Consider the following 55,559-nt stretch of genomic DNA (forward strand, 5'->3'; position numbering starts at 1 on the left):
ATTGATGAAGACGCGCTTGTCGGGATCGGGGAAAGAGCCGCGCTTGCGGCGGCGGCGCTTCTCGGCGGCGCAGGTCTGGATATAGACGATGGCCGAGACGCCCTTGGTTTGCTCAAGGCGCTTTTGCACCACCATCAGCCCCGCGCGTTCGACTTTCTCGGCCTCGGGCGGGAAGCTGGACAGATCCAGATCCTCTTTCGCGTCATAAACAACGACGACCGGCTTCACGCCCATGGCAAGGATCTCGCGCACGATCTGCTGCGCGGTCAGCCCGCCCTCGTTCGGCTGCCCGCCGGTCATGGCGACAGCATCATTGAAGAGTATCTTGTAGGTGATGTTCACATCCGCCGCCAAGGCCGCCCGGATCGCAAGGCTGCCCGAGTGGTTATACGTCCCGTCGCCGAGGTTCTGGAACACATGCGGGCGGGTCGAGAACGGCGCCTCGCCGACCCAGTTGGCGCCCTCGCCGCCCATCTGGGTGAAGCCGGTCGTCTCGCGCCCCATCCATTGCACCATGTAATGGCAGCCGATCCCGGCATAGGCCCGCGCGCCTTCAGGCAGGCGGGTCGAGCTGTTATGCGGACAGCCCGAGCAGAACCACGGCACGCGAGTCGCGATCTCGGGGGCGTTGTCGGCGCGCCGAGCCTGCTCGATCCGCGCCAATCCGGCTTTGACTCCCTCGGTCGCGCGGCCTTCCTCGGAGAGTATCCCGGCGATACGCTCGGCAATGGTCATCGGATCGAGGGCAAAGCGGGTCGGGAACAGCTCGGCCCCGGTGCGGTCATGGTGCCAGCCCAGAACGCGCCGCCCCTTGCGGTTGTCAAAGATCGCCTCCTTGACCTGCACTTCGATCAGCTTGCGCTTTTCCTCGACCACGACGATCAGTTCGAGCCCCTCGGCCCATTCGTTGAACGAGCGCATGTCCATCGGGAAGGTCTGCGCGACTTTCCAGGTGGTGATGCCGAGGCGCTCGCATTCGGCTTCGGTCAGGCCAAGCAGGCTGAAGGCATGCACGAGGTCGAGCCAGTTCTTGCCCGCCGCGACAAAGCCGATCTTGGCGCCAGCGCGGCCGTGCATCCGCTTGTCCATCCGGTTGGCGCGGGCGAAGGCCTCGGCGGCGAAACGCTTGTAGTCGATCATCCGCGCTTCCTGCGCGACGGGCGTGTCGCCCAGACGGATGTTCAATCCACCCGGCGGCATCCTGAAATCGGGGGTGACAAAGCTCAGCCGGAGCGGGTCGCCATCGACGACTGCCGTCGCCTCGACCGTATCCTTCATCGTCTTGAGCCCCACCCAGACCCCGGCGAAGCGGCTCAGTGCCCAACCATAAAGCCCGAAATCGAGGATTTCCTGCACGCCTGCGGGGCTGAGCACCGGCATATAGGCATCGACCAGCGCCCAGTCGGACTGGTGCAGCACGGTCGAGCTTTCGCCCGTGTGGTCATCGCCCATCGCCATCAGCACGCCGCCAAGCCGCGAGGTGCCCGCCATATTGGCGTGGCGCATCACGTCGCCCGAGCGATCCACGCCCGGCCCCTTGCCGTACCACAGGCCGAAAACGCCATCATAGGCGCCCTCGCCGCGCAACTCGGCCTGCTGCGTGCCCCAAAGGGCTGTCGCGGCCAGGTCTTCGTTCAGACCGGGCTGAAAGCGGACCTGCGCGGCCTCCAGCTCGCGCCGCGCACGGCTCATCTGGATATCCACCGCGCCAAGCGGCGAGCCGCGATAGCCCGTCACATAGCCCGCCGTATTGAAACCCGCCGCGCGGTCGCGCGCGGCCTGCATCAGGACCAGCCGCACCAACGCCTGCGTCCCGTTCAACAGAACTGGATTCTTGGATAGGTCGAAACGATCCCTAAGGGACACTTCCTGCCCGCCCATTGTGCACCTCCCCTTGCGCCAAAGGCCTAAGGGAATGATAGGTCGGAAAAGCTGACCTACCAAGTCAATTTTGGGGCAAAGTCGTTTGTTAAATTCGGCGAATGAATATAAGTGTAGAAGGCTTACAGTGATCAGAAAGTGACCCCGATGGACTGGGACAAGTTGCGAATCTTTCATGCGGTGGCCGATGCAGGCTCCCTCACCCATGCGGGGGACGCGCTGCATTTGTCCCAATCGGCGGTCAGCCGGCAGATCCGAGCCCTAGAAGAGTCGCTCGGAACGACGCTGTTCCACCGCCATGCACGGGGGCTGATTCTCACCGAGCAGGGAGAGCTTCTGTTCGACGCCACCTCGACCATGGCGAAGAAGCTCGACTCCGCCGCCGCGCGTATCCGCGACAGTGAAGAAGAGGTGTTCGGCGAGTTGCGCGTAACCACGACCGTGGGCTTCGGCACGCTTTGGCTCGCGCCGCGTCTGGTCAAACTTTACGAACGCTACCCCGAGCTGAAGATCGACCTGCTATTGGAAGAGCGCGTTCTGGACCTGCCGATGCGCGAGGCCGACGTCGCCATCCGCATGAAGGAACCCGCCCAGGCCGACCTGATCCGCAAGCGGCTGCTCAATATCCGGATGCGGCTCTATGCAACCTCGGAATACCTCGCACGCTGCGGCCGCCCCGAAAGCCTGGCCGATCTGCGCCAACATCGCCTGATCTGCCAAAACCCTGTGACGCCTCAGGTCTCGGCGGGCGCGCATCTCGTGCAGCAGATCCTGTCGCATGAGGTCCACTCGACGCTAACCGTGAACAACTATTTCGGCGTGCTTCAGGGCGTGCTGAATCACATCGGAATCGGGGTCTTGCCCGATTATCTGACGGTGGATTTCCCCGAACTCGAACGCGTCCTGCCCGATGTCGAGTCGGTCGAGGTGCCGGTCTTCCTGGCCTACCCCGAAGAGCTGCGCCAGTCGCGCCGCGTCACCGCGTTCAGGGACTTCGTTCAGGAAGAAATCCTAGCTTACCGCCGCCAGCAAATGGGCGACATGAGCGCCGAATAGCAAGCTATTACCTGAGCGCATAGCGGGAATGCTGCACTTGCAGCATGATTCTCCTTGATCGATTCTAACTCTGCACATAAATCGAGCTTCGAAGGCGATGATTTGAGGAAACTCTCATCACCTTTTACCTCCCTGTTGGACTACGGCCGAGCTTTTGCTCGGCCTTTTTTTTTCGCCCATCGCTTTCCTCGATCATTTGCGCGCGAAAACGGTGGGCCAGAGGGGCGGGCGGCGCAACGGATCGCACCGCACGGCGGTTTGATGCCATGCACCGCGCGCAAACCGTGTTTCCGCCCGCTTTTGCGCGCCATCGCCCCTTTTCCCGCAGGCCCACATGTCCTAAAGAACGCGCAAACCCGCGCCTTCGGAGGAGTTTCATGAACGAGCCGCAGATCACCCCCGACCTCGTCGCTGCCCACGGCCTGAAACCCGACGAATACCAGAGCCTGCTGGACATTATGGGCCGCGAGCCCACCTTCACCGAACTCGGCATCTTCTCGGCCATGTGGAACGAGCATTGCTCGTACAAATCCTCGAAGAAATGGCTGCGCACCCTGCACACCACCGGCGAGCAGGTCATCTGCGGTCCGGGCGAGAACGCGGGCGTCGTGGATATCGGCGACGGTCAGGCGGTCATCTTCAAGATGGAAAGCCACAACCACCCCTCCTACATCGAACCGCATCAGGGCGCTGCGACCGGCGTCGGCGGCATCCTGCGCGACGTCTTCACCATGGGTGCGCGCCCGATCGCGGCGATGGACAGCCTGTCCTTCGGCCTGCCCTCGCATCCCAAGACCCCTCACCTCGTGAAGGGCGTGGTCGAGGGCGTGGGTTCCTACGGCAACTGTTTCGGCGTGCCCAACGTGGGCGGCGAGGTGCGCTTCCACGCGGCCTATAACGGCAACTGCCTTGTGAACGCCTTTGCGGCGGGCCTCGCAGACACCGACAATATCTTCTACTGCGCCGCCTCGGGCGTGGGCATGCCGGTGGTTTACCTCGGCGCCAAGACCGGGCGCGACGGCGTCGGCGGGGCCACCATGGCCTCGGCCGAGTTCGACGACACCATCGAAGAGAAGCGCCCCACCGTTCAGGTCGGCGACCCCTTGGTCGAGAAATGCCTGATGGAAGCCTGCATGGAGCTGATGCGCACCGACGCCGTCATCTCGATCCAGGACATGGGCGCGGCAGGCCTGACCTGCTCGGCCGTCGAGATGGGCGACAAGGGCGGCTTGGGCATCAAGCTGCAGCTTGACGCCGTGCCGCAGCGCGAAGCCAACATGACCGCCTATGAGATGATGCTCTCGGAAAGCCAGGAGCGGATGCTCATGGTGCTCAAACCCGAGAAAGAGGCCGAGGCCCGCGCCATCTTCGAGAAATGGGATCTCGACTTCGCCATCGTCGGCGAGACCATCGCCGAGGACCGCTTCCTGATCATCCACGGCAATGAGGTCAAGGCCGACATCCCGCTGTCCAAGCTTAGCTCGGCCGCGCCGGAATACGACCGCCCCTGGGTGCCGACCCCGGCCGCCAAGCCGCTGACCGAATTGCCCGCCATTGGCCCGATCGAGGCACTCAAGGCGCTGATCGGCTCGCCGAACTATGCCGCCAAGAACTGGGTGTTCGAGCAGTATGACACGCAGGTCATGGCCGATACCGTGGTGCGTCCGGGTCTGGGCGCCGGCGTCGTGCGCGTGCATGGCACCGATAAGGCCGTGGCCTTCACCTCGGACGTGACGCCGCGCTATGTGCGTGCCAACCCCTATGAGGGCGGCAAGCAGGCCGTGGCCGAAGCCTATCGCAACCTCTCGGCCGTGGGCGCCCTGCCGCTGGCCACGACCGACAACCTGAACTTCGGCAACCCCGAGAAGCCCGAGATCATGGGTCAGTTCGTCGGCGCGATTAAAGGCATTGGCGAGGCCTGCCTTGCGCTGAACTTCCCGATCGTGTCGGGGAACGTCTCGCTTTACAACGAGACCGACGGCAAGGGCATCCTGCCCACCCCGACCATCGGCGCCGTGGGCCTTCTGAAATCGCTCGACGATCTGATCGGTGGCCAGCCTGCTGAGGGCGACATCGCGCTGGTGATCGGCGTGACCCATGGCCACCTCGGCCAGTCGGCGCTGGCCTACGAGGCCTTCGGCATTGAGGAAGGCGACGCTCCGTCAGTCGATCTCGATGACGAGCGCAAGCACGGCGAGTTCCTGCGCGCCAATGGCAAGCTGGTGAAAGCGGCCTCGGACCTGTCCGATGGCGGTCTGGCTCTGGCGGCCTTCGAGATGGCCGAGGGCGCCGGTCTGGGCGTTGCGCTCGATGCGCAGGCTATCGGCACGCTCTTTGGCGAAGACCAGGCGCGCTACCTTGTGGCTTGCGACGCCGAGGGCGCGAATGCGCTCGAAGCCGCTGCGAAAGCCGCCAATGTGCCGCTGGAGCGCGTCGGCGTCTTCGGGGGCAGCGATGTGGCCTTCGGCAGCGCCAAGGCGCCCATGGCCGATCTGTCGGCGCTTTACCGCTCGGCCTTCGCCGTAGCCGTGGAAGGCTGAGACAACCGCTTGAAAGCATATGCGCGCGGGGCCACCCGCGCGCCTTTCTTTTGGGGCCATCGCCCGCCGGGGCAATTGGCCCCACGGCGCGGATGCGACCGGCGCGCCCCTTGCCGCCCCGCCGCAGTCAGCCTAGATTGACCGCAAAGCACGAGGAGATACCGATGCCGATGGAAGCCCATGATATTGAAGCCCTGATCCGTGAGGGCTTTCCCGACGCGCAGATCACCATCACCGATCTTGCGGGCGACGGGAACCATTGGGCAGCCGAGGTGATCGACGCCTCGTTCAAGGGTCTCAACCGCGTCCAGCAGCAGCGCGCCGTCTTCGCCGCGCTGAAAGGCGCGATGGACGGGCCGAACGCGCCGCTGCATGCGCTGGCTCTTACGACCAAGGCCCCCGAGTGATATCCGGCGGGCACCTGACTTCGGTCAAGGCGCCCAAACCGACCGACTGACAGAGCGTGTATCGCTCATGCGCGAACAAAGGACCTCTCCATGACCGCTATCGACCAGATCAAGGCAGACATCGACGCCAACGACGTGGTGCTCTATATGAAAGGCACCAAGGAAATGCCGCAATGCGGGTTCTCCAGCCGCGTCGCGGGCGTGTTGAACTTCATGGGCGTCACCTACAAGGACGTCAACGTGCTGGCCGACGAAGGAATCCGCCAGGGCATCAAGGATTTCTCGGAATGGCCGACCATCCCGCAGCTTTACGTCAAGGGCGAGTTCGTGGGCGGCTGCGATATCGTCACCGAAATGACCCTGTCGGGTGAGCTCGACCAGCTCTTTGACGCAAAGGGCGTGAGCTACAACAAAGACGCCGCCGACCAGATCCGCGCCGCGAACGCCTGATCGGGCCACGCCAAGTATTTCGGACCCCGCGCCCTCCGCGCGGGGTTTTCTATTGGGCGCAGCAAGTTTTTGGACCAAATGGTCATATTTCTTGCGCCATCCATGCAGCGCCCGTTGATGCAACCCCGATCTGGCGCTAGCCTGCGCGTAACCGGACCAGCTCAGGATCCATCATGTCCACTGACCGCAATCCCGGCGTGCCGCTCGACCTGTCCTGGTTCGACCGGATCGCCGTCAATACCCCCGCGACCGAGGCGCGCGCGGCGCAGCTGACCACGCGCCGCAGCCTGAAAAAGAACTATCAGGCCGCCTGGCTCGTGAACGCGATCCACTGCATGGACCTGACGACGCTGGCGGGCGACGATACCGAGGACCGGGTCGCGCGGCTTTGCGCCAAGGCGCGCGACCCGCTGGCCGATCATATCCTTGCCGGGCTTGGCCTTGACGGCGTTACGACCGGCGCGGTCTGCGTCTATCCGACCATGGTCGCCGCCGCCGTACGCGCGCTGGAGGGCACTTCGATCCCCGTGGCCTCGGTCGCTACTGGCTTTCCGGCCGGGCTAATGCCGCTCGACCTGCGGCTGGCCGAAATCCGCTATGCCGTCGATCAGGGCGCGCAGGAGATCGACATCGTCATCACCCGCGCCCATGTGCTACGCGCCGACTGGCAGGCGCTCTATGACGAAATCGCCGCCATGCGCGAGGCCTGCGGGGCCGCGCATATGAAGGCGATCCTTGCAACGGGCGATCTGAAGACGCTGCGCAATGTCTACAAGGCCTCGATGGTGGCGATGCAGGCGGGGGCGGATTTCATCAAGACCTCGACCGGCAAGGAAGGCGTCAACGCCACCCTGCCCGTCAGCCTGACCATGGTGCGCGCGCTGCGCGACTATGGCGCGCGCACGGGCTACCGGATCGGCTTCAAGCCCGCAGGCGGCATGAAGACCGCTAAGGACGCGTTGGCCTGGCAGATCCTGATGAAAGAGGAGATGGGCACCGACTGGCTGCGCCCCGACCTCTTCCGCCTTGGTGCCTCGTCCATGCTGGCCGACATTGAACGCCAGCTCGAACACCATGTCACCGGGCGCTACGCGTCCTCGTCCCGCCACGCGATCGCCTGAGGGAAAGATGCCGACCGTGAAAGAGATCCTCGAGACCATGGACTACGGCCCCGCCCCAGAAGCCAGCGGCGAAGTGATCGCCTGGCTGGCCGCGCGCGGGCGCTTTGGCCATTTCATCAACGGTGCCTTCAACAAGCCGGGCGAGACCTTCGCCGCCGACAATCCGGCGACGGGCGAGCCTTTGGCCCAGATCACGCAGGGCACCGAGGATGACATCACCGCCGCCGTGAAAGCCGCGCGCAAGGCATTGCCGAAATGGGCGGGCCTGAGCGGGCATGAGCGCGCGCAGTGGCTTTACGCCATCGCCCGCCACCTGCAAAAGCGCGAGCGCTTCCTGTCGGTGCTCGAAACCCTCGACAACGGCAAGCCGATCCGCGAAAGCCGCGATGTGGATGTGCCGCTGGCGATCCGCCACTTCTACCATCACGCCGGTTGGGCCGAACTGATCGAGGACGAGTTCCCCGGCCACACCCCGCACGGGGTCTGCGGCCAAATCATCCCGTGGAACTTCCCGCTCCTGATGCTGGCCTGGAAGGTCGCGCCAGCGCTTGCCGCCGGGAATACGGTGGTGCTCAAACCCGCGGAGTATACCCCCCTGACCGCGCTGGCCTTCGCCGAAATCTGCGCCGAGGTCGGCCTGCCCAAGGGCGTGGTCAACATCGTCACCGGGGACGGGCGCACCGGTGCGGCCCTGGTCGCGGCCGAAGTCGACAAGATCGCCTTCACCGGCTCGACCGAGGTTGGCCGCCTCATCCGCCGCGCCACGGCGGGCAGCGGCAAGGCGCTGACACTGGAACTCGGCGGCAAGTCGCCCTTCATCGTCTTCGCCGACGCCGATCTGGATGCGGCGGTCGAGGGCGTGGTGGATGCGATCTGGTTCAACCAGGGCCAGGTCTGCTGCGCCGGGTCGCGCATTCTGGCCGCCGAATCTGTGGCTGAGGATTTCACCCGCCGCCTGACCGCGCGGCTGGCCAAGCTGCGCGTTGGCGACCCGCTCGATAAATGCACCGACATGGGCGCGATCGTGCATCCGGTGCAACTGGGCCGCATCCATGACCTCATCAGCGCGGGTGAGGCTGCAGGCGCGCGCCTGATCCAGGCCGAGTGTCAACTGCCCCCCAAGGGCAGCTTCTACGCGCCGGGCATCCTATTGGACGCTCACCCCGCTAACCCGGCAATGGTCGAGGAAATCTTCGGCCCGATCGCCACGCTTTCGACCTTCCGCACGCCGGATGAGGCGGTCGAACTGGCCAATAACACGCGCTACGGCCTATCGGCCTCGATCTGGTCCGAGAACCTGACGCTGGCGATGGACATCGCCGCCAAGGTCAAGGCAGGGGTGGTGTGGATCAACGCAACCAACGTCTTCGATGCCGCCGCAGGCTTTGGCGGGATGCGCGAAAGCGGCTTTGGCCGCGAAGGCGGGCGCGAGGGCATGGCCGCCTACCTGCGCCGCCCGGCCCCGAAGGCGCAGCCCGAGGCGGCTGCGGGGCGGCTCGATGCCGCGCCGCAGACGGGTTCCCCCGCCGCCAGCAGCATCGACCGCACGGCCAAGCTTTACATCGGCGGCAAGCAAAGCCGCCCCGACAGCGGCTATTCCTACACCGTCACCTACAAGGGCCGCGAGATCGGCCTGGCCCCCCTTGGCAACCGCAAGGACATCCGCAACGCGGTCGAGGCCGCCCATAAGGCCAGCGGCTGGGGCAAGGTGACCGGCCATAATCGGGCGCAGGTGCTGTATTACATCGCTGAAAACCTCGCCGCGCGTCAGGCCGAATTCGAGGCCCGTCTGCACGACGCCGGCCACAGCCCCAAGGAGGTCGCGGCCACGATCCGCCGCGCCTTCTATTACGCGGCCTGGGCGGACAAGTTCGACGGCGCGGTAAAATCCACCAAGACGCGCAATGTGACCGTCGCCATGAACGAACCCTGGGGCGTCATGGGCATCGCCTGCCCGGATGCGGCGCCCCTCTTGGGCTTTGCCTCGCTGGTGCTGCCCGCCATCGCGATGGGCAACCGGGTGGTGGCGATCCCCGCCGCCTCGATGCCCTTCGCCGCGACCGATCTTTACCAGGTCTTCGACACTTCGGACCTGCCGGGCGGGGTCGTAAACATCGTCACCGGCCCGCGCGACGAGTTGGCAAAGACACTGGCACAGCACGATGACGTCGCCGCGATGTGGTATTGTGGCGGCAGCGAGGGCGCCGCGATGGTCGAGGCGGAAAGCGCGGCCAATCTCAAGGCCACCTGGACGCTACCCAACCGCGACTGGAACGCCGCGCAGGGGCGAGAGTTCCTTGACCGCTCCAGTCAGATCAAGACGATCTGGGTGCCCTACGGCGAATGAAAACGGCGCGGGGCTTGCCCCGCGCCGCCCAACTCATTTCCGGGGTTTGCCCGACCAGGTTCCGAGCCAATCCATGAACCGGCCCCAGACGCCCCGCGCGCGATCGCCCGCGGCATCGGCGCGTTCCTCGACCTCGTCCCAGGCCTCGCCCACATCCTCGACCAGCGGGTCAATCGAACGTTCGCGGAACTGCCGCCAGATGGCGCGGACAGTCAGCACGATGATCAGCAGAACCACCAGCAGGAAGATATTGACCCAGGGGATGATCCGCACATCGGGCCCGGCGACCGGCTTGATCCCGACCGCATTCGGGAAGATCGAGAACAGCTGGTTACGCCAGCCGTAATGGGTGATCACAGCCCATTTCGGGCTCTCTGGCGAGGATTTCAGGTCGTCCGCCTCGGTCTGAAGGCTGGCGGTGTCGAACTTGAAATAGGGCGGCCAGTTCCAGCCGGTATCCTCGTTACGATACACCATCGGCTTACCATTGGCGCGAATGGTCGAGATGAACTGCACATCGCGATTGGTCAGCGTGCTGGACTGGTCGTCCGGATCGGACCAGAAGATCCGCGTCCAGTCGCCCAGGTCCTGCCGCTCCTGATAGGTATTCACCACGCGCACGATATCGTGCTGCGGCAAGGTGTAGTGCAGAAAGCCCCCGACGATCAGCGCCAGAAGCGCCCAGAATGTCCATTTGACGTATTTCATCACGGCCTCACGCGTAATTCACCAGATAGATCAGCACGCCCACGACCACCGCGGGCAGCACCAGCACCAGCCAGATCAGCTTGCGCCGCAGGCTGCGCTCATATTCGGCCATCCCCTCTTCGATAAAGAGATCGCGGCCTTCGGGCGTGGCACCCTCGGGCGGGTTCGCATCCCATTCCTTTTCCAGCGCCTCGCGGCGCAACGAGCGCGAATAGATCAGCAGCACCCAATAGGCCACCGCCGCACCCACCGCCCCGAGAATTGCAAGCCTCAGAAAACCGATCATCGCCGACCTCGCAACACAGCGCCCCAGGGTCCGACCAGATCGACCGCGTCACGCGGGCTTGGCGCCTTGGGCGGCACGGGCGCGGCATCCCAGGGGCCGGGAGCAGGGACATCCTCCATCCCCGGCTCCGCGCCGAAGAGCGCCCGGCGCGCGCCCGCCTTGTCGATCTGATACTCCCTTTCCAGAAAATCCGCCACATAGGCCTTCTTGGCCTCGGGCCATGTCGCATAGAGGTGGTAGAACAGCTCCTTGTGGCAGATGAACATCTGCCGCACGTCCAGCGGGCAAAGCTCGGCCAGCAACATGTTGACCAGATCACGCAGCGGTCCCTGCGCGGCGCGCAGAGTGTAGAAATAGGCCGGGTGGCGGCTGTCGATTCGGGGCCAGGGACCGCCCGCCTCAAGCCAGCGCAAGATGGCGGCCAGCGCCTGAAACTCCTCGGGCAGGGTCGAGCCCAGATTCTGCGCAATCGCGCGCAACTCGCGGCGCGAGCCGCTGCCGGCATCAAGACCAAGGCGGCTGGCCGCCTCGACCAGAATGAAGTCCATCTTCTGGCGCAGGATCGCCCCCGCATCCGCCCCGCGCGCCCGAACGATCGGCTCGACCAGCGCGTTCATTTCCAGGAACTTCGCGATCTCGTTGCGCTGCTCATGCGCGAAGACATAGTCGATGGGCAGCGCCCCAAGCGCGATCCGGTCGCCCATGGCAATCGCCGCCGGATGCGGAACCGAGCGAAAGATGTAGAGCCCGCCGAAATGCGCCGTCCAGAAATCGGGCGTCTCGAAACTTGTGGCGCGCAGCGCGACCGGGTTGCGGGTGACATCGCCGGTCCGCTCGGCCAGCCCGATCATCTGCCCGATCAGCGCATCGTCATACCAGCCCTCGGGATCCGTCCGAAACCGTGTGATCAGCCCCGAGAGTTTCTCGGATTCAGCCACATGATTGCCGGTGGTGTCGGCCACCACGGTAATGCGCTGAATGTCGAAGAGATGCACAGCCGAGCCAAGCTCATAGACCGTGTCCTCAAGCTCGCCCACCACCGCATCGCGGGCGGTCAGGCTGAACAGTTGCTCCTCGTTTTCTTCGATGAACCGGCGCAGGATGAAGCGCGACATCGAGAACTTGGCATTCAGCAACGGGGCCGACTTCTGCTCGGTCGAGAGCAGGATGAACTGCCGGTTGCAGCCGTTCGGGTTGAGATACAGGTGATCGCCAAGCTCTTCGCCGACCTCGGGCGAATAGCCCGACAGGTCGATGTGAAACTCGGTCAGGGCGGTTTCCTTGCGCGCAAGCTGGCGCAGGCCGCGGTTATACCGCTCGACCAGCGCCGGGCTGTCCACCCGCACCAGATTGCCGAACATCAGCCCCTTTTCGATCAGACGTTTCATCAACGCTCCCGATAGCTACTCGGCACCCGATCACGCGCCGCGACCGGCCCAGATACCCCGACCGATCTTCGAGAGGACCGCAAAGACCACGACCGGCACAAAGCTCAGCACATACATGCCCGCGAACACCTGCTGCGGCGTGTTGCCACTTTGGCACTGCCCCGCACCGAAGAATTCGGTCACGAACCCTAGGCCGCAATCCACCGCAGCACCGTAAAAGGCCGGAACCAGCATCCCCAGCGGCAGAATGGCCAGCATTTTGCCCCAGGGATTGTTCGACAGCCAAAAGCCCATTGCGAGGCAGATGATCAGCCCGAAGGCCAGAAACTGGGTCATTCGCGTTCCTCCAAATAGCGCCGCTTGGCTTCCTCGGCGCGCTTCATGTCGCGCACCATGGCCTCGATCGCGGCCTCGTCCGACTTGTCCGCATAGCGGAACTCGCTGTCGGCATAGCGGTTGATTTCCTGAATGACCATCTCGGCGGTAATCGGGCGGCGCAACGCTCCGATCATCGACACCTTCTCGTCATAGCTCTTGAAGAGGAAGAGATCGGGGCTCTCCATCCATTCATCGGGCAGCTCGAAATCCATCGCGCGCACTTTCACCGCATCGGTGATGTTCTTGATCGCACGCCCAGTAAAGCGCGGATCGGCCTCTTGGATCGCCTTGAGATAGGCCCCCAGTTTCTCGATCGTATCAAGCGCCCCCACCCGCGCGTTGACCTCGGCAAAGACCGCGCGCAGACCGGCCTCCTGCGGGGTGTTGTGATTGGCAAAGCTGTGGGCAACGGCCCGCTTGATCTCTTGCGCGGCGAAGAGGTCGTGATCGCCCAAGGGGATCTCGTGCCGCTTGCCCAGAAGCAGCGCGAGGATGTCGATGTAATCCGCGCGTGTCTGCGGCCCGTCCACCAGAAACCGCGCCCCGGCGCGCTGGCGCAGCGCATCGTCCACATTCTCGGGGTAGTTCGAGAACATACCGAAGGTGCAATTGCCGCGCACGACCGTGTTGGCGCCGGCAAAGGCCTCCATCAGAACGGCGGTGACCTCCTGTTGACCCGCGCTCGATTGCCGGTCGCCGCGCTTGCCCGCGATCTGGTCGATATCGTCCACCGTGCCGAAACCGATCACCGCCGGGTCCATGACATTCTGGATGAAGGCCTTGGCATTCTGCCCCGACTTGCCCTGATAGCTGTCGATATTGTCGATGCCGAAGTTCTGGTAGCGGAACGGGTAACCCGCTACCTTGCAGTAGTCGTTCAGCAACCCCGCCATCATCTGGATCAGCGTGGTCTTGCCCGTGCCCGGCTTGCCATCCCCCAAGAAGGTGAAGATGAACCCCCCAAGCTCGGCGAAGGGGTTGAGCTTGCGCTCGAAATCATAGGCCATCAGCATCTTGGCCAGCCGCATCGCCTGATACTTGGCGATGTGGTTGCCGACGACCTCCTCGGGCTTCTTGAACTGCATCACGAGGCTAGAGCCCCGCGCCTTGCGCGAAGGCGTAAAACCGGCAATCGGCAGATCGTCGGCCTCGACGCGCCAGGCCGCCCCGGTGAAGGCACCGATCCGGGGCGCATTCTCGGCACGCAGTCGAACCTTAGCGCTCAGCGCCTCGACAAAGGCAAGAACTGTGGCGATCAACGCGCCCTCGTCGGTTGCATGCAGGGCGATGTCCTGATCCAGTTCCCACAGCGCGCCATGCAGCGCTAGCGGGGCATTGTCGGTCAGCACCTCCTCAACCTCGCCAATCTCGACGGATTGCTCCCCGGCCTGCGGCCCCAACAGAAACCCGCTGGCATTGGCAAAGACCGACAGCACCGCAAGCGCCTCGGCCCCCAGCAACTCGGTAAATTCCGCGCGGCGTGCCTCGGGCAGTCGCCCCTCCAGATTGGCTTTCTTCAACTCGACAAGGCCACTCGCGTCCGAAACCGCCTCGCCCATGGCAAGCGCAATCGCCAGCCCTCGGCGCAACGCCTGCAAGACCGCCGCCTGCGCGGGCGTCGGCAGATCGTCGCCGCCCACCGCCTGCACCCGCTCGGTCAAGCGCACCCCTTCGGCCCGCACGGTCGCGCGCGTCACCAATCCCGGCGTGGTCGAACGAAACCGCCGCCCCGTCCCCGTCACGCCGGGTGAGCGCTCAACCCGCGCCACCTCCCGCGCCTGCGCCAGGCGCGGCGCATGGTCAAGGCCCACCAGAAGCGCCGAGGCCGCCCCGTAATGCGCCCGGATCGCCTCTTCCCGAAGCTCCATCTCATCGCGCATCCCGCTCATCCCACTCTATCCTTTCAACGTGGCCGAAATATCCCGGGGGTGAGGGCCAACAGGCCCGAGGGGGCAGCGCCCCCTTTCCCCGGCCTCAGCCGTAAACCATCACCCGGTCGCCCGCGCCGACCACGAACTTGCGCACATTCCGAAACCCCGGCGGATCTTTCTCGGCCAGCACCTGGAACGGCCGCTGCGGCAAGATCAGCGCACGGCGCAACCGCGTCGCCCCATGATCCTCTCCCGCCCCCGAGAACGGATCGAGCCGGAACACCTGCCGCTCGGTCTCACTGAACCAGCCCTTCTCGACCTCGACCCGCTCGGCCTCCAGCTCCTCGATGGCCCAGGCCAGCGCCCAATCCTCGCCGGCGGGCGCACGGGCATCTTCCAGCACCTCCCGGATCGGCCCGCTCTGCAAGGTATAGGCCGAGGAATACATCGGCCCCAGATGCATCCGGCGCAGCCCCTTGGGGTGCAGATCGCCGAAATCGGCATCAAAGCCCTTGGCAATGGTGATCAGCTTCAACCCGCCCACCGACTGCGCCATCAGATGCGCGCGCACCTGCTCCCACCGGCCAATGTCCTTGGGCAGGGCGGTGCGGCCGCTATCCTCGACATCAAGAATATAGACCACCGGCACATTAAGCTGGCTGTCATAAACCGCCCAATGCAGCTTGTAGGCGCGCCGCCCGCGCGGCAGATCGCCCCGCCACTCGGCCACCGGATGCATCTGCGCCCAGAACTGCCCCCCTGCTGCCAGCGCCTCGTAGTAAAGCCGCTGGCTCAGGGCGAATTGCAGATCGGTCGGCACCGCGCGCTCTCCCACGATGCGGCGCACCATGCGATCCTTCAGATCCTCGACCCCGGCCATTCCCGCCAGCGTCCCGGCAGCCTGCGCTGCGTCATTGGCCATCGAGACCAGTTCCTGAAAGATCGGAAAGCCGCTCTCATGCAGGTCAATCGTCAGGTGCCGCCGCGCGGGCCCGACAATCCGGCCCGCGATCAGGTATTTCAGCGAAAGCGCCCGGAACGTCGCCGCCACCGCCTCGGCATAGCCCGCAAGGATCGCCGTATCCGAGCCCGGCAACTCCCCCTCCATCTGCCGGGCCACACCCGACATGATCCGGGTGATACGCTCGAACTTGGCAAAGTAACGCCGGGCGGCGAATTCGTCCTTCAGGACGTGATGATCGTTGGTCAGATCGGTCTTGGGCACTTAGCCACCGTAGAGGTTCTTGTCGTGTTTTTCGACAATCTCGGCGAAACGACGGGCGAACCGCTCGTCTGCCTTCGCCTTCTGCTCCAGCACCTTGCGCGCAAAGACCATATGGCCCTCATGCGCCTCCAGCATCTCGGCCATCTTCGAATTGGTCGCGGCGCCAATCCCGGCCATGGCGGTCTGCGCCTCCTGATCGGTCTGCACACCGATCTCATTGATCCGGTGCGCGATGTCCTGCTGCTGCGCGGTCTTGAGCGACTTGGTCAGCGCATCGTACAGCACCACGCGCTGCTGCGTGTCGGTGGCCAACTTGTTGATCAGCACCATCTGCGTGGCGGCCTGGTTGGTCAGGCTGTCCACCCAGGTCTTGCCCTTCTCGATATAGCGCTCCAGCGTCTGCGACTTGGCCAGTTTGACCTGCTCGTCCTGCACCATGGCGTTGTAGCGCTGGTTCAAAGCAGCCAGCTCGGTCTCCAACCGGGTGCGCGCCGCCGCGTCCTGCTCGACCGAGATCTTGTTCTCCAACTCGATGATTTTCGGGTCAATCGCCAGAATCTCGGCGCGCACGGTCTCCAGATCGGCCACGGTGGTTTCGCGATCCGCCAGCGTTGCCGACAGATTGGTCTCGACCTTGCCCTTCTGATCGTTCAGCACCGCCAGCTGCCCTTCAAGCAACTTGACGATCGTGTCGGACTTGGCGATCAGATCCTGCAGTTTCGCGTCGATCGAGGCCGCCCGCAAACGCTCTGCCCGCATCGCCTCGGATTTCTGCCGGGCGAACATGCCGACAAAGCTCTCCCAGCCGGTCTTGGTGCGCAACTCCTCGAAATCGCGCGAGAAACCGGCTGTCACATCGTCGAGCCCCATGATCAGCTCGGCGATATTGGCGTTCATCGCATCGGCATGGGCCTGCACATCCGCCAGCGTCGCGTTCTCGATATCCAGCGCAAACTGCTCACCCGCGTCGGCCTTGGCTTTCGCCGCCTCGATCCGCGAGGTCATCTCGGTAATGCGCGCCTGCGCCTCCGCCACCTGCTTCTGGCTTTGCTCAATCTGCGCGTCGAAACCGGCCATCGCACCCTCCGATGTTAATCACTTTCACAAATCTGGGGAGGCCTCGCCGCAATTTCCAGACCCCGCCACCGAAAGGCTACCGAAAACCGCTCCGCCCCGCCACAGCTTTCGGTTGCACCTCCGCCCTCATCGCAGCTAGCCTTGCGCCATGGACCTGAACACCCTGATCAAACTGGAGATCGACTCGCGCCGCGACGAGCTTGTCGCGCTGACGCAAGACCTGATCCGCATTCCCACGCTCAACCCGCCGGGCCGGCATTACCGCGAGATCTGCGACTACCTCGCCGAGCGCCTCGCGCGGCAGGGCTTCCAGGTCGAGCTGATCCGCGCCCATGACGCGCCGGGCGACAGCGACACCTACCCGCGCTGGAACCTCGTCGCCCGCCGCGAAGGCGCGGCACCGGGCGATTGCGTGCATTTCAACTCGCATCACGACGTGGTCGAACTCGGACACGGCTGGACCCGCGATCCCTTTGGCGGCGAGATCGAGGGCGACCGAATCTACGGCCGCGGCGCTTGCGACATGAAGGGGGGCCTCGCCGCCTCGGTCATCGCCGCAGAGGCCTTCATCGCCGCCTGCCCCGACTATCACGGCGCCATCGAGATCTCGGCCACCGCCGACGAGGAATCGGGCGGCTACGGCGGCGTAGCTTACCTCGCAACCAAAGGCTACTTCGCCCCCGAGCGCGTCCAGCACGTCATCATCCCCGAACCGCTGCACAAGGATCAGATCTGCCTCGGGCATCGCGGGGTCTGGTGGGCCGAGATCGAAACGCACGGTCGTATCGCTCATGGCTCGATGCCCTTCCTCGGCGACAGCGCGATCCGGCATATGAGCGCGGTTCTGACGGAAATGGAGGAAACGCTCTACCCGCTCCTGGCCTCCAAACGCACCGAAATGCCGGTGATCCCGGAAGGCGCGCGCCAGTCCACGCTCAACGTCAACGCGATCCACGGCGGCGCGCCCGAGCAAGCGCCCGACTTCACCGGCCTTCCCGCCCCCTGCGTGGCCGACCGCTGCCGCATCGTCATCGACCGCCGCTTCCTGATCGAAGAACAGATCGACGAGGTGAAATCCGAGATCACGGCGATGATGGAGCGCATCCGCGCCCGCCGCCCGGGCTTCAGCTACGAGATTCGCGACCTGTTCGAAGTGCAACCCACCATGACTGACCGCGACGCCCCGGTCGTGCGCTCGACCGCCGCCGCGATCGAGGCCGTGCTGGGCCGTGAGGCTGCCTATGTCGTCAGCCCGGGCACCTATGACCAGAAACATATCGACCGCATCGGCCGGCTGAAAAACTGCATCGCCTATGGCCCAGGCTTGCTTGAACTCGCGCACCAGCCCGACGAATGGGTCGGCATTACCGATATGGCGGATTCGGCCAAGGTCATGGCGCTGGTGCTTGCCGAACTGCTCGCGCCCTGACCCTTTCTTCTTGGCCCAAATACCTCGGGGGTGAGGGGGCAGCGCCCCCTCTTCTCAGATCAACCCCTGATCGCGGAACAGTGCCTTGATGTCGCTCTCGGGCCGCGCGCCGAAATGGCTGATCACCTCGGCCGCCGCGATGCAGCCCATCCGCCCGGCGGTCTCAAGGCTCTGCCCTGTCGCGTAGCCATACAGGAACCCGGCCGCGAACTGATCGCCCGCCCCGGTCGTATCCACCGGGACCATGCGATGCACCGGCACCTCGACCCGCTCATCTCCGCGCAGGATCAGCACATCGGCGCCCGAGCGCGTGCAGACCACCAGCCCACATTCCGAGGCTGCCTGCGCCAGCGCACTCTCCAGATCGGTCTGGTAGAGCGAGGCCCATTCGTGCTCGTTCCCGATCACGTAATCCATCTGCTCGCGCACAAGGCGACGGAAATCGGCGCGGTGCCGATCCACACAGAACGGGTCCGACAGCGAAATCCCCGCCTTGCCGCCGCCGCGGTGACACCCCTGCGCGGCCTTCAGGAACGCTGCCTTGCCGTGATCCTTGTCGAACAGATAGCCCTCAAGGAACAGAAGCTCGGCGTTCTCGACCACGTTCAGCGACACATCCTCGGTCGAGACCTCGGCAGAGATCCCCAGATAGGTATTCATCGACCGCTCGCCATCCGGCGTCACGAAGATCATCGAGCGCGAGGTGGGCAGATCGGCCTTGGGCACCGGGCGGTTCGGGAAATCCGTCCCCTCGCCATTCAGCGCAACCTCGTAGAACCGACCCAGTGCATCGTCACGCACACGGCCGATATAGGCAGCGCTCAGGCCCAGATTCCCCAGCCCCGCGATCGTGTTCCCGACCGAGCCGCCGGGCGCCTGCGTGCGATCCTTCATCGCGGCATAAAGCGTTTCGGCGCGCTCGCGCTCGATCAACTGCATGATGCCCTTCTCGATCCCCATCATCTCGAGAAAGCTGTCGTCGCATTGCGCGATCACATCGACGATGGCGTTGCCGATCCCGACAACCTGATACTTCTTCACAGGGTCTTCTCCTCGAACTGGCACAGGTCACGGATGTGACAGGCACCGCATTTTGGCTTGCGCGCGACGCAGATATACCGGCCGTGTAGGATCAGCCAGTGATGCGCGTGGCGCTGGTATTCGACGGGCACGTTATCCTCGATGGCGCGCTCAACCACATCGACATCCTTGCCCGGGCATATGCCCGAGCGGTTGCCGACACGAAAGATATGCGTGTCCACCGCCTGCGCCGGATGGCCCCACCACATGTTCAGCACCACATTCGCCGTCTTGCGCCCGACGCCCGGCAGGCTGACCAGCGCGGCGCGCGACGAAGGCACCTGACCATCGAACCGCTCGACCAGGATCCGGCTCAGCTTGATGACATTCTTGGCCTTCTGCCGAAAGAGGCCAATGGTCTTGATATGCTCGGTCAGGCCTTCCTCACCAAGCGCCAGCATCTTTTCGGGCGTATCGGCAATGGGCCACAACGCGCGGGTGGCCTTGTTCACGCCCACATCGGTGGCCTGCGCCGAAAGCGCAACGGCGACCAGAAGGGTGAAGGCATTGGTGTGCTCAAGCTCCCCTTTCGGGTGGGGCTCGCCCGCCTCAAACCGGCGGAACACCTCTTGCATGTCTCTATATTCAAGCTGTCTGACCATGGCCTTGCTATGCCCGCCCCGACCGTCTCGGGCAAGAGGTGGAGCGCGCGAAACCGCAGCTTTCGGGTCGCAAGGCGGCCACGCGCGCCCTAGAATAGGGGCAAGGAGGCCCCATGACCCACGCCCAGTCCGAAGAGCAAAGCTACCACTATCGCGTCATCGCCCGCGCGCTTGAGGCCATAGACTGCGCACAGGCGTCGGGCGAACCCCTGCCGCTGGCCGCCCTCGCCGCGCGACTGGGAATGAGCGAGGCGCATTTCCAGCGCCTCTTCTCGGCCTGGGTCGGGGTGTCGCCCAAACGCTACCAGCAATATCTCAGCCTATCGCTCGCGCGCGAGATGCTGGCCCGCCGACTGCCCCTCGATCAGGTGGCCGAGGGCGCGGGTCTTTCGGGCACCGGGCGGCTGCATGACCTGATCCTGCGGTGGGAAGCGATGACACCGGGCGAGTTCGCGCGCGGCGCGGCGGGGTTGACGATCCGCTGGGGCCGCTTCCCCTCGCCCTTCGGCGAACTCATCGCCATGGCGACCGAGCGCGGCCTCTGCGGGATGGCCTTCACCGCCGAGATGGGGTTCGAGGGCGCCTTCGCCGATCTGGTCCAGCGCTGGCCCGGCGCCGAGTTGCGCGAAGACCCCGAGGCGATCCGGCCCTGGGTCGAGGCAGCGCTTTCGGGGCGCGGCGACGCACCGCTGACGCTGATCGGCGCGCCCTTCCAGATCAAGGTCTGGGAGGCGTTGCTCTCGATCCCCTCGGGGCAGGTGACGACCTATTCCGACATCGCCGAGGCGATCGGCGCCCCCCGCGCGGTGCGGGCCGTGGGTACGGCGGTCGGGCGCAATCCGATCTCGTTCCTGATCCCCTGCCACCGGGCCCTGCGCAAATCCGGCGCGCTTGGTGGCTACCACTGGGGCCTGCCCGTCAAGCGCGCCATGCTGGCCTGGGAGGCCGCGCGCGCCGAGGCTGCGGAACCCGCACTCGCCCAGTTGTGATGCGCAGAATACCGCCGCTCGCGCAGATATTATGAAACAATCCTTCGCGCTTCGCGTAATAAGTCGGAGACGCCCCCATGCGGGGCCAAGACGAAGGCAGTTACATGAAAAAATCACACCTCCTGCTTCTCGGCGTTCCCGGCATCGCAGCCCTCAGCGCCTGTACGCCGACCGACGGCACCTACAATCCCAACCAGAACCGCAACACCGGCGCGGTGACCGGCGCCCTGATCGGCGGCGTTCTCGGCGCAACGGCCGACGGTGACGAGCGCCTGACCAAGACTTTGGCGGGCGCGGCCGTGGGCGGCATGATCGGCGGCGTGATCGGCAACCAACTCGACAAGCAGGCGCAAGAGCTGCGCCGCGACCTCGACACCAACGGGGTTTCCGTCGTCAACACCGGCTCGGAGCTGGTCGTGACCATGCCGCAGGATGTGCTGTTCGCCATCGACAGCTCGGCCGTGCGCCCCGACCTGCAGCGCGACCTTTACACGCTCGCCGGCAGCCTGAACCGCTATCCCGACACCACCGTCGAGGTCATCGGCCACACCGACAACACGGGCGATGCGCGCTACAACCAGCGCCTGTCGCAGGATCGCGCCAACTCGGTCGCGAATATCCTGATCGGGGCCGGAGTGCCGCGCCACCGCGTCGTGGCCTATGGCCGTGGCGAGGATCAGCCCATCGCCTCGAACCTGACCCCCGAGGGCCGTTCCCAGAATCGTCGGGTCGAGTTCATTATCCGCCCGAACAGGTAAGCGGCGGACCGACAACCTTGAAGGCCGGGCTTTGCCCGGCCTTACTATTTTACCGATTTTCATTGCCCGCCCCGAAATGCGGTCATACATTTTGACCACAGGGGGGAAAGATGCCATTTCAGAAAATCGAGTCCGAGAAGCTGGCCTCTGCCGTCGTCCGGCAGATCGAAGGCCTGATCCTGCAGGGTATCCTGCGGCCCGGCGAACGGTTGCCATCCGAGCGCGAACTGTCAGAGCGGCTGGACGTCTCACGCCCGTCGCTGCGCGAAGCCGTCGCAGAGTTGCAAGAGGTCGGGCTGCTGACCACGCGCGCCGGATCGGGGATTTTCGTGGCGGATGTCTTGGGGTCGGCCTTCTCCCCCGCGCTGATACGCCTGTTTGCCCAGAACGATCAGGCGGTTTTCGACTACCTCTCCTTCCGCAAGGATATCGAGGGCATGGCCGCCGAACGCGCGGCGCGGCTCGGCTCCGACACCGATCTCGAAGTGATCGACACGCTGTTCCGGCGCATGGAGGCAGTGCATTCCAAGCGCAACCCTGCCGATGAGGCCGCGCTGGATGCGCTGTTTCACATGGCCATCGTCGAGGCCAGCCACAACGTCATCATGCTACACATGATGCGCGCGATGTTCGATTTGCTGCAGGAGGGGGTGTTCTATAACCGCCAGGTCATGTTCCGCAATCGCCCGACGCGCGATGCGCTGTTGGAACAACACCGCGCCATCAACACGGCCATCCAGGCGCGCGACGGCGCGGCGGCGCGGGCAGCGGTGGCAACCCATATGGAGTTCGTCGAAACCGCGCTGCACGATCAGCGAAAGGCCGAACGCCACGAGGCGCTGGCGCAGTTGCGCCTAAGACATCAGTCCGAAAAGACATAAAAAAAAACCCGGCCACGAGGCCGGGTTTTTCATTCATGTATCTGTCGCTCAGTGCATACGCGTTTCGACATCGGCGATGGCGGCGTCGATCATGCCAGCCTTGTCCTTCGCCGAGATCTGCTTGGCCATGACCTCGCCCGCAGCGGCAATCGCCACCAGCACGGCACGGTCCTTGACCTCTTTCAGCGCCGAAGCTTCGGCAGAGGCGATCTGATCCTCGGCCGCCTTCAGGCGACGCGCGATCGAGTTGCGCAGATCGGCCTTGGCCTGCTCGGCCGCGGCTTGGGCGTCACGCTTGGCGGCAACCACGATCTCGTCGGCCTGCGCCTGAACCTCACGGGCCTTGCGCTCATAGGTGGCCAGGATCGACTGAGCCTCCTCACGCAGTTCCCGCGCGTCTTCGAGGTCGGCCTTGATGCCAGCGGCGCGCTTGTCGAGCAGCTTGCCCAGCATCCCCGGAACCTTGGCCTTCAGGACCACGGCAACAAAGATCAGAAACGCGATCGTGACGACGAAGTCGGTGTTGCGCAGCGAGAAGAACGGACCGGATGCGGCCAGAGCGGGCTGCGCGGCGAGAATGAGGAGGAACGAAAGTTTCTTCATCATCTTACCCCTTCAGCCGTGCGCCGACAGCCTCGGCCAGAGCGGACGCGTCAGCCTTGCCACCCAGAGTCGACACGATCTCGGCAGCGGTGTCCCGGGCGACGGCTTCCACCGCCTCCAGCGCACCGGCGCGGATTTCGGTGATCCGGGCTTCGGATTCCGCAGCACGCGCCGAGATTTCGGCATCTGCCTTGGCGGTCGCCACATCGAGTTCCTTCTGGATCTCGGCGCGGGCTTCCCCAACGATCTTCTGGGCCTGGGCGCGGGCATCGGCGAGCGCCTTTTCATAGGCTGCCTCGGCGTCCTTGGCCTTCAGCTTGTAGTCTTCCGCAGCCGCGAGATCACCGGCGATGGTCCCCTGACGATCTGCCAGAACCGCAGCGATGCGCGGCAGGGCGATGCGCGACAGCACCCAATAGATCACGACCAGAGTCACCAGGAGCCAGAAGATCTGGTTCCCGAAGGTCGAGAAATCGAGTTGCGGCATGCCAGCGGACTCAGCGGCGTGACCCGCAGCTTCCGCTGCAACGGCACCCGCGTCATGCGCCATGTTGGCCGCTTCGTGTTCGTTAGCCATGTCGTCCCCCTGGACCCTTCAATTACCGGATGGACCCATTAGGTCCATCCGACCGCAAGGATGCGAAAAGGGATCAGACGGCGAACATGAGCAGAAGCGCGACGAGGAACGAGAAGATCCCCAGGGCTTCCGCGAACGCGATGCCGATGAACAGCGTGGCGGTCTGGCCAGCGGCGGCCGACGGGTTACGCAGAGCGCCCGACAGGAAGTTGCCGGCAACGTTGCCCACACCGACAGCAGCCCCACCCATGCCCATGCAGGCCAGGCCAGCGCCGATGTAAGCACCCATTTGAACGATATCGCCTTCCATGTTCGTACTCCTTGAGGTTGGAATTGGCAGAATTGGTTTTCGAGGATCCCGGACCTTAGTGGTGCGGATGCAGAGCGTCGCGCAGGTAGACGCAGGTCAGGATCGTGAAGACATAGGCCTGGATGAAAGCCACCAGGATTTCGAGGCCGTACATCGCGGTGATCGCCAGGATCGACAGCGGGGTCACGACAATGCCGATACCCGACATGAGGATCAGCGGAGCGAAGGCCGCGAACACTTTGATAACGGCGTGGCCGGCCATCATGTTACCCGCAAGACGGATGGAGTGGCTGACCGGACGCACGAAGTAGGAGATCACCTCAATCAGCGCGAGCACCGGGCGCAGCGCCAGCGGCGCCGAGCTGACCCAGAACAGGCTCAGGAAAGAAGCGCCGTTCTTCACGAAGCCCACCACGGTCACGGTCACGAAAACCAGAACCGCCAGCACGGCCGTCACGGCGATGTGCGAGGTGGGGGTGAAGGCCTTGGGCAGCAGCCCGAGGAAGTTCGAGAACACGATGAAGAGGAACAGCGTGAAGATGTAGGGGAAGAACTTCAGCCCGTCCTTGCCAGCCACGTCTTCAACCATCTTGTGGATGAAGCCATAGGCAAGCTCGGCGACCGATTGACCGCGCGAGGGCACGATGGCTCGGCCACGGGTGCCCACGACCAGCATCAGAATGATGCCGACAACACCCAGAACCATCCAAAGCGAAGCGTTGGTGGGGGTGTACCAGTGGACCGGCCCCTCACCGAAGAGAGGCTTCACGATGAACTGATCCATCGGGTGGAACATCAGGCCTTCGCCGCTAGCTTCCGACACGTCTATCTTCCCTCTTCATCGGCTGCATTCGCAGCCGGGCGTTCCTTGTTCATCTCTTCGGCGGATCGCAGCATCACCCGCACCCCCGCCACGAGTCCAAGGATCGTAAACAGCAACATCATCCAGGGCTGCGTGCCGATCAGCACATCAAGCCCATATCCGATGCCGAAGCCGATCCCCAGCCCCGAAACCATCTCGATCACCATTCGCCAGGCAAGGTTCGCCTGCGCGGCTTTGGTATCGACCCGCGGCTTGGGCGCCCGCGCCGCTTTCGCCTCTGCCAGCCGTTTCTCCAGCGCCTCAAGGCGGTCGGGATCAGGCTCGTCAGAGGGACGATCGGACATGGGCGGCCCCCGCTTAAACTCTCGAGCTTGATAGACGTCACACCCGCGTGAGTCAACGCCGTTAGCGCCAGCGCGAAAGCTATCCAACCCACTGATATTAAAAGAATTTCAAAATGCCTTCATCGCGCAACTGCCGGCCACCAAGCAAATCCGGCCAAAATCGCACATTCAACCGATTGGTTGACGTTTTTTCAAGCCTGCCCCATGACTTGTGCATGACCAGCGACGCCGCCTCCCCGCTCGATGCCATTTTCGCCGCCCTTGCGGACCCGACACGGCGCGCCATCCTGACCATGCTGCTCGAAGACGACATGGCCGTCACCGACGTGGCCGAGCCCTTCTCGATGTCGCTCGCCGCGATCTCCAAGCACCTCTCGATCCTGGCCGACGCCGGTCTGATCACCCAGGAAAAGCGCGGGCGGGTGAAATGGTGCAAGCTAGAGCCCCACGCCCTGCGCGACGCGACTATCTGGATCCAGGGCTTTGGCCAGTTCGAACCCATCGACCTCGACGCGTTCGAGCGGTTCCTCGAAGCCGAACTGGGCAGTCCCGATAGCCCCTGACCCTTCAATGTGGGTAAAATATCCTCGGGGGTGAATTCGGCGCAGCCGAAGAGGGGGCAGACAGCCCCCTGCCCCGCTTACCGCCCGTGGCTACGGCCATATCCGCTCGTCGCTGGCTGCGCCCAACCTGCTGGCGGCGCTGATGGCCGAAACACTTCAACCAGCAGTGGATAGCAGTGCGCCGCGTCCGAGGAGTGCTCGGCCGAGCAATCCCCTCCCGGGCAGGCCGAGAGTGCACCCAACAGGTCGATCTCGGCGAAGAACTCCATATAATCCCCAGGGCGCACCGGAGAGGCCTTCATGAAGTACTGCCCGGTCTCGCGTGTGAAGCCCGTGCACATGAAGACGTTGAGCACGTCATGCACATGGCGCTCGGCCTCGGGCAAGGACAGCCCACGCGCATCGGCCAGCGCCCGGGTGAGGTTCGAATGGCAGCAATGATGATACTGCCCGCCGTCCGACAGCAGGCAATGCGTATAGGGATCGCAGCGCGTCCCGATCACGTCATGGACCGAGCCGCCGAAAGCATCGAAACCATACCAATCCAGCGTGTCCTCGGTGATCGTCGCCATCGGCCGCAGGGTCGGAAAGGACGACCAGAGCCTATCCCCGGTGCTCAGATGCGTGCCATGCAGCGCCCGCGTTTTGCCCGAATAGAACCGCTCGGACAGATCCGCCGACCATAGGTTCAGATCGCCCACCTGCGGTCCCTCGACGGAAACGATGCGAAAGAAATTCCCGGCGGGAACCTCGAAACAGCTTGCCTCGCGCGGCGGAACGATCACCTCGGACGTCTTCTCCCAACCCGCTCGCGCGGCGCGATAGGCGGCAAGATCGGGGCCGGGCAGCGCATCCACCGGATAACAGATCACCGGGGCGATGGCACGGCGCGCCTCGGCATCGGCGGGCGGAGCATGTTCGGGATGGACAAGTTTCATGGCGATTCCTTTTGCGCCATCGTGCCCGTCGCCTCGGAAAAGAAAAGCCCCGGAACCGAGGCTCCGGGGCTTTCCGTGAATTTCGTTCAGGGCTCAGGCTGCCGAGTAATAGCCATACATCTGCTCAAGCGGGGTTTCGCCGGGCAGATCGGAACCGGCGCTCACCAGTTTGGCCTCGGGGGTGTAATACGCGTAGGCTTCTTCGAGGACCTGCAGGGCTTCCTGTGCGAGGTCACGCTCCGACTTCTTCACGAACTTAAGGACAGTCATCTTGGAACTCCTTGCTGCACGAGTTCCTCCCTACCGCCCATTTAGGACCGCTTGACGCGAGAGGAAAGCCCTGATGCCGCAAGCGTGATATGAATTTTCTGCAATGCAGCATAAAGGCCATAACGCAACAAAAAGGCCCCGGAGACGCTCCGGGGCCTAAATATTGTGTCCGAGCGCCAGATCAGACGTGGCGGTTGATCATCATGCGCTTGATTTCGGCGATCGCCTTGGCGGGGTTCAGGCCCTTCGGGCAGGTCTTCGCGCAGTTCATGATGGTGTGGCAGCGATACAGCTTGAAGGGGTCTTCAAGGTTGTCCAGACGCTCGCCGGTGGCCTCGTCGCGGCTATCGATGATCCAGCGATAGGCGTGCAGCAGAGCCGCCGGCCCAAGGTATTTGTCGCCGTTCCACCAGTAGCTCGGGCACGAGGTCGAGCACGAGGCGCACATAACGCATTCATAAAGACCGTCGAGCTTCTTGCGGTCTTCGATCGACTGGCGCCATTCCTTGGCCGGACGGTTCGTCTTGGTCTCAAGCCAGGGCATGATCGAGGCGTGCTGCGCGTAGAAGTGGGTCAGGTCCGGGATCAGGTCCTTGACCACCGGCATATGCGGCAGCGGGTAGATCTTGACGTCGCCCTTGATCTCGTCGAGGCCGTAGATACAGGCCAGCGTGTTGATCCCGTCGATGTTCATCGCGCAGGACCCGCAGATCCCCTCGCGGCACGAGCGGCGGAAAGTCAGGGTCGGATCGACCTCGTTCTTGATCTTGATGAGCGCGTCCAGAACCATCGGGCCGCACTTGTCCATGTCGAGGAAATAGGTGTCGACCCGCGGGTTTTCACCGGTGTCCGGGTCCCAGCGGTAGATCTGGAACTTGCGGACATTCTTGCCTTCCGGCTTCGGCCAGGTCTTGCCGACGCGGATTTTCGAGTTCTTGGGAAGCGTGAACTGAACCATTTTCGATCCCTTCGTATCCTAGCGGGAATAATACGGCCGCGTCGGGAACTGGCCGGATTTGTTATATACGCAGCGGTTATAGGCGTTGGACGGATCGCCGCCCATCATCGTCGAGACCTGCAGCTTCATGTCGATGTCGTAGACCGCGCGGTCCTGGTTGACACCGATCTTGGCCTCGCCGCTGACCGGGCGGAGCATGTCGCGGCATTGGGCCTCGGCCTGATCCACCGGGATCGGCCCACAGGCCGCGAGCGCAAGCGCCCCCGCGGCCAAAAGCCCATATGCCAGCCCTTTCGCCATCAGAAGGTACGCGCCTTGGGCGCGATCTTCGCGAGGCTGATGCCGCCTTCGGCTTCGGTGGTCAGCGGATCGACGATGACCGGACGGTAGGTCAGGTCGACCTTGTTGCCGTCCACGCGCATCACCGAGTGCACACGCCAGTTTTCGTCGTCGCGGGTCGAATGATCTTCCGAAGCGTGGGCGCCGCGCGATTCCTTACGGGCCTCGGCGCCAACGATGGTCGCCAGCGCATTCGGCATCAGGTTCGTCAGCTCCAGCGTCTCCATCAGGTCCGAGTTCCAGATCAGCGAACGGTCGGTGACCTTCAGATCCGAGAGCTTGGCGGCGATGGCGGTCATCTTCTCGACGCCTTCGGCCAGGGTCTTGTCGGTGCGGAACACGGCGGCGTCGGCCTGCATGGTTTTCTGCATCTCAAGGCGCAGATCGGCGGTCGGGATCGAACCCGTGGCGTTGCGCAGACCGTCGAAGCGATCGAAGGCCTTGTCCACCGACGCCTGGTTGAGCGCGCCGTTGCGGGCCTTGGGATCGACAACCTGACCGGCGCGGATCGCGGCGGCGCGGCCGAAGACTACGAGGTCGATCAGCGAGTTCGAACCGAGACGATTCGCACCGTGCACCGAGGCGCAACCGGCTTCGCCCACGGCCATCAGGCCCGGAACGACTGCGGTCGGGTTCGCTGCGGTCGGGTTCAGCACCTCGCCCCAGTAGTTGGTCGGGATACCGCCCATGTTGTAGTGCACGGTCGGCAGAACCGGGATCGGCTCTTTGGTCACGTCCACACCGGCGAAGATCTTCGCCGATTCCGAGATGCCCGGCAGACGCTCGGCCAGTGCTTCGGCCGGCAGGTGCGACAGGTTCAGGTGGATGTGGTCGCCATGCTCGCCCACGCCGCGGCCTTCGCGGATTTCCATGGTCATGCAGCGCGAGACATAGTCACGCGGCGCCAGATCCTTGTAGTGGGGAGCGTAACGCTCCATGAAGCGCTCGCCTTGGCTGTTGGTCAGGTAACCGCCCTCGCCGCGCGCGCCCTCGGTGATGAGGCAGCCCGAGCCGTAGATGCCGGTCGGGTGGAACTGCACGAATTCCATGTCCTGCAGCGCAAGGCCCGCACGGGCCACCATGCCGCCACCGTCGCCGGTGCAGGTATGCGCCGAGGTCGCCGAGAAATAGGCGCGGCCGTAACCGCCGGTGGCCAGAACGACCATCTTGGCGTTGAAGACGTGGAAGGTACCGTCGTCGAGCTTCCAGCAGACCACGCCCTGGCACACGCCGTCATCCGACATGATCAGGTCGATAGCAAAGTACTCGATGAAGAACTCGGCGTTGTTCTTGAGCGACTGGCCATAGAGCGTGTGCAGGATCGCGTGACCGGTGCGGTCGGCCGCGGCGCAGGTACGCTGCACGGGCGGGCCGTCGCCGAATTCGGTGGTGTGGCCACCGAACGGACGCTGGTAGATCTTGCCTTCTTCGGTGCGCGAGAACGGCACGCCGTAGTGCTCAAGCTCGTAAACCGCCTTGGGAGCTTCGCGCGCGAGGTATTCCATCGCGTCGGTATCGCCCAGCCAGTCCGACCCCTTGACGGTGTCGAACATGTGCCACTGCCAGCTGTCCGGGCCCATGTTGCCAAGCGAGGCGGCGATGCCGCCCTGCGCCGCCACGGTGTGCGAGCGGGTCGGGAAGACCTTGGTTACACAGGCCGTGCGCAGGCCCTGTTCCGCCATGCCGAGGGTAGCGCGCAGACCCGCGCCGCCCGCGCCCACGACCACGACGTCATATTCATGCGTCTCGTAAGTGTAAGCTGCCATCTGTCTGGTCCTGTCTCAGTGCATGGCTTCGAAGAGGAAGCCGACCATCGTCAGCTTGGCCAGCGCGTAGAGCGCGACAGCGATGACGATGTAGGAAATGGAAGAAGCGAGGATGATCAGCGCCTTGCGGGTGGGGCCCTGGGCGTAGTCCTCGATCATCATCTGCGCACCCTTGGCGAAGTGGCGCATGCCGACGAACACGGTCAGCGCGGTCAGGATCGCCGGGAAGGGATGCGAGAAGGTCGCGATCACGCCTTCGGCCGGCTGGCCGAGCGCGCGCCCGAACACGATGACGAAAACCGGGATCAGGAAAGCGAGCGCGACCGAGGTCACGGTCATGAACCAGTGGTGCTCGGTGCCGGTGTGGGCCGCGCCCTTGCCTTCGGCGCGCTTGCGGGCGGTCAGGTAACGCATGGGGATGCTCCTCAGACCAGAATGAGAGTGATGATGGTCAGAACGACCGAACCGACGATCATGCCCATGCCGAGCTTCTCGGCCGTCTCGATGTCGAGGCCTTTACCGGCGTCGAAATACAGGTGACGCAGGCCGGCGAGGTAGTGATACCACAGTGCCCAGGCCGACAGGGTGAAGATCAGGTCGCCGAACCACGAGGTGGCCACGGCATTCGCCATTTCGAAATATGCAGGGCTCGTCGCCGCCGCGAGCAGCCACCACACTGCCAGCAGAACGCCCACGATGAGCGCATTGCCGGTGATCCGCGTCAGGATCGAGGTGAAAGACGTCAGCTGCGGGCGGTAGATCTGCAGATGGGGGGAAAGGGGCCGTTCAACCCGTTTCACTTCAGCCATTTTGGGTCCCTCTGTCGCTAGGCCCCGATCTGAGGCGCTGCCTGAGGTGGCTGCGCGGTCGGGGTTGGCCGGAATTGCGCTTTCTCAATAACGCAATTTTTGCGCAAGTCACGCAAAGAGAATAGAGGAAATGCCCATTTCGGTGCATTGAATGCGGAAAATTGGCATTTGTGATCACGAATTTTCAGGCCGTGATCACATGTTGCCGCTATCAGACCCGACGGCGCCGCAGGGTGAGTCTCTGGCCCCCGCGACCCGGCAAGAGAACGGCGCCCGCCGGAAACGGACGCCGAAAAAGCCCGAAAAACCCGCGCCTCGCGATCAGATCGGCATCAGCGCCCAATAATCGAGGTCAAGCAGCACCTCGGGGGCGTATTTGCCATCTTCGCCCTTGTAGGCGAAAGGCGCGGCGCCCTGCTTGGTTGCCACCAGCCGCAGCCGGATCGCGCCGACGCCCGGCGCACCCGTCTCAGCCTTGTCGAGCACCTCGGACCAGGCCTTGATCGTGTCGCCCGCAAAGCACGGGTTGGCATGGGCGCCGCCGTTCAGTGCGACGATCATCTGCGCGTTGGCCAGCCCGTTGAACGACAGCGCGCGCGCCATCGAAATGACATGGCCGCCATAGATCAGCCGCTTGCCATCCTCGCGGAAGGTCGCGTCAAAATGCACCTTGGCGGTGTTCTGCCACAGGCGCGTGGCGATCATGTGCTCGGCCTCTTCGATGGTGACGCCATCGACGTGGTCGATCTTTTCGCCCACCTCGTAATCGCCCCAGCGATGCGGCTCGCCCGCCAGTTCGAAATCGTAGTTCGAGAAATCGAGCCCGGTCGGCACCACCAGATCCTTAGGGTCCACGACCTTGGCGAGGTTCGGCACCACCGCCTCGGGCGCAGGGGCCGACAGATCGCCTTTGCGCACCATGACCCAGCGAACATATTCCATGACCTTGTGGTCATACTGATTAAGACCCGTGGTGCGGACATAGACCACGCCCGACTTGCCGTTCGAGTTCTCCTTGACGCCGATCACCTCGCTTTCCGAGCGCAGCGTGTCGCCCGGATAGACCGGGCGCAGCCAGCGGCCTTCGGCATAGCCAAGGTTCGCGACCGCGTTCAGCGAGACATCCGGCACGGTCTTGCCGAAGACCACATGGAAGGCCGCCAGATCGTCGATCGGGGCCGAGGGCAGACCGCTGACACGGGCGAACTCGTCGCTTGAATAGAGCGCGCTGCGCGCCGGGTAGAGCGCGTGATACATCGCCCGCTCGCCCCCCGAGACGGTGCGCGGCACGGCGTGGCGGATCACCTGCCCGACCTTGTAATCCTCGAAAAAGCGGCCCGGATTGGTCTTAGCCATCATTGTTCTCCCAGTTTGAGGTCGGGGTGATAGTCCCCCGGCACGACCTTGGTGACGGCCTGCGCGCAACGCATCACGCCCTTGCCCGCGTCATAGGCATAGGACGGGTCGCCATGCAGCTCCCATCCCTTGGACAGGGCCAGCGAGACCTTGTGGCAGAAGGCCGAGGTGTCATCGTCGGTCAGAAGGCGGTAGAGTTTCATCGCATCACCCGAATGCAGGATAGCCAAGAGCGTAGTGCACCCCGGCGATAGCGCCGTAGACGACCAGCGCGCCGATGGCGGCCATCGCCTCTTTCTTCGCCGGAACCGGCTTGGGCGGCGTCCAGCCGGGCGCAGCGCGGTTAATCAGTACCATCTCCAGCACAGCCCAGAGGGCGAGGCCGCCGAACAGCACGAAGCTGGGCACATCGCCGTTCACCAGCAGATGCGCCACCGACCACAGGATCATCGCGCTCAGCATCGGGTGGCGCATCTTGCGCGCCACCGCCGTCTGCATTCCCGCCGCGGCAAACAGATAGACCGAGGCCAGCATCAGCAGGTTGTTGATCCCCGCAAGCGGCGCCGAGCGCCCCCAGAAGATCGCCCCGTCGGCCGCGCGGTAGCCCACCACCATCAGCAGCACGCCCACCAGAACCAGCCCCGCGACCATCGGGCGTTCGGCCCCCTTGAGGTTGCGGTGAAAGCCCGGAACGATACGTTTTGCCAGATGCGGCAGCGCCCACAGCAGGACGCCAAGGATCAGGATAGCCATAATTTGCCCCTCAGTTGCTCAGAGCGGCAATCGCCTCCGCTTTCGCGAGAACCTGCCGCGCGGTCACGATATGCAGGTTTTCGACGATCTTTCCATCCACGACCGCAACGCCAAGGCCCTGTTTCTCGGCCTCTTCGAACGCCGCGATCTGGCGCTGCGCCAGGTCGATCTCGGCTTCCGAGGGCGCAAAGGCCGTGTTGGCGATCTCCAGCTGCGCCGGGTGGATCAGCGACTTGCCATCAAAGCCCATGTCGCGGCCCTGATCGCACTCGAACTTGAGACCCTCTTCGTCCTTGAAGGCGTTGAAGACCCCATCGACGATAATCTTGCCATAGGCCTTGGCGGCCAGCAGGCACTGACCCAGACCCGCCATCATCGGCAGGCGGTCGGCGCGGAAGCGGCTTTGCAGTTCCTTGGCGAGGTCATTGGTGCCCATCACCATGCCCTCAAGCCGCGGATGCGCGGCGATCTCGGCGGCGTTGATCATGCCAAGCGCAGTCTCCATCATCGCCCAGAGCGGAACGCCCTGGATCAGATCGGCGACGGCATCGAGGTCGGCGGTTTTCGACACTTTCGGGATCAGGATCGCATCGACCTTGGCGCCCTCGCGGATCGCGGCGGCAAAGGCCAGGATGTCATCGCGGCCCCATTCGGTATCCAGCCCGTTGACCCGCACGATGCGGGCGCGCTGACCATAGTCGGCCTCTTTGAGCGCCTTGGCGAGGGTAGAGCGCGCATTGACCTTCTCATCCACCGCAACGGCGTCTTCGAGGTCGAAGATGATCGCGTCGCAGGCAAGGCCGGTCGCCTTTTCCAGCGCGCGCTCTTTCGAGCCGGGAATATACAGAACCGAGCGGTAGGGGCGGGCAGTCATGATTCTCTCCTCGCAACAATCTTTCGCCAAAGAGCATACACGAGACAGAATCGGCAAGCCCAGAAATGCCGCAATGCAGAATTACGTCAGCATCTCAGGCCAGAATCGCGCCCCAGAGCAGCTTGGCAGAGATCAGCAAGAGCGCCCAGGTGACCAGCTTGTAGAACATCTCATGCGGGATGATCCGCACAAGGCGCACTCCCAGGAAGACCGAGACCGCGGCCGGGATCGCCAGCACCAGCGCCAGTTTCAGGCTGCCCAGGTTGAGCTGCCCAAGGGCCGCATAGGGGATCAGCTTGATTGCGTTGACCCATGCAAAGAGAATGGTCGAGGTGCCGGCGAATACCGTGCGCGGCAGGTTCAGCGGGATCGTATAGGCCTGATAGGGCGGTGCGCCGGAATGGCTGATGAAGCTGGTGAAGCCGGTGATCGCGCCCCAGAACATCCCCGGCCCAACCTTCGGCTCGGCCGCTGCGCCCAGTCTTGGCCGCAGGATCGCGTTCAGCGCGAAGACCACACCGATGAGGCCGACAAGGCCGGTCGAGACGCGCTCGGGCACATAAGATGCCGTGGCCCAGCCAATCCCCACCCCGATCGCCGTGGCAGGAACCATGATCTTCAGCACGCGCTTGTCGAATTCCTTGCGGTAGGCGATCAGCCCGAACATGTCCGACACGATATAGACCGGCAGCAGCAGGCCCGCCGCCGCAACCGGGTTCATCACCCCCGCCAGCAGCGGCACCGAAAGCGAGCTGACCATCGGCAGGCCGCCCTTGGCCATGCCGACCGAGATGGCGGCCAGCACCGCCATCGCCCATCCCCAACTGTCCAGATCCATCGGCCCCCGCAGAGAATCGGCCCCGAAACGCGGGGTCTTTTGGTTTGGTAAAAGACCGGGAGCGGTTTGACAGGGGGCTTTCTTAAAAATTTTAGCGCCACCACGAACGAATATTTCGGTGCACAATGGCATACAATTGCACCGTTAGCGCCGCAGCTGCCCACCCCGCCCTTGCCAGACTGGTCGCAAAGGGCTAACCCATGCCGCGTCAGCTCAACCCAACCCACCTGACTTTGGAGGAATTCCATGGCCCGACCCAAGATTGCCCTTATCGGTGCCGGTCAGATCGGCGGCACGCTCGCCCATCTCGCCGCGATCAAAGAACTCGGTGACGTCGTTCTGTTCGACATCTCCGAAGGCACGCCCCAGGGCAAAGCCCTCGACATCGCCGAATCCGGTCCGTCCGAAGGCTTCGATGGCACCTTCAAAGGCACCAACGATTACGCCGACATCGCCGGCGCCGACGTCTGCATCGTGACCGCGGGCGTTCCGCGCAAGCCGGGCATGTCGCGCGACGACCTGCTGGGCATCAACCTCAAGGTCATGAAGTCGGTTGGCGAAGGCATCGCCAAGCACGCCCCGAACGCTTTCGTGATCTGCATCACCAACCCGCTCGACGCGATGGTCTGGGCGCTGCAGCAGTTCTCGGGCCTGCCGGCCGAGAAAGTCGTCGGCATGGCCGGCGTTCTGGACAGCGCGCGCTTCCGCCACTTCCTGGCGACCGAATTCAACGTCTCGATGCGCGACGTCACCGCCTTCGTTCTGGGCGGCCACGGCGACACCATGGTTCCGCTGGCCCGCTACTCGACCGTTGCCGGCATTCCGCTGCCGGACCTGGTCGAAATGGGTTGGACCACGCAAGAGAAGCTCGACGCGATCATCCAGCGCACCCGTGACGGCGGCGCCGAGATCGTCGGCCTGCTCAAGACCGGCTCGGCCTTCTACGCCCCGGCCACCTCGGCCATCGAAATGGCGGAAGCCTATCTGAAAGACCAGAAGCGCCTGCTGCCCTGCGCGGCCTATGTTGATGGCGCCTTCGGCCTGAACGGCATGTATGTCGGCGTTCCCACCATCATCGGCGCCGGCGGCATCGAGAAGATCGTGGACATCAAGCTCAACAAAGACGAGCAGGTGATGTTCGACAAGTCGGTCGATGCGGTCAAAGGCCTCGTCGCGGCTTGCAAGGGCATCGACCCGTCGCTGGCCTGATCGCCGATCAGCGGTTACAGTGGAAGGCGCACCCCCCGGGTGCGCCTTTTGCATTTAAGCCTTTGCATTTCGTGAGGAGAACCCGCCATGCGCCGCCTGCTGCTCGCCACGGCCCTTGCCATCCTGCCCATTCCGGCCCTCGCGGGCACCGGCCTGAGCGCCGAGATCGGCGAAACCGGCATCACCGCCACACTCGCCCGCCTTTCGGCCCTGCCCACGCCCACCGATGAGGAACGCTTTGCCATCGGCGGGCTTGAATTTCTGGCCGCGCTGGAGCGCGTCTACCAGCTGCGCTGGCAGGTCGGCATGGGGCGCGGCATGGACATGATATTCGGCATGGCCGGGCAGCTTGGCAACAACCCCAACCCGCGCCAACTCGACCCTGCCGAGATCACCGCGATCCTCGACGACACGCTTGCCGGGATGGAGCGCGCCCGCGCCGCGCTGGCCGATCTTCCCGACGACAGCGCCTTCGGGTTCGAGCTTGATTTCGCCGATCTGTGGCTCGATGCGGATGGCGACGGCAAGCGCGGTCTGGCGGAATCGCTCAGCGACATCGCGGGGCCGGTACTCTTTGGCTGGCAATGGCAAGAGCGCCAGCAGACCCAAGGCGCGCTGCCCGCCGTGCGTTTCGACGCCGCCGATGCGCCCTGGCTTGCAGCCTATACACATCTCATCTCCGGCACGACGCAGATGATCCGGGCCTATGACCCCGCCCCAGCGATTGCCCGGGTAGGTGAGGCAAGCGCGATCTTGCGCAAGAAAGACAACGAGTCCGATCCCTACGGCTATTCGAACTTTATCGACATGTTCGCGATCGTCGATGGCACGCTGCGGCACGAACCTGACGCTACGCGCACCCTCGCCGCGCGCGATCACTACCTGTCGATGGTGTCCGAGAACCGCCGCTTCTGGGCGCTGGTGGCGCAGGAGACGGACAATGACCGCGAATGGATCCCGAATGACGCCCAAGTTTCGGCTACCGGGCTGACCTTCCCCAAAGGGATCAGCGCCAGCTGGCTTGCGGTGCTCGACGATGCCGAGGGGCTGCTGACCGGCCGCCTTGCCGCGCCCTATCCGAAAGACATCTTCTTTGGCCGCGCCACCACGCAGGTGCCACCCGGCCTCGATATATCGAAGCTCTTCACCGAGCCGCGCCCGGTCGATATCGTCGGCTGGTTCCAAGGTTGGGCCGCCCTGCCCTATCTGAGCGATGCCCCCCAGGTCACCGCGCAGAACATGCTGCAATTCGAGCGCCTGGTGTCGGGCGAGGCACCGCTGTTCATGGTGTTTCTGAACTGAGCATCAACGGCGCGGGGTCGAAGCCCAGCCGGTCGTGCAACTGGTCGATCAGTTCGGCCTGATGAACCACCAGCGCGCGGTCGAAAGCCGCAGGGCTCAGATCCACGCGCGCGCCGAACAGTTCCGTCACCGTTGCCTCGATCCCCGTTTCGCCGCGCGTGAGCATCCCGCGCGCTTCCAGAGCCTCGGCCTCGGGCTTGCGCAGCCCGAGCACCTTCCACCATAGCCGCGCCAGCCCCTCGGGGTTGCGCACCCGCCGCGCGGCCGCCGCCATCTGCGCCAGACGCGGCGCGCCATGGGGGATTGGCTGACCGCGGACCTCTGTCGTGGCCCGTCGCAGCATCTTGAGAATGTAATGCAGCGGCGTCAGCCCGTCGAAATGGCGCAGCCGCGCATTATACGAGGGCCGATAAGGCAGTGTGTTGCGGCTATCATCCCAATGGGCCAGCGGATAATGCACGCCGATCACCCGCCCTTCGGCGGCGCGAGTACAGCTTTTGCCCGCCGAATGCGCCGCCACGCCTCGGTTGAGAAACCGCGCCCGGTCGCCGTAGATCTCGGCGCCGTCATCCTCGAAATCGGGCCAAGGCGAACGGAAGACACCTTCGAACAAAGCGCGCGGGCGGCGGTGCAGAAAGCAACGCTCCTCTACCTCAAGCTTGATCCAGGCCTTCTCGGGGCCTGCGGAGGCCAGATCAAGCGCGAAGGACCGGTGTGGATGCACGAATTCGTCGGCGTCGCAATGAACCAGCCAGTCCAGCCCCGCCTCGGCCAGCGCACGCGTTGCATTGTATTTCTGCCGCGTTTCGTGTCGCGCGGGCCGGAGCGCTTTCCAGCCGCGCACCCATCCATCATCGCCGGAATGGCGCAGCACAACGCCGGGAACACCGCGCAGCAGCGCCTCGGTCTCGGGGTTCGGCCGGTCCAGGAAAACATGCACCTCTCGCGCGCCGACCGCGAGGTGATGCGCCACGAATGCAGCCGCCAGCGCAGGAGGTTCGTCGATCGTGGCAACCACTCCCCAACTGGGCAGAACAGCGGTTTCGGGCATCGTTTTCTCGTGCATTTCTTGGCCACGGCGACTTTCGCACCGCCCGCCCAGAGGCGCAACCCGAGTCGCTATCGCTCGCAGGCAATGCTGCACTGCGGCATTTGTGATCACACTTTTTCAGCCTGTGATCACAAAGTGCAATTTTCTGCTGATACAGGGCTTCGAGGCGCATTTATCGTTTTGTTACGGGGGCCGAATATGCCACTAAACCCTCCAAATCGCACCAGCATGGGACAACTGCCATGAACATTCATGAATATCAGGCGAAGCAGCTCCTCAAGAGCTACGGCTGCCCGGTCTCCGACGGCCGCGTGGTTCTCAAGGCGGAAGACGCCAAGACCGCCGCGGGCGAACTCGACGGCCCGCTGTGGGTCGTGAAGTCGCAAATCCACGCGGGTGGCCGCGGCAAGGGCAAGTTCAAAGAGCCCGAAGCCGGCGAGAAGGGCGGCGTGCGCCTGGCCAAGTCGGTTGCTGAGGCGGCCGAACTGGCCCGCCAGATGCTTGGCAAGACCCTGGTGACGCACCAGACCGGCCCGGCCGGCAAGCAGGTCAACCGCATCTACATCGAAGACGGCTCGGACATCTCGCGCGAACTTTACCTCGCGCTGCTGGTTGACCGCGGCTCGTCGCGCGTCTCGGTCGTGTGCTCGACCGAAGGCGGCATGGACATCGAGGAGGTCGCTGCCTCGACCCCCGAGAAGATCCTGACCCTGACCATCGACCCGGCCGTGGGCTACATGCCCTACCACGGTCGCCGCGTGGCCTTCGCCCTCGGCCTCGAAGGCGGTCAGGTCAAGCAGATGACCCAGATCCTCGGCAACATGTACCGCGCCTTCATGGACAAGGACATGGAGATGCTCGAGATCAACCCGCTGATCGTGATGACCGACGGCAACCTCAAGCTGCTCGACGCCAAAGTGGGCTTCGACAACAACGCGCTCTACCGTCACCAGGACATCATGGAGCTGCGCGACACCACCGAGGAAGACCCCAAGGAACTCGAAGCGTCGAAGTTCGACCTGAACTACATCGCGCTCGACGGTGAGATCGGCTGCATGGTGAACGGCGCGGGTCTGGCGATGGCCACCATGGACATCATCAAGCTCTACGGCGCTGAGCCGGCGAACTTCCTCGACGTTGGCGGCGGCGCCACGAAAGAGAAAGTGACCGAGGCCTTCAAGATCATCACCTCGGATCCGAACGTCAAAGGCATCCTCGTGAACATCTTCGGCGGCATCATGCGCTGCGACATCATCGCCGAGGGCGTGATCGCCGCGGTGAAGGAAGTCGGCCTGCAGGTTCCGCTCGTTGTGCGCCTCGAAGGCACCAACGTCGAGCTCGGCAAAGAGATCATCAAGAACTCGGGTCTGAACGTGATCGCGGCGGACAACCTCGCCGACGGCGCCCAGAAGATCGTGAAAGCGGTGAAGGGGTAAGCCTTTGGTCAATCACGTCGCCTTGGCTGCGATCGGTTGCGCGCTTTGCGTTTTCACGACGCTGCTTCTGCTGATGGCAGAAACGATGCGGAAGACGCGTAGCGAAAGCAGCCTGCTCCAAGGTCGACGCCAGATTGCAGGCCGTCTCGGCCTCGGCGCACATGAACGCCTGGCCCAGTCCCCCGCCATGCTGGCGGCGCAGGTCTGGGCGCTCCGCCTCGCAACCGTAGCCGCCTACTGCTTCACTTGTTGGCAGATCGCCAACGCAGTCATTTAGGATAGGAGAACGCCAGATGGCAGTCCTCGTTAACGAAAACACCAAAGTCATCTGCCAGGGCTTCACCGGCTCGCAGGGCACGTTCCACTCGGAACAGGCAATCGCTTACGGCACCAAGATGGTTGGCGGCGTGACCCCCGGCAAGGGCGGCACCTCGCACCTGAACCTGCCGGTGTTCAACTCGGTCCATGAGGCGAAAGCCGTGACCGGCGCGAACGCGACCGCGATCTACGTTCCGCCGCCCTTCGCGGCCGACTCGATCCTCGAGGCGATCGACGCCGAGATGGAACTGATCGTGTGCATCACCGAGGGTATCCCGGTGCTCGACATGATGCGCGTCAAGCGCGCGCTGATCGACTCCAAGTCGCGCCTGATCGGGCCGAACTGCCCCGGCGTCATCACCCCCGACGCCTGCAAGATCGGCATCATGCCGGGCCACATCCACCGTCGCGGCTCGTGCGGCGTGGTCTCGCGCTCGGGCACGCTGACCTATGAAGCCGTGAAGCAGACCTCGGACCTTGGCCTCGGCCAGTCCTCGGCTGTCGGCATCGGCGGCGACCCGATCAAGGGCACCGAGCATATCGACGTGCTCGACATGTTCCTGGACGACCCGGAAACCACCTCGATCATCATGATCGGCGAAATCGGCGGTTCGGCCGAAGAGGAAGCCGCGGAGTTCCTGAAGGAGCAGAAGAAGAAAGGCCGCTGGAAGCCGACCGCTGGCTTCATCGCCGGCCGCACCGCTCCTCCCGGCCGCCGCATGGGCCACGCCGGCGCGATCGTGTCGGGCGGCAAAGGCGACGCCGAGTCGAAGATCGAGGCGATGCGCTCGGCCGGTATCGTTGTCGCGGAAAGCCCCGCACATCTCGGCGAAGCCGTGATGAAGGCGATCAAGGGCGAATGATCCCTGCCGGAGGTCGCGGGCTACCGCGACCTCCACCCCACTCACAAGTGCCAAGGAGGGTGTGCCCTCTTTCGCCCTTCTGAGTGACGCTCAAAGGCCGGCTTTGCCGGAGCGGGAGGAATAATGGACGCTAATTTGTCCCAGATGGCCCATTTGGCCGCGGCGCGTTTCGTGCCGGTTGGGTGCTTTGCCGCTGCCCCTCCCCTTCGCTCCACCGCCGACCTCGGGCGATCGCCCCGCTCTTTCGCGGCGGACTGCGCAAGCTGATCCGCCCCCCGCCCCTCACTGGCCCCTCAGCCGTTTCCAAGGATAACCGTCATGAACGACCAATCCCCCAACGACCAGTTCCACGCGTCGAGCTTCCTGCAAGGCGCCAACTCGGACTATGTCGAACAGCTTTACGCGCGCTACGCCGCCGACCCGAACTCGGTCGATCCCAGTTGGGGCGCCTTCTTCGCCTCGCTCGGCGATCCCGAACTGGATGTGAAGAAATCCGCCCAGGGCGCCTCTTGGGACCGCACCGACTGGCCGGTGTCGCCCAATGACGATCTGACCGCCGCGCTGACCGGTGAATGGCCGGTGGCCGCGCCCAAGGAAGGCAAGGCTGCGGGCGACAAGATCAAGTCGGCCGCGAAGGCCGCCGGTGTCGAGGTTAGCGACGAGGCCGTCAAGCGCGCCGTGCTCGACTCGATCCGCGCGCTGATGATCATCCGCGCCTACCGTATCCGTGGTCACCTGATCGCCGACATCGACCCCCTGGGGATGCGCGACGCCAGCCTGCACCCGGAGCTTGATCCGAAATCCTACGGCTTCGCCGAAGTCGACATGGATCGCCCGATCTTCATCGACAACGTTCTGGGCCTTCAGATCGCGTCGATGCGCCAGATCCTCGACGTGCTCAAGCGCACCTATTGTGGCACCTTCGCGCTGCAATACATGCACATCTCGAACCCCGAGGAAGCCGGCTGGCTGAAAGAGCGTATCGAGGGCTACGGCAAGGAGATCGCCTTCACCCGCGAAGGCCGCCGCGCCATCCTGAACAAGCTGGTCGAAGCCGAGGGCTACGAGAAGTTTCTGCACGTCAAGTACATGGGCACCAAGCGTTTTGGCCTTGATGGCGGCGAAGCGCTGATCCCGGCGATGGAACAGATCATCAAGCGCGGCGGGCAACTCGGCCTGCGAGATGTCGTCATCGGCATGCCGCACCGCGGCCGCCTGAACGTGCTTGCCAACGTGATGATGAAGCCCTACCGCGCGATCTTCCACGAATTCCAGGGTGGCTCGTACAAGCCCGATGACGTGGACGGCTCGGGCGACGTGAAATACCACCTCGGCGCCTCGTCGGACCGCACCTTCGACGGCAACACCGTGCACCTGTCGCTGACCGCCAACCCCTCGCACCTCGAGGCGGTGAACCCGGTCGTTCTGGGCAAGGTCCGCGCCAAGCAAGACCAACTGGGCGACGTCGACCGCATCGCGGTTCTGCCGATCCTGCTGCATGGCGACGCTGCCTTTGCGGGCCAGGGCATCGTGGCCGAAGGCTTCCAGCTTTCGGGCATCAAGGGCCATCGCACCGGCGGCACCATCCATATCGTCGTGAACAACCAGATCGGCTTCACCACGGCGCCGCACTTCTCGCGCACCTCGCCCTACCCGACCGACATCGCCCTGATGGTGGAAGCGCCGATCTTCCACGTGAACGGCGACGACCCGGAGGCCGTGGTTCACGCCGCCAAGGTTGCGATCGAGTTCCGCCAGAAGTTCCACAAGGACGTCGTCATCGACATGTTCTGCTACCGTCGCTTCGGTCACAACGAAGGCGACGAGCCGATGTTCACCAACCCGCAGATGTACAAGAACATCAAGGGCCACAAGACCACGCTCCAGCTTTATACCGAGCGCCTCGTTGCCGACGGGCTGATCCCGGAAGGCGAGATCGAGGACATGAAGGCCGCTTTCCAGGCAAGCCTCAACGAAGAGTTCGAGGCCGGCAAGCAGTTCAAGCCGAACAAGGCCGACTGGCTCGACGGACGCTGGAAGCACCTCGAACGCGAGCATGAGGATTACGACGCGGGAACCACCCCGATCGCGCCCGAACTGCTGGCCGAGGTCGGCAATGCGCTGACCAGCTACCCGGACAGTTTCGACATCCACAAGACCGTCTCGCGCCAGCTCGAGGCCAAGAAGAAGATGTTCCAGACCGGCACCGGCTTCGACTGGGCAACCGCCGAGGCGCTTGCCTTCGGTTCGCTGCTCTCGGAAGGTTTTGGTGTGCGTCTGTCGGGGCAGGACTGTACCCGCGGCACCTTCTCGCAGCGCCATTCGGGCCTTGTCGATCAGACCACCGAAGAGCGTTACTACCCGCTCAACCACATCAAACCCGGTCAGGCCCGCTATGAGGTCATCGACTCGGCGCTGTCGGAATACGCGGTTCTGGGCTTCGAATACGGCTACTCGCTGGCGGAACCGAATGCGCTGACCCTGTGGGAAGCCCAGTTCGGCGACTTCGCCAACGGCGCGCAGATCATGTTCGACCAGTTCATCAACTCGGGCGAACGCAAGTGGCTGCGTATGTCGGGCCTCGTGTGCCTGCTGCCGCACGGCTTCGAAGGTCAGGGCCCCGAGCACTCCTCGGCACGCCTGGAACGCTTCCTGCAACTGTCGGCGGAAGACAACTGGATCGTGGCGAACTGCTCGACCCCGGCGAACTACTTCCACATCCTGCGTCGCCAGATTCACCGCAAGTTCCGCAAACCGCTGATCCTGATGACGCCGAAGTCGCTTCTGCGCCACCCGCTCTGCGTGTCGAAGGCCGAGGAATTCACCACCGGCTCGTTCTTCCGCCGCGTGATGTGGGACGACGCCGATCCGCAGCACAAGGGCAACTCGGAGTTCAAGCTCGCGGACGACGCCAAGGTCAAGCGTGTCGTGATCTGCTCGGGCAAGGTCTATTACGACCTGCTGGCCGAGCGCGACAAGCGCTGCCTCGAGGATGTCTACATCCTGCGCCTCGAACAGTTCTACCCGTTCCCGGCGCATTCGATGGTCAACGAGCTCAGCCGCTTCAAGGGCGCCGAGATCGTCTGGTGTCAGGAAGAGCCGAAGAACCAGGGCGCCTGGACCTTCGTCGAGCCGAACATCGAATGGGTGCTCTCGAAGATCGACGCCAAGCACGGTCGTCCGCGCTACGCGGGTCGCGCCGCCTCGGCCTCGCCCGCGACGGGTCTCGCCAGCCGCCACAAGGCCGAGCAGGAAGCTCTCGTCAACGACGCGCTGGAGGGCTGATCCATGACCGAAGTCCGCGTCCCCACTCTGGGCGAAAGCGTGACCGAGGCGACCGTCGCCACCTGGTTCAAGAAACCGGGTGACACGGTCGCGGTCGACGAGATGCTTTGCGAGCTTGAAACCGACAAGGTGACCGTCGAGGTCCCGGCCCCCGCGGCCGGGGTTCTGACTGAGATCGTCGCCGCCGAGGGCGAGACGGTCGGCGTCAACGCTCTCCTTGCCATCCTTTCCGAAGCGGGCGCGGCCGCCGCCCCTTCGCAACCGAAATCCGAAGGCGCCAGCCCCTCTGCAACCGCGCCGCAATCCAATGAGGTCAAAATGACGGACGTTATGGTGCCCGCCCTGGGCGAAAGCGTGTCGGAAGCCACGGTTTCCACCTGGTTCAAGAAGGTCGGCGATACCGTCGCCCAGGACGAGATGCTCTGCGAGCTCGAAACCGACAAGGTGTCGGTCGAGGTTCCCTCGCCGGTCGCGGGCGTCCTGACCGAGATCGTCGCGCCCGAAGGCACCACCGTTGACGCCTCGGCGAAACTCGCCGTCGTGGCCGAAGGCGCCTCGGCTGGCGCCGCAGCGCCGGCCGCCGCTCCCGCCGCAGCGCCGGCACCGGCCGCCGCAGCCGCAGGCAAGGATGTCGAGGATGCGCCCTCGGCGAAGAAAGCCATGGCCGAAGCCGGTCTCACGCCCGCTCAGGTCCAGGGCTCGGGCCGCGATGGCCGCATCATGAAGGAAGACGTCGCCGCAGCCGCCGCCAAGCCCGCCGCAGCTGCCGTCTCGATCGCGCCCACCCCGGCCACGGCCCCGCGCGCGCCCTCGATCGCCGAGGATGCGGCCCGCGAAGAGCGCGTCAAGATGACCCGCCTGCGCGCCACCATCGCCAAGCGCCTCAAGGACAGCCAGAACACCGCCGCCATGCTGACCACCTATAACGAGGTCGACATGTCGGGCGTCATGGCGCTGCGCAACGAGTACAAGGACCAGTTCGAGAAGAAGCATGGCGTGCGTATGGGCTTCATGTCCTTCTTCACCAAGGCCTGCTGCCACGCGCTGAAGGAAGTCCCCGAGGTCAACGCCGAGATCGACGGCGGCGACATCGTCTACAAGCACTACGTCCACATGGGCGTGGCCGCCGGCACGCCGACCGGCCTCGTGGTTCCGGTCATCCGTGACGCCGACCAGATGTCGTTCGCGGACATCGAGAAAGCCATCGCCGAAAAGGGCAAGCGCGCCCGTGACGGCAAGCTGTCGATGGCCGAGATGCAGGGCGGCACCTTCACCATCTCGAACGGTGGCGTTTATGGCTCGCTGATGTCTTCGCCGATCCTGAACCCGCCGCAATCGGGCATCCTTGGCATGCACAAGATCCAGGACCGCCCCGTGGTCGTGAACGGCCAGATCGTCATCCGCCCGATGATGTATCTCGCGCTCAGCTACGACCACCGCATCGTCGACGGCAAGGGCGCCGTGACCTTCCTCGTCCGCGTCAAGGAAGCGCTCGAGGATCCGCGCCGCCTGCTGCTGGATCTCTGATCAGATCACGGGGCGGCCCCTGCGCCGCCCCTTCTTCCATCCCGCCCCTTCTTCTTGGTGCAAACACCTCGGGGGGCGCGGGGGGCAGCGCCCCCCGACACCAGTCAAAGGAAAATTCCAATGGCAGATTTCGACGTTATCGTGATCGGCGGCGGCCCCGGTGGTTATGTCTGCGCGATCCGTTGCGCCCAGTTGGGCCTCAAGACCGCCTGCGTTGAGGGTCGCGGCGCCCTCGGCGGCACCTGCCTGAACGTGGGCTGCATCCCCTCCAAGGCGCTCTTGAACGCCACCCACCACCTGCACGAGGTTCACGAGAACTTCGAGAAGATGGGCCTGATGGGCGCCAAGGTCAAAGTCGACTGGGCGAAGATGCAGGACTACAAGCAAGACGTCATCAACGGCAACACCAAGGGCATCGAGTTCCTCTTCAAGAAGAACAAGGTGACCTACCTGCAGGGCTGGGGCTCGATCCCCGCCGCCGGTCAGGTCAAGGTCGGCGATGAAGTCCACACCGCCAAGTCGATCGTCATCGCCACCGGCTCCGAGCCCGCCTCGCTGCCCGGCATCGAGATCGACGAGGACACCGTTGTCACCTCGACCGGCGCACTCTCGCTGCCCAAGGTGCCCAAATCGATGGTCGTCATCGGCGCGGGCGTCATTGGCCTCGAAATGGGCTCGGTCTATGCCCGCCTCGGCGCCGAGGTGACCGTGGTCGAATATCTCGACGCGATCACCCCCGGCATGGATGGCGAGATCGCCAAGTCTTTCCAGAAGATCCTTGCCAAGCAGGGCATCAAGTTCGTGCTCGGCGCCGCCGTTCAGGGCGTGACCAAGGGCAAGAACAAGAACACCGTCGCCTACAAGCTGCGCAAGGACGAGAGCGAGCACACCCTCGACGCCGAGGTCGTGCTGGTCGCGACCGGCCGCAAGCCCTACACCGAAGGTCTCGGCCTTGAGGCGCTCGGCGTCGAGATGCTGCCGCGCGGCCAGGTCAAGACCGACGCCCACTGGGCAACCTCGGTCAAGGGCATCTACGCCATCGGCGACGCGATCGTCGGCCCGATGCTCGCCCACAAAGCCGAGGATGAGGGCATGGCGGTCGCCGAGGTCATCGCGGGCAAGCATGGCCACGTGAACTACGATGTGATCCCCGGCGTGATCTACACCACCCCCGAGGTCGCCTCGGTCGGCAAGACCGAAGAGGTGCTCAAGCAGGAGGGCCGCGCCTACAAGGTCGGCAAGTTCTCCTTCATGGGCAACGGCCGTGCCAAGGCGGTGTTCCAGGCTGATGGCTTCGTCAAACTGATCGTCGATGCCGGCACCGACCGCATCCTTGGCTGCCACATCATCGGCCCGGGCGCGGGCGACATGATCCACGAGATCTGCGTGGCCATGGAATTCGGCGCCTCGGCGCAGGACATCGCGCTGACCTGCCACGCCCACCCGACCTACTCGGAAGCGGTGCGCGAAGCGGCACTGGCCTGCGGCGACGGCGCGATCCACGCCTGATCGACCCCACAGCATCGAAAGGGCGGCCCCCGGGCCGCCCTTTTTCATTCCGCGCGCTTTGCGGCCAGATCCAGCCGCGCGGCGAACTCGCGCCGCAGGCTCTTGCGCACCTCGGCGGCCTGCCAGCGGTGGCGTTCAATCTCGGTCTGCGGGTCAAGCGTTGGCACCTCGACGGGGCGGCCCGTCTCATCCACGGCGACCATGGTGAAGTAACAGCTGTTGGTATGCCGCCGCGTGCCCTTGGTGATGTTCTCTGCCTCGACGCGAATGCCGATCTCCATCGAGCTACGCCCGGTATGGTTCACCGCCGCGCGGAACAGCACCAACTCGCCCACATGGATCGGCTCCTTGAAGGTCACCTGATCCACGCTCAGCGTCACCGCGTAGCGCCCCGAGTAGCGCGAGGCCAGCGAGAAGGCCACGCGGTCAAGCCAGTTCAGTAGCGCGCCGCCATGCACCTTGCCCGAGAAGTTGGCCAGATCCGGCGTCATCAGCACGGTCATCTCGAGCGATTTGCGCTCGGCTTCGGTCAGTTCACTGGTCATTGGCCCCTCATGCCTTGCTTTGGAGCAGCATGATCGCATGGGGCGCCGCGTCAAGCGCCGTTACTGCGCCAGGTGCCGCAGGCCCTGCGTGACGTCCGTGCGCACCGCCAGCCGCAGCGAGGGCTCGTCTCCAGCCCGCAGCGCGGCAAGGATCATGCGGTGATGGCGCGGCGGCTCGTTGCGCTGCATCTTGCCGTAGAGCGCGCGCATGGTCGGCCCGAGTTGCAGCCAGACCGTCTCGATCACCGCCAGCATCGCGGGGGCCTGAGCGCGCAGGTAGAGCGTGCGGTGAAACTCGAGGTTCGTGCGGATGTAGCCCACGGCATCGTGCTTGGCGACGGCCTCGGCATTGGCGGTGTTGATCGCCCCCAGACGGTCGATCAGCGCCAGATGTGCCCGCGGCAAGGCGCGCGAGGCCAGTTCCGGCTCGATCAGCGCGCGCAGCGCCGCCAGTTCCTCGATCCGGTCGTTGGATAGCTCGGGCGTGGTCACCCGCCCCGAGGATGACAGCGTCAGCGCCCCCTCCGCCACCAGCCGCCGCAGAGCTTCACGCGCGGGCGTCATCGACACGCCGAACTGCTTGCCCAGACCGCGCAGTGTCAGAGCCTGCCCCGGCAGCAACTCACCATGCATGATCTGTAGCCGCAGGCTGCGGTACAGCCGATCATGCGCGGCGGTTTCGATCGGGCGTGAGGTAATCGTGGTCATCTGCCGTTTGTGATCACAAATCCCGCAGAGGTCAATCGCGAAAGCGGATCGCGTGCAGCGCGCCACCGTGACGCTTGAGCCAGGCGCGCTCCGCCCCATAACCGGGGCGCAGCCGTTCGACGACATCCCAGAAGGCTTGCGAGTGGTTCATCTCGGCCAGATGCGCCACTTCATGCGCCGCCACATAGTCGAGCACGCCGGGCGGAGCCATGATCAGTCGCCAGCTATAACTGAGCGAGCCATCATGCGCACAGGACCCCCAACGCGAGCGCGTGTCGCGCAGGGTGATCCGCTTGAAGGGGCGACCAAGCGCGGCCGCGTAGCCCTCGGTGGCGGCCTGCAGGCGGCGCCGGGCGCAATGCTTGAAGAAAGCCTCCAGCCGGGCACCGAGCCGATCCTCGCCTGCGGCCACGATCAGCCTGTCGCTCTCTAGCTTCGGCGCGCGCACGGTGCCCGGAACCAGAACCATCTGGCGGCCCTCGAAAGGGATGGTCCCGCCGAAGACCGGGCGCGAGACATCCGGCATGGCCGCCAGTGTGCGGCGCAGCCATTCGGCCTGACTGCGGGCAAAGGCCAGCGCTTCGGCCTCGCGCGCGCGGGCGGGTAGCGTCAGGGTCACCTGCCCGTCGATCCGCGAGACCCGCAGGCTGAATCGCCGCGCCCGCGCCGAGCGGCGCAGCTGCAAGGCGATCTCGGGCATCTCGGGCAGGATCAGGCGGCTCATCGGCGACTCCGTGCGGCTCTGTCACGCCTGTGAGCGCGCCTTGTCGAATTTGGCGCGAAAAGGCTTTGACACCCCGCGCCTAGTATGGCACGTGGCGTCGACTCTCTAATCAGAGCGATGCTAGGAGAATTCCATGCCGAAAGAGGAATGGGGCGTCAAGCGCCTCTGCCCGCATTGCGCGAGCCGGTTCTACGACCTGACCAAAGATCCCATGACCTGCCCGGTCTGCTCGAACAGCTTCACGCTGGAAAGCCTGACTGCCGGACGTGGCCGCGTTCTGGTCGCCGACAAGACGGCGAACCGCGAGCGTGACATCGACGTGGACGATCTGGGTGACGACGATCTGGACGATGATGCCGGTGACGTCGATATCGACGACGATCTGCTCGAGGATGACGAGGACGATAACGTCTCGCTCGACGATATCGCCGACGTCAGCGCAGGCGACGACGACAGCTGATCAGCCGTTTCGAGGGCTTTTGACAGGCGCGGGGCTTTGCCTCGCGCCTTGTCTATTTGCGCCCCGCTGCGGGCAATCGAGGCGCCAAAAATTTTCCGACGAAGCCGCGAAATTCCTCTTGCGCCCGTCCGGTGCGCGCCGTATACGACGCCCCACGCAAGGCGGCACACACCGCTGCGCGAGACCTCCGGTGGGGCCATAGCTCAGTTGGGAGAGCGCTTGAATGGCATTCAAGAGGTCAGGGGTTCGACTCCCCTTGGCTCCACCAAATCTCCTCAAGATGACACGATAGCGCCCGCAAGGGCGTTTTTTTGTTTTTACGCAAGATCTTATCATTCCCCCACGCAAAGCAAAGGGCCGCGCAAAGCACGGCCCTTCATTGGTTTCGGAGACCTGGCTCAGCGCATCAGTCGATCACGGATCCCTCGGCATCGCCGCGCTGACGCATCCGCATCTTGACCATGCGGCCCACGAAGATCGGCAGCAGGAAGCCCAGGATCGCGAAGGCCCAGAGCGCGATCGACAGGGGGCTGTCGATGAGGGTGAACCAGTTGCCGTTGTCGATAGTGATCGCGCGGCGCAGGTTATTCTCCATCGCGTTACCAAGCAGCGTCCCCAGGATGATCGGCACGAGCGGCACATCGAGTTTGCGCAGCCCCCAGCCCATGATGCCGAAGCCGATCATCACCAGCAGATCGAAGGTCGAACCCGAGATCCCGTAGATCCCGACGAAGCTGACCATGGCCACGATCGGCATCAGGATGCGCGGCGGAACCATCAGCACGCGGGTGAAGATGCCCACCATCGGGATGTTCATCGCCAGCAGCATGAAGTTCGCGATGAACAGCGCCGCGATCAGACCCCAGACCACATCCGGGTTGTTGGCGAACAGAAGCGGCCCCGGCGTGATGTTGAGCGACAGCAGAACCGCCAGCAGAACCGCCGTAGTGCCTGAGCCCGGCACACCAAGCGCCAGCATCGGCACCAGCGCGCCACCGGCGGCCGCGTTGTTACCCGCCTCGGGGGCGGCCACGCCGCGCGGATCGCCCTTGCCGAAGGTGCCCTTGCGGTCCACCAGGCGCTTCTCCATCGAATAGGAGATGAACGACCCAAGCGACGCGCCCGCGCCCGGCAGAACGCCCGCCAGGAAGCCCAGGAAGGACGAGCGCAGCATGGTCGGCGTGCATTCCTTGACCATCGCGGCGGGCGGCGTCAGGCGTCCGACGGTCAGCTTGCGTCCGGCGGCATCGGCGGCGCCGTGGCGCTCTTCGAGGAAGATGAAGACCTCGGACAGCGCGAACAGACCGACGATGGCGACGAGGAAGTCGAGCCCGTCGTACAGGTGCACCTCGCCGAAGGTGAAGCGCGGCACGCCCGTTTGCGTATCGACGCCGATCATCGCCAAGCCAAGGCCAAGCGCCGCGGCAAAGGCCGACTTCGCCTGATTGGTCGAGCTGACCCCGCCAAGCGTCATGAAGGCCAGCGCGAAGAGCGCGAAATACTCGGCCGGACCGAACAGAAGCGCGATCTTGACCAGCTGCGGCGCCAGCAGGATCAGGCCCCAGGTCGCAAGGAACGAGCCCACGAAGGACGCAATCCCCGAAATCGCCAGCGCCTCGCCCGCCATGCCCTTCTGGGCCATCGGGTAGCCGTCAAGACAGGTCATCATCGCAGGCTCATCGCCCGGAATATTCAGCAGGATTGACGAGATCCGCCCGCCATACATCGCCCCGTAATAGACCGAGGTCAGCAGGATCAGCGCGGGCGTGGCCCCGAGCCCCAGCGAGAAGGCCAGCGGGATCAGGATCGCGACACCGTTCGAGGGGCCGAGGCCGGGCAGAGCGCCCATGATCGTGCCCAGAAAACAGCCCAGAAGGGCCAGACCCAGATTCTGCCAGGTCAGCGCGACGGCGAAACCGTCGCCAAGGGAAGACAGGAGTTCCATGGTTCCTCCTCAGAATCCAAGCGGGCCGCGGGCCAGCGACAGCCCCAGAACCAGGTGAAAGACGACATAGATGCCGACGGACGTGCCCACCCCGGTCAGCGCGGCACCGATCAGTGTCGATCCGAGGCGCCAGGACAGGTAGGCAGCGGCAAACGCGGTCGCGATGACGAAACCGGCCTCCGGCAGCAATTCGGCGTAGAGCACCATGACGACGACGGCAGCGGCCAGTTCGGCCAGGCGCCCAAAGGCGGGCCAGTGCGGCTCGGCGTCGGGGCGCAGGAAGATCACGGCCGAACTGAGACCGAAGATCGTTGCAATGATAAGCGGGAAGGCTTTGGGTCCGACGGCGTCCGACAGGAAGCTCTCTTCGATCTGAAGCGCGGCATATGCGTAGCCGAGTGCCAGAAACACGCCGAACGCACCGAAGATACGATCACTCATGTGAACTCTCCTATGCGGCAGGAATTGGTTGGGGCGGTCGGCCCAGACCGCCCCAGGGATCAAGCAGGGTGAGGAAAGGGGTAGCCCTTACTTGATGATCCCGATTTCTTTCGAGATGGACTGGATCTGCGCCACCGAGTCTGCGACGAACGCCTCGAACTCCGCCCCTTGCAGATCGAGCGGCGCCAGACCGTTGGCTGCCATCGTGGCCTTCCACTCGGGCGAGGCATAAAGCTTGCCGATCTTCTCGACCCACATGTTGTAGGCGTCATCCGACATGCCCTTGGGGGCGTAGAACCCGCGCCAGTTCGCGCCGAGCGCATCGACGCCCTGCTCTTTCGCGGTCGGGAACTTGTTGAATTCGCCTTCCAGACGCTCGGGGGCGAGCACCGCGATCACCTTGATATCGCCCGAATCGACGAAGCCCTTGGCTTCCGAGATATCGCCGGTAAAGGCCTGAACCGAGCCGGCAAGAAGCTGCGTCACCGCCTCGCCGCCACCATCGAAGGCCACGTATTTGACCGAGCGCACATCGTCGATGCCATAGGCATTGGCTGCGATCAGCACCTTGAGGTGGTCCCAGCCGCCGACGGCAGAACCGCCTGCCACCGAAACCGAGGTCGGGTCATTCTTGATCATGTCCAGCAGCTCGGGGAGCGTGTTGACCGGGCTGTTGGCCGCAACCGCGATCATGCCGTAATCGGCACCGACCGAAGCGACCCAGCGCACCTGATCCATCGAGTTGCCCGGATAGGCACCCTGCGCCAGACGAGTCGCGGTTGCCGACGAGGCAGCCACGATCAGGTCGTTGCTGTCATTGCGCTTGTTGACCACTTCGGCATAGGCCACGCCACCGCCACCACCGGCGAGGTTCACGACCTGCATGGTCTTGCCGATCATGCCCAGATCCTGCAGCGACTTGCCGACCTGACGGCAGGTGAAGTCCCAGCCGCCGCCCGGGTTCGCGGGCGCGATGCACTCGGGGTTTTCCTGCGCGGCAGCCATCGTGCCGACCAGACCGAAACCGACCACGGCAAGCGCCGTGCGGATTGCTTTGAAAGCCATATTGTTCTCCTCCACGTTCCGACCCCTGCGGTCACGCCGCCGGGTCTGTGCCAAGGAACTTACGAGTTGAACCTGTCACGAACCTGTCACAGGATCGCCGACACCCTTGGGAGGGGGGCGCAATGCGAATCTTGCTGGTCGAGGATGCTCCGGATCTGGCCGAGGCGACGCAACGCCAACTCAGCCAGAGCGGGTTTGCCTGCGATCTCGCCATGACCCTGCGCGAGGCCGAGGATTGCCTCGACGTGCAGCGCTACGATGCGGCGGTGCTCGATATCAACCTACCCGACGGCTCGGGGACGGACCTTTTGCGCGACATTCGCCGACGCAAGCTACCGATGCCGGTGCTGATGCTCACCGCGCAGTTTTCGGTGGATGACAAGCTCTCGGCCTTCGGCCTTGGCGCGGATGACTACCTCACCAAACCCTTCGATCACCGCGAACTGGCCGCACGGCTGCACGCTCTGTTGCGCCGCGACAAGGCCGAGCGGTCGAGCGAGATCACACTGGGGCGGCTGAGCTACAATGCCACCGGGGGCGTGGCGAGCGTGGCGGGCGAGCGGCTGGACCTGACGCGGCGCGAATTCTCGCTTCTGGGAATGTTACTCAAGCATCGCGGGCAGGTGGTGAATAAAGAGCGCCTGCACGAGGGGCTCTATTCCTTTGACGACGCCATCGTCGGGGTGAATGCGGTCGAGCTTTATATCGCGCGGCTACGCAAGAAGCTTGCGGGCAGCGGCGTCGAGATCCGCACCCTTCGTGGGCAGGGCTACAGCCTTGACGCCGATGACTGAATCGCCCCGCAGCGCCTCGACCCTGTCGCTCAGCGCCCGGCTTGCAGGCGGTCTGGTTGTGCTGCTCGTCGTCGGCGGGGTCGTGCTGTCGCTTGCCACCTTCGCCTACGGCCGTGCCGCCGCGCGCGAGGCCTTCGACCGCCTGTTGGTGGGGGCCGCCAGTTCCATCGCCGCCTCGGTCTCGGTGATCGAGGGCGCGGCGGTGGTGGACCTTCCCGTCTCGGCGTTCGAGTTGCTCGCCCTCGCCCCCGAGGACCGCATCGCCTATCAGGTGCGCGGCGTCGACGGGGCCGTGCTGACGGGCTACGCGGACCTGCCACAGCCGCCAGCCGCACGTCTCGTGACCAGCGGGCCGGTCTATTACGACGCCCCCTTCACCGGCGAGCCTGCGCGCTTCATCCGCCTGACCCGCCGCTTCGCCGAGCGCGACCTGTCAGGCACAATTGAGGTGATCGTCGGACAGACCCTGCGCGAGCGCAACGCCCTGGCCGAGGATATCGCGCTCAACGCCCTGATGGGGCTGGCCATCGGCGGGGCCGCCGTGGTGCTGCTGGCGGTGCTGGTGGTGCGCTCGGCGCTGCGCCCGCTGGACGAATTGGCACTGGCGCTGGCCGCGCGCGATCCACAAGACCTGACAGAGATTTCCACCGCCGTCCCGCGCGAGGTCGCAAGCCTCGTGGGCGCGGTCAACGGCTTCATGGGACGGCTGGAGCGACAGTTCGATGCGATGCGCAACCTGATTTCCGATTCCGCGCATCAGCTGCGCACCCCGGTTGCCGCGCTGCGTGCGCAGGCCGATCTTGCGACGCAGGAAACCGACCCCGACCGCCGCGACCGCCTGATCGGGCGCATCCATGACCGCAGCGTCAGCCTTGGGCGGCTGCTTGATCAGATGCTCAGTCGGGCGCTTGTCATCCACCGCATCGACTCGGCCCGGCGCGAGGCGGTGGACCTGCGCGACATCGCCCTCGATATCGTTGAGGCGGGCGATCACAAGCTGATCGCCCCCGGGGCCGAGGTCCGCCTTGAGATTGGCGAGACGCCGGTGATCGTGCTGGGCGATCCTCTTTCTCTCGGCGAGGCTGCCAAGAACCTGTTTCGCAACGCGCTGGCGCATGGGCGCGCGCCCATCGTGTTGGGGGCTGATGTGCAGGGCGCGCAGGCGCGGCTTTGGGTGCAAGATGCCGGCCCTGGCCCCTCGGCCGCCGTCCGCGCGCAGTTCGGCGACCGTTTTGTGCGCAGCGCCGCCGCCGATGGACGCAGCGCCGGTCTGGGCCTCTCGATCGCCGACTCGGTCGCGCGCGCCTTTGGCGGCCATCTCGCCCTTGAAGACAGCGCCGAGGGGTTCCGCGTCGCGATTACCCTGCCCCGGTCGGGAGAGCGCTGATGATCCGCCTGACCCTTCTGTTACTCTGCCTCGCCCTGCCCGCCCACGCGCAAGAGGTCGTGCGCGCCTTCGGGCCGGAAAACGCCCTGACACGGCTGGTCCTGCGCACCACCACCGATGTCGACATCCTCGCGCCCACGGTCGAAGAGTTCCTCGCGGCGCATCCGGGTCTTGCGATCGTTTACGAGCAATGGGGCTCGAACGCGCTTTACCAGCGCAGTTCCGATGAATGCGCCACGGGCGAGAGTGGCGCCGACATCGTGATCAGTTCGGCCGTCCATCAGATGATCCGACTGGTCAACGACCGCTGCGCCGCCTCGTGGCAGTCGTCCTTCAGCACCGGCCTGCCCGACACGCTGCGCTGGCGAGACGAGATCTGGGGCGTGACCCGCGAA

57 protein-coding genes and 1 tRNA gene (2 of these 58 only partly in view) are annotated in these 55,559 nt (G+C 64.5%); 24 read left to right on the plus strand and 34 right to left on the minus strand.

Going from position 1 to position 55,559, the window contains the following annotated elements; genetic code table 11:
• A protein-coding gene (locus N3C64_RS04975) for an indolepyruvate ferredoxin oxidoreductase family protein (RefSeq protein ID WP_260012487.1) crosses the window boundary here: on the minus strand, window positions 1-1,881 show its 5' portion. Its footprint begins 1,515 nt before the window's first position; 1,881 of the gene's 3,396 nt are visible here — the first part of the coding sequence; its start codon is at window positions 1,879-1,881; its stop codon lies off the left edge, out of view.
• A 147-nt stretch (window positions 1,882-2,028) separates the two neighbouring features.
• On the opposite strand from N3C64_RS04975, the gene N3C64_RS04980 reads away from it, so the two are divergent.
• The 6 genes from N3C64_RS04980 (at window position 2,029) to N3C64_RS05005 (ending at window position 9,802) form a co-directional block, all read left to right on the plus strand.
• On the plus strand, window positions 2,029-2,937 hold the full coding sequence (locus N3C64_RS04980; RefSeq protein ID WP_218628691.1) for a LysR family transcriptional regulator: 909 nt from the start codon (window positions 2,029-2,031) through the stop codon (window positions 2,935-2,937).
• Between the two features lie 377 nt (window positions 2,938-3,314).
• A complete protein-coding gene (gene purL, locus N3C64_RS04985) occupies window positions 3,315-5,477 on the plus strand; it encodes a phosphoribosylformylglycinamidine synthase subunit PurL (protein WP_260012490.1) in 2,163 nt (720 codons plus the stop codon).
• Between the two features lie 164 nt (window positions 5,478-5,641).
• Window positions 5,642-5,884, plus strand: a complete 243-nt coding sequence (locus N3C64_RS04990; protein WP_218628693.1) for a BolA/IbaG family iron-sulfur metabolism protein — start codon at window positions 5,642-5,644, stop codon at window positions 5,882-5,884.
• Between the two features lie 90 nt (window positions 5,885-5,974).
• The gene (gene grxD / locus N3C64_RS04995; protein ID WP_260012491.1) at window positions 5,975-6,334 is read left to right on the plus strand and encodes a Grx4 family monothiol glutaredoxin; all 360 of its coding nucleotides are present in this window, start codon (window positions 5,975-5,977) and stop codon (window positions 6,332-6,334) included.
• A gap of 173 nt (window positions 6,335-6,507) precedes the next feature.
• Window positions 6,508-7,455 carry a deoxyribose-phosphate aldolase gene (gene deoC, locus N3C64_RS05000; RefSeq protein ID WP_260012492.1) on the plus strand — a complete coding sequence of 316 codons (948 nt, stop codon included), beginning with the start codon at window positions 6,508-6,510 and terminating at the stop codon, window positions 7,453-7,455.
• A 7-nt stretch (window positions 7,456-7,462) separates the two neighbouring features.
• A complete protein-coding gene (locus N3C64_RS05005) occupies window positions 7,463-9,802 on the plus strand; it encodes an aldehyde dehydrogenase family protein (RefSeq protein WP_260012493.1) in 2,340 nt (779 codons plus the stop codon).
• Between the two features lie 33 nt (window positions 9,803-9,835).
• On the opposite strand, the gene N3C64_RS05010 is transcribed toward N3C64_RS05005, so the two are convergent.
• The 7 genes from N3C64_RS05010 to N3C64_RS05040 all read right to left on the minus strand — a co-directional run bounded on the left by N3C64_RS05010 (window position 9,836) and on the right by N3C64_RS05040 (window position 16,735).
• Window positions 9,836-10,510: a DUF1523 family protein gene (locus N3C64_RS05010; protein WP_260012494.1), complete on the minus strand. Its 675-nt coding sequence runs from the start codon at window positions 10,508-10,510 to the stop codon at window positions 9,836-9,838.
• A 7-nt stretch (window positions 10,511-10,517) separates the two neighbouring features.
• Window positions 10,518-10,796 (minus strand): hypothetical protein, encoded by a 279-nt coding sequence (locus N3C64_RS05015; RefSeq protein ID WP_260012495.1) that lies wholly within the window; start codon window positions 10,794-10,796, stop codon window positions 10,518-10,520.
• Window positions 10,793-12,184, minus strand: coding sequence for a DUF6638 family protein (locus tag N3C64_RS05020; RefSeq protein ID WP_260012496.1), 1,392 nt, complete (start codon window positions 12,182-12,184; stop codon window positions 10,793-10,795). The genes N3C64_RS05015 and N3C64_RS05020 overlap by 4 nt, the downstream gene beginning before the upstream one ends.
• Window positions 12,185-12,214: 30 nt before the next feature.
• Window positions 12,215-12,520, minus strand: coding sequence for a hypothetical protein (locus N3C64_RS05025; RefSeq protein WP_218628700.1), 306 nt, complete (start codon window positions 12,518-12,520; stop codon window positions 12,215-12,217).
• A complete protein-coding gene (locus N3C64_RS05030) occupies window positions 12,517-14,451 on the minus strand; it encodes an AAA family ATPase (RefSeq protein WP_260012498.1) in 1,935 nt (644 codons plus the stop codon). The genes N3C64_RS05025 and N3C64_RS05030 overlap by 4 nt, the downstream gene beginning before the upstream one ends.
• Before the next feature lie 85 nt (window positions 14,452-14,536).
• Window positions 14,537-15,658 (minus strand): hypothetical protein, encoded by a 1,122-nt coding sequence (locus tag N3C64_RS05035; RefSeq protein WP_260012500.1) that lies wholly within the window; start codon window positions 15,656-15,658, stop codon window positions 14,537-14,539.
• Window positions 15,659-16,735: a coiled-coil domain-containing protein gene (locus tag N3C64_RS05040; RefSeq protein WP_260012502.1), complete on the minus strand. Its 1,077-nt coding sequence runs from the start codon at window positions 16,733-16,735 to the stop codon at window positions 15,659-15,661. It abuts the gene before it with no gap.
• 148 nt (window positions 16,736-16,883) lie between these two features.
• On the opposite strand from N3C64_RS05040, the gene N3C64_RS05045 reads away from it, so the two are divergent.
• Complete coding sequence (locus N3C64_RS05045) at window positions 16,884-18,164, plus strand: acetylornithine deacetylase/succinyl-diaminopimelate desuccinylase family protein (RefSeq protein ID WP_260012503.1); 1,281 nt, start codon at window positions 16,884-16,886, stop codon at window positions 18,162-18,164.
• Window positions 18,165-18,218: 54 nt separating this feature from the next.
• On the opposite strand, the gene N3C64_RS05050 is transcribed toward N3C64_RS05045, so the two are convergent.
• Both N3C64_RS05050 and nth read right to left on the minus strand, forming a co-directional pair.
• Window positions 18,219-19,205 (minus strand): adenosine kinase, encoded by a 987-nt coding sequence (locus N3C64_RS05050; protein ID WP_260012504.1) that lies wholly within the window; start codon window positions 19,203-19,205, stop codon window positions 18,219-18,221.
• Window positions 19,202-19,846, minus strand: coding sequence for an endonuclease III (gene nth / locus N3C64_RS05055; RefSeq protein ID WP_218628706.1), 645 nt, complete (start codon window positions 19,844-19,846; stop codon window positions 19,202-19,204). The genes N3C64_RS05050 and nth overlap by 4 nt, the downstream gene beginning before the upstream one ends.
• 113 nt (window positions 19,847-19,959) lie before the next feature.
• On the opposite strand from nth, the gene N3C64_RS05060 reads away from it, so the two are divergent.
• The 3 genes from N3C64_RS05060 (at window position 19,960) to N3C64_RS05070 (ending at window position 22,474) form a co-directional block, all read left to right on the plus strand.
• Window positions 19,960-20,835, plus strand: a complete 876-nt coding sequence (locus N3C64_RS05060) for a methylated-DNA--[protein]-cysteine S-methyltransferase (protein ID WP_260012505.1) — start codon at window positions 19,960-19,962, stop codon at window positions 20,833-20,835.
• Window positions 20,836-20,939: 104 nt separating this feature from the next.
• Entirely contained in the window at window positions 20,940-21,593 is a 654-nt protein-coding gene (locus N3C64_RS05065; RefSeq protein WP_260012507.1) for a YiaD family glycine zipper/OmpA-like lipoprotein, read from the plus strand.
• A 110-nt stretch (window positions 21,594-21,703) separates the two neighbouring features.
• Complete coding sequence (locus N3C64_RS05070; RefSeq protein WP_218628709.1) at window positions 21,704-22,474, plus strand: FadR/GntR family transcriptional regulator; 771 nt, start codon at window positions 21,704-21,706, stop codon at window positions 22,472-22,474.
• Between the two features lie 48 nt (window positions 22,475-22,522).
• Here the strand turns inward: N3C64_RS05070 and N3C64_RS05075 are convergent, their stop codons facing one another.
• The 5 genes from N3C64_RS05075 to N3C64_RS05095 form a co-directional block, all read right to left on the minus strand.
• Window positions 22,523-23,077, minus strand: a complete 555-nt coding sequence (locus N3C64_RS05075; protein WP_218628994.1) for a F0F1 ATP synthase subunit B — start codon at window positions 23,075-23,077, stop codon at window positions 22,523-22,525.
• Between the two features lie 4 nt (window positions 23,078-23,081).
• Window positions 23,082-23,654: a F0F1 ATP synthase subunit B' gene (locus N3C64_RS05080; protein WP_375546094.1), complete on the minus strand. Its 573-nt coding sequence runs from the start codon at window positions 23,652-23,654 to the stop codon at window positions 23,082-23,084.
• A gap of 73 nt (window positions 23,655-23,727) precedes the next feature.
• Window positions 23,728-23,964, minus strand: coding sequence for a F0F1 ATP synthase subunit C (locus N3C64_RS05085; protein ID WP_009157477.1), 237 nt, complete (start codon window positions 23,962-23,964; stop codon window positions 23,728-23,730).
• A 55-nt stretch (window positions 23,965-24,019) separates the two neighbouring features.
• Window positions 24,020-24,760 carry a F0F1 ATP synthase subunit A gene (locus N3C64_RS05090; RefSeq protein WP_218628996.1) on the minus strand — a complete coding sequence of 247 codons (741 nt, stop codon included), beginning with the start codon at window positions 24,758-24,760 and terminating at the stop codon, window positions 24,020-24,022.
• Window positions 24,761-24,789: 29 nt separating this feature from the next.
• Window positions 24,790-25,131, minus strand: coding sequence for an AtpZ/AtpI family protein (locus N3C64_RS05095; RefSeq protein WP_218628710.1), 342 nt, complete (start codon window positions 25,129-25,131; stop codon window positions 24,790-24,792).
• A gap of 215 nt (window positions 25,132-25,346) precedes the next feature.
• Here N3C64_RS05095 and N3C64_RS05100 point away from each other — a divergent pair, with 215 nt between their 5' ends.
• Complete coding sequence (locus N3C64_RS05100) at window positions 25,347-25,694, plus strand: ArsR/SmtB family transcription factor (protein ID WP_260012512.1); 348 nt, start codon at window positions 25,347-25,349, stop codon at window positions 25,692-25,694.
• A 77-nt stretch (window positions 25,695-25,771) separates the two neighbouring features.
• Here N3C64_RS05100 and N3C64_RS05105 read toward each other — a convergent pair whose 3' ends face one another.
• The 12 genes from N3C64_RS05105 to N3C64_RS05160 all read right to left on the minus strand — a co-directional run bounded on the left by N3C64_RS05105 (window position 25,772) and on the right by N3C64_RS05160 (window position 34,589).
• Complete coding sequence (locus N3C64_RS05105) at window positions 25,772-26,632, minus strand: urea carboxylase-associated family protein (RefSeq protein ID WP_260012514.1); 861 nt, start codon at window positions 26,630-26,632, stop codon at window positions 25,772-25,774.
• Window positions 26,633-26,725: 93 nt separating this feature from the next.
• Window positions 26,726-26,902, minus strand: a complete 177-nt coding sequence (locus N3C64_RS05110; protein WP_260012515.1) for a hypothetical protein — start codon at window positions 26,900-26,902, stop codon at window positions 26,726-26,728.
• A 181-nt stretch (window positions 26,903-27,083) separates the two neighbouring features.
• Window positions 27,084-27,860 carry a succinate dehydrogenase iron-sulfur subunit gene (locus N3C64_RS05115; protein ID WP_218628714.1) on the minus strand — a complete coding sequence of 259 codons (777 nt, stop codon included), beginning with the start codon at window positions 27,858-27,860 and terminating at the stop codon, window positions 27,084-27,086.
• Window positions 27,861-27,878: 18 nt separating this feature from the next.
• Window positions 27,879-28,160 carry a hypothetical protein gene (locus N3C64_RS05120; RefSeq protein WP_218628715.1) on the minus strand — a complete coding sequence of 94 codons (282 nt, stop codon included), beginning with the start codon at window positions 28,158-28,160 and terminating at the stop codon, window positions 27,879-27,881.
• A complete protein-coding gene (gene sdhA / locus N3C64_RS05125; protein ID WP_218628716.1) occupies window positions 28,160-29,965 on the minus strand; it encodes a succinate dehydrogenase flavoprotein subunit in 1,806 nt (601 codons plus the stop codon). The genes N3C64_RS05120 and sdhA overlap by 1 nt, the downstream gene beginning before the upstream one ends.
• 15 nt (window positions 29,966-29,980) lie before the next feature.
• A complete protein-coding gene (gene sdhD / locus N3C64_RS05130) occupies window positions 29,981-30,379 on the minus strand; it encodes a succinate dehydrogenase, hydrophobic membrane anchor protein (RefSeq protein ID WP_218628717.1) in 399 nt (132 codons plus the stop codon).
• Between the two features lie 11 nt (window positions 30,380-30,390).
• On the minus strand, window positions 30,391-30,774 hold the full coding sequence (gene sdhC / locus N3C64_RS05135) for a succinate dehydrogenase, cytochrome b556 subunit (protein ID WP_218628718.1): 384 nt from the start codon (window positions 30,772-30,774) through the stop codon (window positions 30,391-30,393).
• A gap of 321 nt (window positions 30,775-31,095) precedes the next feature.
• Window positions 31,096-32,130 carry a MaoC family dehydratase gene (locus N3C64_RS05140; protein WP_260012527.1) on the minus strand — a complete coding sequence of 345 codons (1,035 nt, stop codon included), beginning with the start codon at window positions 32,128-32,130 and terminating at the stop codon, window positions 31,096-31,098.
• Window positions 32,130-32,333 carry a DUF1737 domain-containing protein gene (locus N3C64_RS05145; protein ID WP_218628720.1) on the minus strand — a complete coding sequence of 68 codons (204 nt, stop codon included), beginning with the start codon at window positions 32,331-32,333 and terminating at the stop codon, window positions 32,130-32,132. Before N3C64_RS05145 ends, N3C64_RS05140 begins: the two co-directional genes overlap by 1 nt.
• Before the next feature lie 4 nt (window positions 32,334-32,337).
• Window positions 32,338-32,883, minus strand: a complete 546-nt coding sequence (locus N3C64_RS05150; RefSeq protein WP_260012529.1) for an NnrU family protein — start codon at window positions 32,881-32,883, stop codon at window positions 32,338-32,340.
• 10 nt (window positions 32,884-32,893) lie between these two features.
• Window positions 32,894-33,757 carry an HpcH/HpaI aldolase/citrate lyase family protein gene (locus N3C64_RS05155; protein ID WP_260012531.1) on the minus strand — a complete coding sequence of 288 codons (864 nt, stop codon included), beginning with the start codon at window positions 33,755-33,757 and terminating at the stop codon, window positions 32,894-32,896.
• A gap of 94 nt (window positions 33,758-33,851) precedes the next feature.
• Window positions 33,852-34,589, minus strand: coding sequence for a sulfite exporter TauE/SafE family protein (locus tag N3C64_RS05160; RefSeq protein ID WP_260013090.1), 738 nt, complete (start codon window positions 34,587-34,589; stop codon window positions 33,852-33,854).
• Between the two features lie 252 nt (window positions 34,590-34,841).
• Between N3C64_RS05160 and mdh the strand changes: the two genes are divergently transcribed.
• Window positions 34,842-35,804, plus strand: coding sequence for a malate dehydrogenase (gene mdh, locus N3C64_RS05165; protein WP_218628723.1), 963 nt, complete (start codon window positions 34,842-34,844; stop codon window positions 35,802-35,804).
• Window positions 35,805-35,891: 87 nt separating this feature from the next.
• Window positions 35,892-37,106: a hypothetical protein gene (locus N3C64_RS05170; RefSeq protein ID WP_260012532.1), complete on the plus strand. Its 1,215-nt coding sequence runs from the start codon at window positions 35,892-35,894 to the stop codon at window positions 37,104-37,106.
• Here N3C64_RS05170 and N3C64_RS05175 read toward each other — a convergent pair.
• Window positions 37,087-38,157: a glycosyltransferase family 2 protein gene (locus N3C64_RS05175; RefSeq protein ID WP_260012533.1), complete on the minus strand. Its 1,071-nt coding sequence runs from the start codon at window positions 38,155-38,157 to the stop codon at window positions 37,087-37,089. The genes N3C64_RS05170 and N3C64_RS05175 overlap by 20 nt on opposite strands.
• Before the next feature lie 242 nt (window positions 38,158-38,399).
• On the opposite strand from N3C64_RS05175, the gene sucC reads away from it, so the two are divergent.
• From sucC to lpdA, 6 genes are all read left to right on the plus strand, one after another.
• Window positions 38,400-39,593 (plus strand): ADP-forming succinate--CoA ligase subunit beta, encoded by a 1,194-nt coding sequence (sucC, locus tag N3C64_RS05180; protein WP_218628726.1) that lies wholly within the window; start codon window positions 38,400-38,402, stop codon window positions 39,591-39,593.
• Window positions 39,594-39,597: 4 nt separating this feature from the next.
• On the plus strand, window positions 39,598-39,870 hold the full coding sequence (locus tag N3C64_RS05185) for a hypothetical protein (protein ID WP_260012535.1): 273 nt from the start codon (window positions 39,598-39,600) through the stop codon (window positions 39,868-39,870).
• Between the two features lie 16 nt (window positions 39,871-39,886).
• Window positions 39,887-40,774: a succinate--CoA ligase subunit alpha gene (sucD, locus tag N3C64_RS05190; RefSeq protein ID WP_218628728.1), complete on the plus strand. Its 888-nt coding sequence runs from the start codon at window positions 39,887-39,889 to the stop codon at window positions 40,772-40,774.
• 318 nt (window positions 40,775-41,092) lie between these two features.
• Window positions 41,093-44,059, plus strand: coding sequence for a 2-oxoglutarate dehydrogenase E1 component (locus N3C64_RS05195; RefSeq protein WP_260012542.1), 2,967 nt, complete (start codon window positions 41,093-41,095; stop codon window positions 44,057-44,059).
• A 3-nt stretch (window positions 44,060-44,062) separates the two neighbouring features.
• Entirely contained in the window at window positions 44,063-45,586 is a 1,524-nt protein-coding gene (odhB, locus tag N3C64_RS05200; RefSeq protein WP_218628730.1) for a 2-oxoglutarate dehydrogenase complex dihydrolipoyllysine-residue succinyltransferase, read from the plus strand.
• A gap of 120 nt (window positions 45,587-45,706) precedes the next feature.
• Window positions 45,707-47,095, plus strand: a complete 1,389-nt coding sequence (gene lpdA, locus N3C64_RS05205) for a dihydrolipoyl dehydrogenase (RefSeq protein WP_218628731.1) — start codon at window positions 45,707-45,709, stop codon at window positions 47,093-47,095.
• Window positions 47,096-47,139: 44 nt separating this feature from the next.
• Here lpdA and N3C64_RS05210 read toward each other — a convergent pair whose 3' ends face one another.
• The 3 genes from N3C64_RS05210 to N3C64_RS05220 are packed head-to-tail and all read right to left on the minus strand — an operon-like array spanning window position 47,140 to window position 49,072.
• On the minus strand, window positions 47,140-47,640 hold the full coding sequence (locus N3C64_RS05210; RefSeq protein ID WP_260012543.1) for an acyl-CoA thioesterase: 501 nt from the start codon (window positions 47,638-47,640) through the stop codon (window positions 47,140-47,142).
• A 60-nt stretch (window positions 47,641-47,700) separates the two neighbouring features.
• Window positions 47,701-48,348 carry a GntR family transcriptional regulator gene (locus N3C64_RS05215; protein ID WP_218628732.1) on the minus strand — a complete coding sequence of 216 codons (648 nt, stop codon included), beginning with the start codon at window positions 48,346-48,348 and terminating at the stop codon, window positions 47,701-47,703.
• A gap of 31 nt (window positions 48,349-48,379) precedes the next feature.
• The gene (locus N3C64_RS05220) at window positions 48,380-49,072 is read right to left on the minus strand and encodes a M48 family metallopeptidase (protein ID WP_218628733.1); all 693 of its coding nucleotides are present in this window, start codon (window positions 49,070-49,072) and stop codon (window positions 48,380-48,382) included.
• Window positions 49,073-49,205: 133 nt separating this feature from the next.
• Between N3C64_RS05220 and N3C64_RS05225 the strand changes: the two genes are divergently transcribed.
• Entirely contained in the window at window positions 49,206-49,532 is a 327-nt protein-coding gene (locus N3C64_RS05225; RefSeq protein ID WP_218628734.1) for a TIGR02300 family protein, read from the plus strand.
• A 192-nt stretch (window positions 49,533-49,724) separates the two neighbouring features.
• A tRNA-Ala gene (locus tag N3C64_RS05230) sits at window positions 49,725-49,800 on the plus strand.
• A 138-nt stretch (window positions 49,801-49,938) separates the two neighbouring features.
• On the opposite strand, the gene N3C64_RS05235 is transcribed toward N3C64_RS05230, so the two are convergent.
• The 3 genes from N3C64_RS05235 to N3C64_RS05245 all read right to left on the minus strand — a co-directional run bounded on the left by N3C64_RS05235 (window position 49,939) and on the right by N3C64_RS05245 (window position 52,983).
• Entirely contained in the window at window positions 49,939-51,477 is a 1,539-nt protein-coding gene (locus N3C64_RS05235; protein ID WP_218628735.1) for a tripartite tricarboxylate transporter permease, read from the minus strand.
• Window positions 51,478-51,486: 9 nt separating this feature from the next.
• Window positions 51,487-51,918: a tripartite tricarboxylate transporter TctB family protein gene (locus N3C64_RS05240; protein WP_218628736.1), complete on the minus strand. Its 432-nt coding sequence runs from the start codon at window positions 51,916-51,918 to the stop codon at window positions 51,487-51,489.
• An 87-nt stretch (window positions 51,919-52,005) separates the two neighbouring features.
• The gene (locus tag N3C64_RS05245) at window positions 52,006-52,983 is read right to left on the minus strand and encodes a Bug family tripartite tricarboxylate transporter substrate binding protein (protein WP_375546095.1); all 978 of its coding nucleotides are present in this window, start codon (window positions 52,981-52,983) and stop codon (window positions 52,006-52,008) included.
• 122 nt (window positions 52,984-53,105) lie between these two features.
• Between N3C64_RS05245 and N3C64_RS05250 the strand changes: the two genes are divergently transcribed.
• The 3 genes in view from N3C64_RS05250 to N3C64_RS05260 are tightly spaced (each overlapping or abutting the next) and all read left to right on the plus strand, a layout consistent with a single transcriptional unit that may run on beyond the window.
• A complete protein-coding gene (locus N3C64_RS05250; RefSeq protein ID WP_260012546.1) occupies window positions 53,106-53,777 on the plus strand; it encodes a response regulator transcription factor in 672 nt (223 codons plus the stop codon).
• Window positions 53,770-55,164: a sensor histidine kinase gene (locus N3C64_RS05255; RefSeq protein ID WP_260012549.1), complete on the plus strand. Its 1,395-nt coding sequence runs from the start codon at window positions 53,770-53,772 to the stop codon at window positions 55,162-55,164. The genes N3C64_RS05250 and N3C64_RS05255 overlap by 8 nt, the downstream gene beginning before the upstream one ends.
• Window positions 55,164-55,559 carry the start of an ABC transporter substrate-binding protein gene (locus N3C64_RS05260; protein WP_260012551.1) on the plus strand. 642 nt of this gene lie beyond the right edge of the window, so 396 of the gene's 1,038 nt are visible here — the first part of the coding sequence; it begins with the start codon at window positions 55,164-55,166; its stop codon lies beyond the right edge, outside the window. Before N3C64_RS05255 ends, N3C64_RS05260 begins: the two co-directional genes overlap by 1 nt.

Origin of the sequence: Sedimentimonas flavescens (assembly GCF_025154035.1) — a bacterium.
GTDB lineage: Bacteria > Pseudomonadota > Alphaproteobacteria > Rhodobacterales > Rhodobacteraceae > Rhodobacter > Rhodobacter flavescens.

Coding starts and splice junctions, on each gene's coding strand:
- N3C64_RS05115 (WP_218628714.1), bottom strand. CDS start 27,860: ATGGTTCAGTTCACGCTTCCCAAGAACTCGAAAATCCGCGTCGGCAAG.
- N3C64_RS05010 (WP_260012494.1), bottom strand. CDS start 10,510: ATGAAATACGTCAAATGGACATTCTGGGCGCTTCTGGCGCTGATCGTC.
- N3C64_RS05220 (WP_218628733.1), bottom strand. CDS start 49,072: ATGAGCCGCCTGATCCTGCCCGAGATGCCCGAGATCGCCTTGCAGCTG.
- N3C64_RS05240 (WP_218628736.1), bottom strand. CDS start 51,918: ATGAGTGATCGTATCTTCGGTGCGTTCGGCGTGTTTCTGGCACTCGGC.
- sdhC (WP_218628718.1), bottom strand. CDS start 30,774: ATGGCTGAAGTGAAACGGGTTGAACGGCCCCTTTCCCCCCATCTGCAG.
- N3C64_RS04990 (WP_218628693.1), top strand. CDS start 5,642: ATGCCGATGGAAGCCCATGATATTGAAGCCCTGATCCGTGAGGGCTTT.
- N3C64_RS05250 (WP_260012546.1), top strand. CDS start 53,106: ATGCGAATCTTGCTGGTCGAGGATGCTCCGGATCTGGCCGAGGCGACG.
- N3C64_RS05120 (WP_218628715.1), bottom strand. CDS start 28,160: ATGGCGAAAGGGCTGGCATATGGGCTTTTGGCCGCGGGGGCGCTTGCG.
- N3C64_RS05020 (WP_260012496.1), bottom strand. CDS start 12,184: ATGAAACGTCTGATCGAAAAGGGGCTGATGTTCGGCAATCTGGTGCGG.
- N3C64_RS05170 (WP_260012532.1), top strand. CDS start 35,892: ATGCGCCGCCTGCTGCTCGCCACGGCCCTTGCCATCCTGCCCATTCCG.
- N3C64_RS05195 (WP_260012542.1), top strand. CDS start 41,093: ATGAACGACCAATCCCCCAACGACCAGTTCCACGCGTCGAGCTTCCTG.
- N3C64_RS05060 (WP_260012505.1), top strand. CDS start 19,960: ATGACCCACGCCCAGTCCGAAGAGCAAAGCTACCACTATCGCGTCATC.
- N3C64_RS05110 (WP_260012515.1), bottom strand. CDS start 26,902: ATGACTGTCCTTAAGTTCGTGAAGAAGTCGGAGCGTGACCTCGCACAG.
- sucD (WP_218628728.1), top strand. CDS start 39,887: ATGGCAGTCCTCGTTAACGAAAACACCAAAGTCATCTGCCAGGGCTTC.
- grxD (WP_260012491.1), top strand. CDS start 5,975: ATGACCGCTATCGACCAGATCAAGGCAGACATCGACGCCAACGACGTG.
- N3C64_RS05245 (WP_375546095.1), bottom strand. CDS start 52,983: ATGGCTTTCAAAGCAATCCGCACGGCGCTTGCCGTGGTCGGTTTCGGT.
- lpdA (WP_218628731.1), top strand. CDS start 45,707: ATGGCAGATTTCGACGTTATCGTGATCGGCGGCGGCCCCGGTGGTTAT.
- sucC (WP_218628726.1), top strand. CDS start 38,400: ATGAACATTCATGAATATCAGGCGAAGCAGCTCCTCAAGAGCTACGGC.
- N3C64_RS05065 (WP_260012507.1), top strand. CDS start 20,940: ATGAAAAAATCACACCTCCTGCTTCTCGGCGTTCCCGGCATCGCAGCC.
- N3C64_RS05210 (WP_260012543.1), bottom strand. CDS start 47,640: ATGACCAGTGAACTGACCGAAGCCGAGCGCAAATCGCTCGAGATGACC.
- N3C64_RS05145 (WP_218628720.1), bottom strand. CDS start 32,333: ATGAAACTCTACCGCCTTCTGACCGACGATGACACCTCGGCCTTCTGC.
- N3C64_RS04980 (WP_218628691.1), top strand. CDS start 2,029: ATGGACTGGGACAAGTTGCGAATCTTTCATGCGGTGGCCGATGCAGGC.
- odhB (WP_218628730.1), top strand. CDS start 44,063: ATGACCGAAGTCCGCGTCCCCACTCTGGGCGAAAGCGTGACCGAGGCG.
- N3C64_RS05090 (WP_218628996.1), bottom strand. CDS start 24,760: ATGTTCCACCCGATGGATCAGTTCATCGTGAAGCCTCTCTTCGGTGAG.
- N3C64_RS05175 (WP_260012533.1), bottom strand. CDS start 38,157: ATGCCCGAAACCGCTGTTCTGCCCAGTTGGGGAGTGGTTGCCACGATC.
- N3C64_RS05075 (WP_218628994.1), bottom strand. CDS start 23,077: ATGAAGAAACTTTCGTTCCTCCTCATTCTCGCCGCGCAGCCCGCTCTG.
- N3C64_RS05030 (WP_260012498.1), bottom strand. CDS start 14,451: ATGAGCGGGATGCGCGATGAGATGGAGCTTCGGGAAGAGGCGATCCGG.
- N3C64_RS05070 (WP_218628709.1), top strand. CDS start 21,704: ATGCCATTTCAGAAAATCGAGTCCGAGAAGCTGGCCTCTGCCGTCGTC.
- N3C64_RS05025 (WP_218628700.1), bottom strand. CDS start 12,520: ATGACCCAGTTTCTGGCCTTCGGGCTGATCATCTGCCTCGCAATGGGC.
- N3C64_RS05100 (WP_260012512.1), top strand. CDS start 25,347: ATGACCAGCGACGCCGCCTCCCCGCTCGATGCCATTTTCGCCGCCCTT.
- N3C64_RS05215 (WP_218628732.1), bottom strand. CDS start 48,348: ATGACCACGATTACCTCACGCCCGATCGAAACCGCCGCGCATGATCGG.
- sdhD (WP_218628717.1), bottom strand. CDS start 30,379: ATGCGTTACCTGACCGCCCGCAAGCGCGCCGAAGGCAAGGGCGCGGCC.
- N3C64_RS05140 (WP_260012527.1), bottom strand. CDS start 32,130: ATGGCTAAGACCAATCCGGGCCGCTTTTTCGAGGATTACAAGGTCGGG.
- N3C64_RS05005 (WP_260012493.1), top strand. CDS start 7,463: ATGCCGACCGTGAAAGAGATCCTCGAGACCATGGACTACGGCCCCGCC.
- N3C64_RS05015 (WP_260012495.1), bottom strand. CDS start 10,796: ATGATCGGTTTTCTGAGGCTTGCAATTCTCGGGGCGGTGGGTGCGGCG.
- N3C64_RS05105 (WP_260012514.1), bottom strand. CDS start 26,632: ATGAAACTTGTCCATCCCGAACATGCTCCGCCCGCCGATGCCGAGGCG.
- deoC (WP_260012492.1), top strand. CDS start 6,508: ATGTCCACTGACCGCAATCCCGGCGTGCCGCTCGACCTGTCCTGGTTC.
- N3C64_RS05095 (WP_218628710.1), bottom strand. CDS start 25,131: ATGTCCGATCGTCCCTCTGACGAGCCTGATCCCGACCGCCTTGAGGCG.
- N3C64_RS05085 (WP_009157477.1), bottom strand. CDS start 23,964: ATGGAAGGCGATATCGTTCAAATGGGTGCTTACATCGGCGCTGGCCTG.
- purL (WP_260012490.1), top strand. CDS start 3,315: ATGAACGAGCCGCAGATCACCCCCGACCTCGTCGCTGCCCACGGCCTG.
- N3C64_RS05235 (WP_218628735.1), bottom strand. CDS start 51,477: ATGGAACTCCTGTCTTCCCTTGGCGACGGTTTCGCCGTCGCGCTGACC.
- nth (WP_218628706.1), bottom strand. CDS start 19,846: ATGGTCAGACAGCTTGAATATAGAGACATGCAAGAGGTGTTCCGCCGG.
- mdh (WP_218628723.1), top strand. CDS start 34,842: ATGGCCCGACCCAAGATTGCCCTTATCGGTGCCGGTCAGATCGGCGGC.
- N3C64_RS05155 (WP_260012531.1), bottom strand. CDS start 33,757: ATGACTGCCCGCCCCTACCGCTCGGTTCTGTATATTCCCGGCTCGAAA.
- N3C64_RS05150 (WP_260012529.1), bottom strand. CDS start 32,883: ATGGCTATCCTGATCCTTGGCGTCCTGCTGTGGGCGCTGCCGCATCTG.
- N3C64_RS05255 (WP_260012549.1), top strand. CDS start 53,770: ATGACTGAATCGCCCCGCAGCGCCTCGACCCTGTCGCTCAGCGCCCGG.
- N3C64_RS05225 (WP_218628734.1), top strand. CDS start 49,206: ATGCCGAAAGAGGAATGGGGCGTCAAGCGCCTCTGCCCGCATTGCGCG.
- N3C64_RS05045 (WP_260012503.1), top strand. CDS start 16,884: ATGGACCTGAACACCCTGATCAAACTGGAGATCGACTCGCGCCGCGAC.
- sdhA (WP_218628716.1), bottom strand. CDS start 29,965: ATGGCAGCTTACACTTACGAGACGCATGAATATGACGTCGTGGTCGTG.
- N3C64_RS05080 (WP_375546094.1), bottom strand. CDS start 23,654: ATGGCTAACGAACACGAAGCGGCCAACATGGCGCATGACGCGGGTGCC.
- N3C64_RS05040 (WP_260012502.1), bottom strand. CDS start 16,735: ATGGCCGGTTTCGACGCGCAGATTGAGCAAAGCCAGAAGCAGGTGGCG.